This window comes from Streptomyces sp. NPDC089799, assembly GCF_040684755.1.
Taxonomy (GTDB): Bacteria; Actinomycetota; Actinomycetes; order Streptomycetales; family Streptomycetaceae; genus Streptomyces.
Window position 1 is genome coordinate 1 of the sequence record NZ_JBFBGR010000046.1, and the last position, 55,503, is coordinate 55,503.

General features: G+C 74.7%; 52 protein-coding genes and 1 tRNA gene (1 of these 53 only partly in view). 19 read left to right on the top strand and 34 right to left on the bottom strand.

Going from position 1 to position 55,503, the window contains the following annotated elements; genetic code table 11:
- Positions 1-103: 103 nt before the first annotated feature.
- Positions 104-1,177 (bottom strand): TolB-like translocation protein, encoded by a 1,074-nt coding sequence (locus tag AB0O36_RS33280; protein WP_365116804.1) that lies wholly within the window; start codon positions 1,175-1,177, stop codon positions 104-106.
- Positions 1,178-1,371: 194 nt separating this feature from the next.
- Between AB0O36_RS33280 and AB0O36_RS33285 the strand changes: the two genes are divergently transcribed.
- Entirely contained in the window at positions 1,372-2,463 is a 1,092-nt protein-coding gene (locus tag AB0O36_RS33285) for an alpha/beta hydrolase-fold protein (RefSeq protein WP_365116806.1), read from the top strand.
- Here AB0O36_RS33285 and AB0O36_RS33290 read toward each other — a convergent pair.
- Entirely contained in the window at positions 2,435-4,210 is a 1,776-nt protein-coding gene (locus AB0O36_RS33290) for a carboxylesterase family protein (RefSeq protein WP_365116809.1), read from the bottom strand. The genes AB0O36_RS33285 and AB0O36_RS33290 overlap by 29 nt on opposite strands.
- Before the next feature lie 170 nt (positions 4,211-4,380).
- Between AB0O36_RS33290 and AB0O36_RS33295 the strand changes: the two genes are divergently transcribed.
- Positions 4,381-4,656 (top strand): chaplin, encoded by a 276-nt coding sequence (locus AB0O36_RS33295; RefSeq protein WP_365116812.1) that lies wholly within the window; start codon positions 4,381-4,383, stop codon positions 4,654-4,656.
- Between the two features lie 100 nt (positions 4,657-4,756).
- Here AB0O36_RS33295 and AB0O36_RS33300 read toward each other — a convergent pair whose 3' ends face one another.
- From AB0O36_RS33300 to AB0O36_RS33310, 3 genes are read right to left on the bottom strand one after another with little or no spacing between them, the layout of a single operon-like run.
- Positions 4,757-5,623, bottom strand: coding sequence for a tyrosinase family protein (locus AB0O36_RS33300; protein WP_365116814.1), 867 nt, complete (start codon positions 5,621-5,623; stop codon positions 4,757-4,759).
- Between the two features lie 14 nt (positions 5,624-5,637).
- Positions 5,638-6,006, bottom strand: a complete 369-nt coding sequence (locus AB0O36_RS33305) for a tyrosinase family oxidase copper chaperone (RefSeq protein ID WP_365116817.1) — start codon at positions 6,004-6,006, stop codon at positions 5,638-5,640.
- 30 nt (positions 6,007-6,036) lie between these two features.
- Positions 6,037-6,591, bottom strand: coding sequence for a GNAT family N-acetyltransferase (locus AB0O36_RS33310; protein ID WP_365116819.1), 555 nt, complete (start codon positions 6,589-6,591; stop codon positions 6,037-6,039).
- 863 nt (positions 6,592-7,454) lie between these two features.
- On the opposite strand from AB0O36_RS33310, the gene AB0O36_RS33315 reads away from it, so the two are divergent.
- Positions 7,455-7,697 (top strand): hypothetical protein, encoded by a 243-nt coding sequence (locus AB0O36_RS33315; RefSeq protein ID WP_365116821.1) that lies wholly within the window; start codon positions 7,455-7,457, stop codon positions 7,695-7,697.
- Positions 7,698-7,719: 22 nt separating this feature from the next.
- On the opposite strand, the gene AB0O36_RS33320 is transcribed toward AB0O36_RS33315, so the two are convergent.
- From AB0O36_RS33320 to AB0O36_RS33330, 3 genes are read right to left on the bottom strand one after another with little or no spacing between them, the layout of a single operon-like run.
- Complete coding sequence (locus AB0O36_RS33320) at positions 7,720-8,808, bottom strand: acyl-CoA dehydrogenase family protein (protein ID WP_365116824.1); 1,089 nt, start codon at positions 8,806-8,808, stop codon at positions 7,720-7,722.
- On the bottom strand, positions 8,805-9,995 hold the full coding sequence (locus AB0O36_RS33325; RefSeq protein WP_365116826.1) for an acyl-CoA dehydrogenase family protein: 1,191 nt from the start codon (positions 9,993-9,995) through the stop codon (positions 8,805-8,807). The genes AB0O36_RS33320 and AB0O36_RS33325 overlap by 4 nt, the downstream gene beginning before the upstream one ends.
- On the bottom strand, positions 9,995-11,032 hold the full coding sequence (locus tag AB0O36_RS33330) for an NADPH:quinone oxidoreductase family protein (RefSeq protein WP_365116828.1): 1,038 nt from the start codon (positions 11,030-11,032) through the stop codon (positions 9,995-9,997). The genes AB0O36_RS33325 and AB0O36_RS33330 overlap by 1 nt, the downstream gene beginning before the upstream one ends.
- Before the next feature lie 304 nt (positions 11,033-11,336).
- Here AB0O36_RS33330 and AB0O36_RS33335 point away from each other — a divergent pair, with 304 nt between their 5' ends.
- Both AB0O36_RS33335 and AB0O36_RS33340 read left to right on the top strand, forming a co-directional pair.
- Entirely contained in the window at positions 11,337-13,040 is a 1,704-nt protein-coding gene (locus AB0O36_RS33335; protein WP_365116830.1) for a serine/threonine-protein kinase, read from the top strand.
- A gap of 91 nt (positions 13,041-13,131) precedes the next feature.
- On the top strand, positions 13,132-14,082 hold the full coding sequence (locus tag AB0O36_RS33340) for an SDR family oxidoreductase (RefSeq protein ID WP_365116832.1): 951 nt from the start codon (positions 13,132-13,134) through the stop codon (positions 14,080-14,082).
- Here AB0O36_RS33340 and AB0O36_RS33345 read toward each other — a convergent pair.
- The 3 genes from AB0O36_RS33345 to AB0O36_RS33355 all read right to left on the bottom strand — a co-directional run bounded on the left by AB0O36_RS33345 (position 14,072) and on the right by AB0O36_RS33355 (position 16,444).
- Entirely contained in the window at positions 14,072-14,677 is a 606-nt protein-coding gene (locus AB0O36_RS33345) for a putative glycolipid-binding domain-containing protein (RefSeq protein ID WP_365116834.1), read from the bottom strand. The two genes, AB0O36_RS33340 and AB0O36_RS33345, sit on opposite strands and share 11 nt — an antisense overlap.
- A gap of 117 nt (positions 14,678-14,794) precedes the next feature.
- Positions 14,795-15,628: an enoyl-CoA hydratase/isomerase family protein gene (locus tag AB0O36_RS33350; protein ID WP_365116836.1), complete on the bottom strand. Its 834-nt coding sequence runs from the start codon at positions 15,626-15,628 to the stop codon at positions 14,795-14,797.
- 93 nt (positions 15,629-15,721) lie between these two features.
- Positions 15,722-16,444, bottom strand: coding sequence for a PIG-L deacetylase family protein (locus tag AB0O36_RS33355; protein WP_365116904.1), 723 nt, complete (start codon positions 16,442-16,444; stop codon positions 15,722-15,724).
- 91 nt (positions 16,445-16,535) lie between these two features.
- On the opposite strand from AB0O36_RS33355, the gene AB0O36_RS33360 reads away from it, so the two are divergent.
- The gene (locus AB0O36_RS33360) at positions 16,536-17,396 is read left to right on the top strand and encodes an MBL fold metallo-hydrolase (protein WP_365116838.1); all 861 of its coding nucleotides are present in this window, start codon (positions 16,536-16,538) and stop codon (positions 17,394-17,396) included.
- 53 nt (positions 17,397-17,449) lie between these two features.
- Positions 17,450-18,739 carry a hypothetical protein gene (locus AB0O36_RS33365; protein WP_365116840.1) on the top strand — a complete coding sequence of 430 codons (1,290 nt, stop codon included), beginning with the start codon at positions 17,450-17,452 and terminating at the stop codon, positions 18,737-18,739.
- Between the two features lie 85 nt (positions 18,740-18,824).
- Here the strand turns inward: AB0O36_RS33365 and AB0O36_RS33370 are convergent, their stop codons facing one another.
- The 3 genes from AB0O36_RS33370 to AB0O36_RS33380 form a co-directional block, all read right to left on the bottom strand.
- Positions 18,825-20,129: an alpha/beta fold hydrolase gene (locus tag AB0O36_RS33370; RefSeq protein ID WP_365116841.1), complete on the bottom strand. Its 1,305-nt coding sequence runs from the start codon at positions 20,127-20,129 to the stop codon at positions 18,825-18,827.
- Positions 20,130-20,426: 297 nt separating this feature from the next.
- A complete protein-coding gene (locus AB0O36_RS33375; RefSeq protein ID WP_365116842.1) occupies positions 20,427-21,512 on the bottom strand; it encodes an S-(hydroxymethyl)mycothiol dehydrogenase in 1,086 nt (361 codons plus the stop codon).
- Between the two features lie 43 nt (positions 21,513-21,555).
- Positions 21,556-22,665: a LysR substrate-binding domain-containing protein gene (locus tag AB0O36_RS33380; protein ID WP_365116844.1), complete on the bottom strand. Its 1,110-nt coding sequence runs from the start codon at positions 22,663-22,665 to the stop codon at positions 21,556-21,558.
- A 70-nt stretch (positions 22,666-22,735) separates the two neighbouring features.
- Between AB0O36_RS33380 and AB0O36_RS33385 the strand changes: the two genes are divergently transcribed.
- The 5 genes from AB0O36_RS33385 to AB0O36_RS33405 all read left to right on the top strand — a co-directional run bounded on the left by AB0O36_RS33385 (position 22,736) and on the right by AB0O36_RS33405 (position 27,788).
- A complete protein-coding gene (locus AB0O36_RS33385; RefSeq protein WP_365116845.1) occupies positions 22,736-23,653 on the top strand; it encodes a dihydrodipicolinate synthase family protein in 918 nt (305 codons plus the stop codon).
- A 65-nt stretch (positions 23,654-23,718) separates the two neighbouring features.
- Positions 23,719-24,069, top strand: a complete 351-nt coding sequence (locus AB0O36_RS33390) for a VOC family protein (RefSeq protein WP_365116847.1) — start codon at positions 23,719-23,721, stop codon at positions 24,067-24,069.
- A gap of 97 nt (positions 24,070-24,166) precedes the next feature.
- Complete coding sequence (locus AB0O36_RS33395) at positions 24,167-25,465, top strand: NUDIX hydrolase (protein WP_365116848.1); 1,299 nt, start codon at positions 24,167-24,169, stop codon at positions 25,463-25,465.
- A 98-nt stretch (positions 25,466-25,563) separates the two neighbouring features.
- The gene (locus tag AB0O36_RS33400; protein WP_365116850.1) at positions 25,564-26,694 is read left to right on the top strand and encodes an aminoglycoside phosphotransferase; all 1,131 of its coding nucleotides are present in this window, start codon (positions 25,564-25,566) and stop codon (positions 26,692-26,694) included.
- A gap of 380 nt (positions 26,695-27,074) precedes the next feature.
- Positions 27,075-27,788 carry a LysM peptidoglycan-binding domain-containing protein gene (locus AB0O36_RS33405; protein WP_365116852.1) on the top strand — a complete coding sequence of 238 codons (714 nt, stop codon included), beginning with the start codon at positions 27,075-27,077 and terminating at the stop codon, positions 27,786-27,788.
- 117 nt (positions 27,789-27,905) lie between these two features.
- On the opposite strand, the gene AB0O36_RS33410 is transcribed toward AB0O36_RS33405, so the two are convergent.
- From AB0O36_RS33410 to AB0O36_RS33420, 3 genes are all read right to left on the bottom strand, one after another.
- The gene (locus tag AB0O36_RS33410; RefSeq protein WP_365116854.1) at positions 27,906-28,454 is read right to left on the bottom strand and encodes a TerD family protein; all 549 of its coding nucleotides are present in this window, start codon (positions 28,452-28,454) and stop codon (positions 27,906-27,908) included.
- 59 nt (positions 28,455-28,513) lie between these two features.
- Positions 28,514-28,999, bottom strand: a complete 486-nt coding sequence (rraA, locus tag AB0O36_RS33415) for a ribonuclease E activity regulator RraA (RefSeq protein ID WP_365116856.1) — start codon at positions 28,997-28,999, stop codon at positions 28,514-28,516.
- A 109-nt stretch (positions 29,000-29,108) separates the two neighbouring features.
- Positions 29,109-30,680, bottom strand: coding sequence for a peptide-N4-asparagine amidase (locus AB0O36_RS33420; RefSeq protein ID WP_365116906.1), 1,572 nt, complete (start codon positions 30,678-30,680; stop codon positions 29,109-29,111).
- A gap of 407 nt (positions 30,681-31,087) precedes the next feature.
- Here AB0O36_RS33420 and AB0O36_RS33425 point away from each other — a divergent pair, with 407 nt between their 5' ends.
- Complete coding sequence (locus AB0O36_RS33425; RefSeq protein ID WP_365116857.1) at positions 31,088-31,387, top strand: hypothetical protein; 300 nt, start codon at positions 31,088-31,090, stop codon at positions 31,385-31,387.
- A gap of 104 nt (positions 31,388-31,491) precedes the next feature.
- Here the strand turns inward: AB0O36_RS33425 and AB0O36_RS33430 are convergent, their stop codons facing one another.
- The 3 genes from AB0O36_RS33430 to AB0O36_RS33440 form a co-directional block, all read right to left on the bottom strand.
- Positions 31,492-33,228, bottom strand: coding sequence for an ankyrin repeat domain-containing protein (locus tag AB0O36_RS33430; protein WP_365116859.1), 1,737 nt, complete (start codon positions 33,226-33,228; stop codon positions 31,492-31,494).
- Between the two features lie 30 nt (positions 33,229-33,258).
- A tRNA-Arg gene (locus AB0O36_RS33435) sits at positions 33,259-33,331 on the bottom strand.
- Positions 33,332-33,432: 101 nt separating this feature from the next.
- Positions 33,433-34,593: a hypothetical protein gene (locus AB0O36_RS33440; protein WP_365116861.1), complete on the bottom strand. Its 1,161-nt coding sequence runs from the start codon at positions 34,591-34,593 to the stop codon at positions 33,433-33,435.
- 151 nt (positions 34,594-34,744) lie between these two features.
- Between AB0O36_RS33440 and AB0O36_RS33445 the strand changes: the two genes are divergently transcribed.
- Positions 34,745-35,566: a glutamate ABC transporter substrate-binding protein gene (locus tag AB0O36_RS33445; protein WP_365116908.1), complete on the top strand. Its 822-nt coding sequence runs from the start codon at positions 34,745-34,747 to the stop codon at positions 35,564-35,566.
- Positions 35,567-35,688: 122 nt separating this feature from the next.
- Here the strand turns inward: AB0O36_RS33445 and AB0O36_RS33450 are convergent, their stop codons facing one another.
- Positions 35,689-37,365 carry a glycoside hydrolase family 20 protein gene (locus AB0O36_RS33450; protein WP_365116864.1) on the bottom strand — a complete coding sequence of 559 codons (1,677 nt, stop codon included), beginning with the start codon at positions 37,363-37,365 and terminating at the stop codon, positions 35,689-35,691.
- A gap of 167 nt (positions 37,366-37,532) precedes the next feature.
- The gene (locus AB0O36_RS33455) at positions 37,533-38,822 is read right to left on the bottom strand and encodes an MFS transporter (RefSeq protein ID WP_365116866.1); all 1,290 of its coding nucleotides are present in this window, start codon (positions 38,820-38,822) and stop codon (positions 37,533-37,535) included.
- A gap of 141 nt (positions 38,823-38,963) precedes the next feature.
- On the opposite strand from AB0O36_RS33455, the gene AB0O36_RS33460 reads away from it, so the two are divergent.
- The gene (locus AB0O36_RS33460) at positions 38,964-39,452 is read left to right on the top strand and encodes a MarR family transcriptional regulator (RefSeq protein WP_365116869.1); all 489 of its coding nucleotides are present in this window, start codon (positions 38,964-38,966) and stop codon (positions 39,450-39,452) included.
- A gap of 195 nt (positions 39,453-39,647) precedes the next feature.
- A complete protein-coding gene (locus AB0O36_RS33465; protein WP_365116872.1) occupies positions 39,648-40,319 on the top strand; it encodes an MSMEG_1061 family FMN-dependent PPOX-type flavoprotein in 672 nt (223 codons plus the stop codon).
- A gap of 84 nt (positions 40,320-40,403) precedes the next feature.
- Here AB0O36_RS33465 and AB0O36_RS33470 read toward each other — a convergent pair whose 3' ends face one another.
- The 5 genes from AB0O36_RS33470 to AB0O36_RS33490 all read right to left on the bottom strand — a co-directional run bounded on the left by AB0O36_RS33470 (position 40,404) and on the right by AB0O36_RS33490 (position 43,488).
- Positions 40,404-40,970: a hypothetical protein gene (locus AB0O36_RS33470; RefSeq protein ID WP_365116875.1), complete on the bottom strand. Its 567-nt coding sequence runs from the start codon at positions 40,968-40,970 to the stop codon at positions 40,404-40,406.
- A complete protein-coding gene (locus AB0O36_RS33475; protein WP_365116878.1) occupies positions 40,967-41,704 on the bottom strand; it encodes a SigE family RNA polymerase sigma factor in 738 nt (245 codons plus the stop codon). Before AB0O36_RS33475 ends, AB0O36_RS33470 begins: the two co-directional genes overlap by 4 nt.
- 1 nt (position 41,705) lies before the next feature.
- Positions 41,706-42,164 (bottom strand): sortase-dependent protein, encoded by a 459-nt coding sequence (locus tag AB0O36_RS33480; RefSeq protein WP_365116881.1) that lies wholly within the window; start codon positions 42,162-42,164, stop codon positions 41,706-41,708.
- 343 nt (positions 42,165-42,507) lie between these two features.
- Positions 42,508-42,876 carry a YbjQ family protein gene (locus tag AB0O36_RS33485; RefSeq protein WP_365116883.1) on the bottom strand — a complete coding sequence of 123 codons (369 nt, stop codon included), beginning with the start codon at positions 42,874-42,876 and terminating at the stop codon, positions 42,508-42,510.
- Between the two features lie 54 nt (positions 42,877-42,930).
- On the bottom strand, positions 42,931-43,488 hold the full coding sequence (locus tag AB0O36_RS33490) for a YbaK/EbsC family protein (protein WP_365116885.1): 558 nt from the start codon (positions 43,486-43,488) through the stop codon (positions 42,931-42,933).
- 182 nt (positions 43,489-43,670) lie between these two features.
- Here AB0O36_RS33490 and AB0O36_RS33495 point away from each other — a divergent pair, with 182 nt between their 5' ends.
- A complete protein-coding gene (locus AB0O36_RS33495; protein WP_365116887.1) occupies positions 43,671-44,696 on the top strand; it encodes a PHP domain-containing protein in 1,026 nt (341 codons plus the stop codon).
- A 22-nt stretch (positions 44,697-44,718) separates the two neighbouring features.
- On the opposite strand, the gene AB0O36_RS33500 is transcribed toward AB0O36_RS33495, so the two are convergent.
- The 3 genes from AB0O36_RS33500 to AB0O36_RS33510 are packed head-to-tail and all read right to left on the bottom strand — an operon-like array spanning position 44,719 to position 50,618.
- Entirely contained in the window at positions 44,719-47,406 is a 2,688-nt protein-coding gene (locus AB0O36_RS33500; protein ID WP_365116889.1) for a bifunctional serine/threonine-protein kinase/ABC transporter substrate-binding protein, read from the bottom strand.
- Positions 47,407-47,412: 6 nt separating this feature from the next.
- Positions 47,413-49,698, bottom strand: coding sequence for a bifunctional serine/threonine-protein kinase/ABC transporter substrate-binding protein (locus tag AB0O36_RS33505; RefSeq protein WP_365116891.1), 2,286 nt, complete (start codon positions 49,696-49,698; stop codon positions 47,413-47,415).
- Positions 49,698-50,618, bottom strand: coding sequence for a hypothetical protein (locus AB0O36_RS33510; RefSeq protein ID WP_365116892.1), 921 nt, complete (start codon positions 50,616-50,618; stop codon positions 49,698-49,700). The genes AB0O36_RS33505 and AB0O36_RS33510 overlap by 1 nt, the downstream gene beginning before the upstream one ends.
- A gap of 717 nt (positions 50,619-51,335) precedes the next feature.
- Between AB0O36_RS33510 and AB0O36_RS33515 the strand changes: the two genes are divergently transcribed.
- Entirely contained in the window at positions 51,336-52,448 is a 1,113-nt protein-coding gene (locus AB0O36_RS33515) for a glutamate--cysteine ligase (RefSeq protein WP_365116894.1), read from the top strand.
- Between the two features lie 140 nt (positions 52,449-52,588).
- Entirely contained in the window at positions 52,589-53,578 is a 990-nt protein-coding gene (locus AB0O36_RS33520) for a TIGR03557 family F420-dependent LLM class oxidoreductase (RefSeq protein WP_365116895.1), read from the top strand.
- On the opposite strand, the gene AB0O36_RS33525 is transcribed toward AB0O36_RS33520, so the two are convergent.
- The 4 genes from AB0O36_RS33525 to AB0O36_RS33540 form a co-directional block, all read right to left on the bottom strand.
- The gene (locus AB0O36_RS33525) at positions 53,506-54,081 is read right to left on the bottom strand and encodes a DUF6328 family protein (RefSeq protein ID WP_365116897.1); all 576 of its coding nucleotides are present in this window, start codon (positions 54,079-54,081) and stop codon (positions 53,506-53,508) included. The two genes, AB0O36_RS33520 and AB0O36_RS33525, sit on opposite strands and share 73 nt — an antisense overlap.
- Positions 54,074-54,577, bottom strand: coding sequence for a hypothetical protein (locus AB0O36_RS33530; protein ID WP_365116898.1), 504 nt, complete (start codon positions 54,575-54,577; stop codon positions 54,074-54,076). Before AB0O36_RS33530 ends, AB0O36_RS33525 begins: the two co-directional genes overlap by 8 nt.
- Positions 54,578-54,852: 275 nt before the next feature.
- Entirely contained in the window at positions 54,853-55,335 is a 483-nt protein-coding gene (locus AB0O36_RS33535) for a hypothetical protein (protein ID WP_365116899.1), read from the bottom strand.
- Positions 55,336-55,404: 69 nt separating this feature from the next.
- Positions 55,405-55,503 carry part of the coding region annotated (locus AB0O36_RS33540; RefSeq protein WP_365116901.1) for an Hsp70 family protein on the bottom strand (this coding region is incomplete at its 5' end). 450 nt of the annotated region lie beyond the right edge of the window, so 99 of the 549 annotated nt are shown.

Here is a 55,503-nt window from a genome sequence, read left to right on the forward strand (position 1 = left end):
GCCCCCCCCCTGCGGGTGTGGCCGGGGACCCGGGTCGTCCGTCCGGGGGGGGGGGGCGGGGGGGGCCCCCCCGGCCCCCCCCCCGCCGCGGCTTTCCGCCGCCTCAGCCCGTTCCCATGAAGGCCGGGGCCAGGGCGGAGGACATCAGCCGGCGCGGGGCACCGCTGCCGTCGGCGGGCACGGTGTACAGGTCTGCGCCGAAGTCTCCGGGCAGGGCGTAGACGACGGCGGCCGCGCCCCCGCCCGTCCCCACACCCGGCCCCTTCCCCCCGCCCGTCCCCGCCACCGTCTTCGTCTCCGTCCACACCACCTGGTCGTCCACGCTCCGGGTCTCGGCCAGCGGGGTCTCCCGGCCGGAGGCCAGGTCCAGCGCGTACAGCCGCCAGGGCGCCTCCGCGGGCAGGCCGGGCACGCGCTTCTTGAAGACCAGGCGGGTGCCGTCGGGCGAGAGGGAGGGACACTCCACGTTCTCCCGGAGCATGCCGACCGTCCGGGACGCCAGGTCGCCGCGGACCAGATGGGTACGTCCGCCGGTGGCCAGGGTGGCGTAGAAGCCCCGCTCGTCGGGGGTGAAGGTGACCCCCCAGAAGTTCACGTCGGCGGCCCGGTACTCCCGGCCGTCCTCGGTGCGCACGGAGAACGCCTCCAGGGACTCCTCGAAGCGTCCGGTGCGCAGGTCCAGCAGCGAGGTGCGGGTGGAGAAGTCCGTGCCGGCGTACGAGTCCCCGCCGACGAAGACCGTCCACGCGGCCAGGTGACCGCCGGGCGACACCCTGGCCCGAGTGGGCACCCCGGCCAACCGGTGGGCGGAGAGCTCCTTGAGCGAGGTGTCGAGCACCACGGCCCGGCCGCCGGGCTGCAGGCACACCCCGGTGCCGCCGGCCGCGTGGAAGCGCAGGCAGGAGATCCCCGAGGCGGTGCGCGGGCCGTCCGGCCGGTCCGCGGGGACGGTGGTGAGCTCGTCCCGGTGCGGCCCCCAGGCCATGTTCCGGAAGGCGATCCGACGCTCACCGCCCGTGGCGAGCGACACCGCCCCCCTGGCGACGCCCGGGCCGCCCTCCTGGACCCGGTCCTTCTCGGCGGCCCGGTCGGCGGCGCGCAGCACCGCGGTCCCGGCCAGTACGGCGAGCAGCGAGACGGCGGCGAACAGGACGAGCAACCGGCGGCGAGTCGTCATGGCGGGCAAGGTAAGGCCTGCGGCGGATCAAGAGAAGGAAAAGTACGGAACCCGGGCGCCCTCGTCCGCATCCTCCCTCCCGAAGGGCACCACGGGCCCCACGGGCCACAGCGCAGTACCGGTTCCGGATCCGGACCGGAACCACGGACGCGCCGGCAGAGCCGCACAACAGGCAGCAGGAGAGAACACCGCACATGTCGTACCCGCCGTACCCGCCCGAGCAGCAGCAGGCGCCGCGCCGCAAGAACCGATTCCGCCGGTGGGTGATCGCGGGTGTGTCGGTCGCCGCGCTGGGCCTGGGTGCCGCCGCGGTGATGACCCACTACGAGATCCCGCCGTTCACCGACAAGGGAAAGGCGGTGTCCTTCGGCCAGGGCGCGGGCAGCGGGGGCAAGCAGCAGCCCGCGAGCTCGAAGGTGCTGATGCCGACGGGCCCGGCGGCCTCCTTCAAGAACACCATGACCCTCCCGGACGGCACGCACGTGGCCGTCACCGAGCTGGACGGCAAGAAGTCCGGCTTCAAGGGCAAGGTGTGGGTGTGGGCGCCCAAGGAGTACGGCGACCCGAAGTTCGCCGACAGCGGCTTCCCGGTGATGATCGCCCTGCCGGGTGGCGCCGGGTACCCGAAGAACTACTGGATGGGCACCGACCTGGGCCTGCAGAAGAGCATCAGCCAGTGGTACCAGGAGGGCAAGGGCAAACCGTTCCTGCTGGCCATGCCGGTGCTGAACCCGGGCCCGGACGACAAGGGCATCTACTGGGACGGCTCCGACATCCCCGGCCAGCCGAAGATGGGCACCTGGCTGACCGAGGACGTGCCCGACCTGATGCGGGCCAACTTCCGGACGATCAAGTCCCGTGACGGCTGGGCCTTCATGGGCTCGTCCACGGGCGGGTTCGCGGGCCTGAAGGCGGTGCTGCAGCACCCCGACAAGTTCAAGGCGGTCATCGCCTCCGGCCCGGACATCGTCCCCGATTCCCCGCTGTGGAAGGGCCACGAGAAGGAGAAGACGGAGAACAACCCGGAGGTGCTGGCGCAGCGGCTGATCCAGCACAAGGGCCCGGACGTCTACCTCGCCTTCCAGGTCGGCACCGACGAGAGCAACAAGAAGACCCTGCCGGACGTGAAGAAGTTCATCGCCACCTACGGCAAGGGACCCATCCACACCGACCTGAACATCATCCAGGGCGGCAAGCACAACGCGAAGACCTATGTCCCGGCCATGGGGCAGCAGGCGATCGGGTTCATCAGCCAGGTCATGGAAGGGCCGGTTCCGGCGTCGTAGCCCCGCCGTCGTCCTCGACGTCGCCCGCAGCCGTGCCCTCGGGCTTGTCGGACTCTTCGGGCTCCTCGGGCTCGCCGAAACGCTTCGGCGGGCCCGAGCCGTTCCAGGACGGCCAGCCGGGGCTGCCGGTGGCCGCGAAGGACACCCAGGCGGAGTGCATCTCGTCGGCGAGGGCCTGGGGGGTGTCCCGGCCCGCCAGCCAGGACGACTCCGGCACGCCCAGGGTGTCGAAGACGAAGCCGAGCTCCAGGGCGTGGCAGGCGCCCATGCCGGGCAGCCCCGAGGGCCAGGCGAACTCGTAGACGTGCGCCGGGGTGGTGGCCGGCCGGGTGTCGGCGAGCCTGCGCAGCGGGTCGCGCAGCAGCCGGTCGGTCAGCAGCTGGCCGAACACGTCCGCGGGGCCGGCGCCGGGGCGGGAGGTGCGCAGGGCCCGTACGGCGGTCCGGTCCTTCCCGGACATGGCCCGGCCGAGCACCACGGTGAGCGGACCGAGCCGGTCCAGCAGCCGCAGCGTCCCGGTCGGCGCCAGCCACAGCCGGTACTCGTCGGTGGTCCAGCCGAGCAGCAGCGGTACGCCGGCGGAGGCGCCGCCCCCGGCCAGTACGTCGAGCGGGTGCTCGGGAAGCGTGTCCGGGTCGGTGACCAGGCCGAAGGCGGGGCCGCCGAGCAGCGCGTTGGAACGCTTGAGTTCGGCGCCCTGCGCGGCCAGCAGCGCGGCCCGGTCCACGGTGGCGAACGCGGCGGCGGTGGCGGGCACCTTCAGCCGTGCGGCCATCCGGCGGACCATGGTCCGCACCCGGTCCCGGGGCAGCACCTCCGGGGCGCCGCTCTGCAGCACGGCCTGCGAGAACAGTCCGGCAGCGCGCGGCGCGGCCAGCAGCGAGCCGATGCTGATGGCGCCGGCCGATTCGCCGAAGACGGTGACCCGGCCGGGGTCGCCGCCGAAGGCGGTGATGTTGTCGCGGACCCATTCCAGGGCGGCGATCTGGTCCAGCAGTCCCCGGTTGGGCGGGGCGTCGGGGAACAGTCCGTAGCCGAGGACTCCCAGCCGGTAGTTGACCGAGACCAGGACCACGCCGTCGCGGGCGAAGGCCGCGCCGTCGTAGACGGGGCAGGCCGCCGAGCCGCGGGTGAGGGCCCCGCCGTGGATCCACACCATGACGGGCAGCCGGGCCGCGGGCGCCGGGTCGGGGGTCCACACGTTGAGGTTGAGGCAGTCGTCGCCGGGCACGTCCGGGTCGGGCAGCAGGCCGGCGAACGGCTCGGGGTAGGGCACCTTCGGCGCGGTCGGCCCGTAGGCGGTGGCCTCGCGTACGCCGTCCCAGGGCGCGGGGGGCACGGGGGCGGCGTAGGCGAGCGGGCCGACGGGCGGGGCGGCGTAGGGGATGCCGCGGAAGACGGCGACGGGGAGGCCGGACCGGGCCTCGGCCTCGATGTGGCCGGCGACGGTGCCGTGGCGGGTCTCCACGCGGACGGCCCGCCCGGGGCCGAAGGGGAGCAGGGCGCTGCGGTGGCCGTTCGGGTGAGCGTCGGGGCGACCGCTGCCGTTCGGGTGACGGTGGCCGTTGCCGCCGCCGTTCGGGTGACCGTGGCCGTTGCCGCCGCCGTTCGGGGGACCGGCGGGGTGGCCGCTGCCTTGGAGGTGACCGCTGCCGTGGCCGTCGGGGTGACCGCTGCCGTGGCCGTTCGGGTCGCCGGTTCCGTCGCCGCCCGGGCGGCCGCTGCCGTTCCCGTGTCCGAGTGCCATCGTGTCCTCCCGCCTGCCCCGCCGTCGATCACGGGGAAATACATCCTCCCTCACCGGAGGCCGCTCCACCGGGTGAGCGGACCGACCGTGACCACTTGGCGCCGCCCGCGTTGTACGCCATGTCCGATGCCGCAGTGCTGCGGCGCCCCACATGTGTCGAGGAGATTTTGATGTCGCGTATCGCGAAGGCAGCCGCTCTCACCGCTGTCACCGGCTCCGTGCTGGCCGCGGGTGCCGGTATGGCCGTCGCCGATGCCGGAGCGCACGGTGCTGCGGCCGAATCCCCCGGTGTCCTGTCGGGCAACCTGGCCCAGGTCCCGGTGCACGTGCCGGTCAACGTCTGCGGCAACAGCGTGAACGTGGTCGGGCTGCTGAACCCCGTGTTCGGCAACACCTGCGTGAACGCGTCGGGCGGCGACTCCCACACCGCCGGCTACGGCCACTGAGCACCGTCGGCTCCGGCCGCCGAGTGACGCTCTCCGGAAGGGCCCCCGCCGTCGGCGGGGGCCCTTCCCCCGTTCCCCTGCCGCCAGGGCCCGTCCGGCCCTAGAGCTCGTAGCGGTAGACGCCCTGGTGGCTGAGCATGTCGCGCGGGGGGACGTCCCACGGCGGCATGGGCTCGTCCAGGGAGAGCACCCTGCCGTGCTGGAGGTCGCCGAGCTGCAGCGGGCGGTCCGGCCGGTAGCCGGAGCGGGGGTGCCTGCGCTGCCAGCGGTCCCAGAGCAGGTCCACGAAGGAGTGGTGCAGCCAGAACACGGGGTCGTTGGGCGCGGCCCCGCCGGTCATGTGCCCGCCGATCCACTGGTGGACCTTGTTGTGGTTGCGCCACTTCTCGCTGCGGGGGGCCGCCCAGCCCTCCAGCTTGTTGCGGAAGCCGCCGTCTCGGGCGGTGGAGTTCCACGGGTCGGTGTCGTAGACCGGGTCGTCGAGCGCCCACTGGAGTTCCTCGGCGGTGGGCAGGGTGATCGGGTTGTTCGGCCGGCCGAGGTTGCGGGTGAGGAAACGGCCCTCGGTGACGCCCACGGTGATGTTCCAGTTGCCCCGCTCGTACGCGAAGGCGCCGGTCGTCACCTGCCGGTCGGACTCCCGTCCGGTGCCGCCCATGAAGTCCTCGGCCCACAGTCCCCCGACCGGGCTGCGGTCGGTGGTCCAGTCCCAGTAGGGGATGGCGATCGAGGGGTCGAGCTCGCGCAGCTTGCCCTCGAATTCGAGCAGGTACCGGCGGTGCCAGGGGAAGAACGACGGGGACATGTGGCCGACCCTGAGCTTGCTGCCCCGGTCCGGCACGAAGTAGCGGTCGTGGGTCCGGACGAACGCGTCGTACGTACCGTTGCGCTTGAGCTCCAGGAGTGCCGCCACGAACCGCTTCTTCTGCGCGGAGGTGAGGTTCTTCTGGTTCTGCCGGGTGTACAAGCGGGTTCCTCCCTTCAGGCGTGGTGCAGGGCGGGCACGGCGGCGAGGCGGCCGGTGCCGAGTTCGTCGACGGCGGCCCGGGCGAGCTCCAGCGGCGTCGCGAAGGACTCGAAGTGGTTGACCGCGCTGAGGTAGCTGCCGTCCGCGCGGCGCATCACGTGCAGGGTGCGGCCGTCGATCCGGACGCCGGCCCGGTCCACGGCGATGTGCCGGCCCCGGTACGTCTCCTCCAGGACCGGGACGACGCCCTCGGCCGGGGCGGTGACGGGGCGCGGCCGGCGGGCCCGGACCAGCGGGGAGAGTGCGGCGCCCGTACCGGCGAGGACGGTCGCGGTGAACGCGGTGCGCAGGAATGCGCGGCGGGTGAACAGGCTGGCTCTCATACCGGACTTAACGCGGTCCGGCGGGCTAGGTCACCCGGTCTGCGGTGACCTCGGGTGCTTGTGGAAGAAGGTGGTGGGGCGGAGGTTCCCGGCCGGGTCGGTGGCGTAGTCGGGGATGGTGCCCGCCTCGGTCCAGCCGGCGCTGCGGTAGACGTGCTCGGCGCCGCTGCCGGTCTCGGTGTCGAGGAAGAGCAGGATGACGCCGGCGCGGGCGGCGGCCGCCTCGGCCTCGGCGAGCAGGGCCCGGGCCGTGCCGCGGCCGCGCGCGTCCGGGTGGACCATCAGTTTGCGCAGTTCGGCGCGGTGCCGGCCGTTGGGCTTGGACTCGCGGTGCCAGCTGACGGTGCCGTCGACGGGGCCGGGTCCGTCGGGGCCTTCGGTACGGGACACCCAGAGCGCGAGCGCTCCGTCCGCGACCTCGGGCTCCAGCGAATCCCACCAGGCGGCGGCGCCCGCGTGGTCCAGCCCGGCGAGGAAGCCGAGGGAGGACCCGCCGCCGACCACGGCCAGCAGGAGGGAGGCGAGTTCGTCCCGGTGGGCACGCAGTCCGGCCGCGTCCAGCGGGGTGATCGTGACCGTCGTCATCCGGCCAGGGTAGGGACCGCGCGGGGCACCGGGGCGGGCGGGGTCCGGAAGGCCGCCATCCGGCGGCCTTCCCGCCACGGGCCGACCCGGCGGCCACCGGTCGGCCCCGGGCTGCCACCGCCCTGCCCGGCAAACCCGGCCGCCCCGCGCAGTCCCCGCACGCCGAGGCAGACGCGGCCGGAAGGCCGGCCTCCGGCCCGGCCCGGCGGCCGCCGGGCGGCCCTGGCCTCCGGTTACCCGGCGGCCACCTGCCGGGTCGGCGTCCGATCGTCCGGCGACCACGGGCAGCCCGCCCCGGGCCTCCCCGGCACACCCGGCCGCCCCGCGCAGTCCCCACACGCCGAGGCGGACGCGGACCGGAAGGCCATCACACGGCCGCCCGGCGGCCACAGGCGGGCTCCGGGCCGCCACCCGGCAAACCCGGCCGCCCCGGGCGGTCCCCGCACGCCGGGGCGGACGCGGACCGGAAGGCCGGCATCCGGCCCGGCCCGGCGGCCGCCGGGGGCCCTGGCGTGCGGCTGCCCCTGCCCGGCACACCTGACTGCCCCACGCAGTCCCCGCACGCCGAGGCGGACGCGGACCGGAAGGCGATCACACGGCCGCCCGGCGGCCACAGGCCGGCTCCGGGCCGCCACCCGGCCCTCCCCGGCAAACCCGGCCGCCCCGCGCAGTCCCCGCACGCCGAGGCGGACGCGGGCCGGAAGGCCGGCCTCCGGCCCGGCCCCGCGGCCGCCGGGGGCCCTGGCGTGCGGCTGCCCGGCGGCCACGGTCGACCCGGGGCCCGCCCCTGGAACCGTCCCCGGGCGCGCAGCCGCCATCGGTTCCGATTGCGGGGACCGCCGTGGCGTGGAACCGTTCCGAGCATGACCGAAGGCACGACGCCGTACATCCCCTTCGCGCGGGTCACCGTGCTGGGAGTGCAGGACGGCGACCCGCCCTTCCGCATCGTCGAGGTCGACGGTGAGGTCGTCGGGTTCGCGAAGTCCATGACGGACGTGATCTTCATCGCCGCGGATGCGGGCGTGACGATCCACGACCTGGACGACCCGGAAGCCGTCCGCTGGGTGGGCGGCAACAAGTTCCACTGGCACGCGCGCGGCCTCTAGAGCGTCCCGGCGGCGCCGCGGGTCACGGCGGCGGGAGTCGGGTGAGGCCGGCGAGGCGGGCGCGGTGGTGGGCGGCCGAGCCGAACGCCGACGCGTTCGCCTTGGCGCGCTTGAGGTACACGTGGGCCGGGTGCTCCCAGGTCATGCCGATGCCGCCGTGCAGCTGGACGCACTCCTCGGCCGCGCGTACGGCGACGGCCGAGCAGTACGCCTGGGCCACCGAGACGAGCAGTGGCGCGTCCGGCGCGTCCGAGTCGAGGGCGTCCGCCGCGGCGCGGGCCGCCGCGCGGGCCGAGGCAGTTTCCAGCCACAGCGCGGCCAGCCGGTGCTTGAGCGCCTGGAAGGAGCCGAGCGGTCGGTTGAACTGGTGCCGGGTGCGCAGGTACGCCACGGTCTCCGTCAGGCACCATTCGGCCAGCCCGAGCTGCTCGGAGGCCAGCAGGCCCGCTCCGGCGAGCAGTCCGCGCTCCACCGCGGCGCGGGCGGTGTCCGGGTCCGCGATCCGGATGCCCGCGCCTTCCCGCGGGGTGACCTCGGCCAGCGGGCGGGTCGGGTCGAGCGGTACCCGCGGGGAGAGGGTGACGTCCTCGGCGGGCATGGCGTGGAGGCCGGTCACGGAGTGGACCAGGAAGGTGTCGGCGGCCACCGCGTCGGCGACGGCCCTGACGGTGCCCGTGGTGGGCGGGGTCCCGCCCGGGCCGAGGGTGAGCGGCAGCGCCGCCACACAGACCTCGCGGCCCGTGGCCAGCCGGGCGACCAGGTCGAGGGCCCGCAGCGATCCCGGCGCGCACGCCAGCAGCATCTCGGTGGCCACGACCGCGCTGGTCAGATAGGGGGAGGGTGTCACGGCCCGGCCGAGTTCCTCCAGTACGACGGCCGCCTCGCGGTGGCCGGCGCCCTGTCCGCCGAACTTCTCGGGGACGAGCAGTCCGGTGGCGCCGATCCCGGCGGCCAGGGTCTGCCAGAGCCCGTCGTCGTACGGGCGCGGGGCCTCCAGCCGGGCGATGACGGCAGCGGGCCCCCCGCGGTCGGCGAGCAGCGACCGCACCGCCGAGCGGAGTTCTTCCTCGGTGTCCGTGTAGAGCAGGTCGGGAGCTCCGGTGTCGGTCATCGGGCCAGGTCCTTCCAGGGGAGGTCCTTGTCGTCGCGCGGTTCGGCGGGCAGGCCGAGGACGCGTTCGGCGACGATGTTGAGGAGGACCTCGCTGGTGCCCCCTTCGATGGAGTTGCCCTTGGCCCGCAGGTAGCGGTAGCCGGCGTCCCGGCCGGTGAAGTCGACCAGTTCGGGCCGCCGCATGGTCCAGTCCTCGTACAGCAGCCCGTCCTCGGCGAGGAGTTCGACCTCCAGGCCGCTGATCTCCTGGTTGAGCCGGGCGAAGGAGAGCTTCATGCCGGAGCCCTCGGGGCCGGGTGCTCCGGCGGCGAGCTGCTGCCGGAGGCGTTCGGCGGTGAGCCGGGCCACTTCTGCCTCCACCCACAGGGTGAGCAGCCGGTCGTGGAGGGCGTGGGTGCGCAGCTCCGGGCGGTCCCGCCAGACGGCGGCGGCCCGGCCGATCATGCCGCCCTCGCGGGGCAGCCGCATGCCGCCGATGGAGACGCGTTCGTTCATCAGGGTGGTGCGGGCGACCTCCCAGCCCTGGCCCACGGCGCCGAGCCGGTGGGCGTCGGGGATGCGGACGCCGGTGAGGAACACCTCGTTGAACTCGGCCTCGCCGGTGAGCTGGCGGAGCGGCCGGACCTCGACCCCGGGGTCGGTCATGTCGCAGAGGAAGTAGGTGAGGCCCCGGTGCTTGGGCAGGCCGGGGTCGGTGCGGGCGACCAGGATGGCCCAGCGGGCGGTGTGGGCGCTGGAGGTCCACACCTTTTGGCCGTCCACCACCCAGCCGTCGCCGTCCGCGACCGCACGGGTGGCGAGGGCGGCGAGGTCCGATCCGGCGCCGGGTTCGCTGAACAGCTGGCACCAGACCTCCTCGCCCAGCCACAGCGGGCGCAGGAAGCGGCGCTTCTGCTCCTCCGTCCCGTAGGCGAGGATGGTCGGCGCGGCCATGCCGAGGCCGATGCCGATGCGGCGCGGGTCGTTGTCGGGGGCTCCGGCGGCTTCGAGTTCGGCGTCGACGACGGCCTGCAGGGCGCGCGGGGCGGCCAGTCCGCCGAGGCCCTCCGGGTAGTGGACCCAGGCCAGTCCGGCGTCGAAGCGGGCCCGGAGGAACTCCTGCCGGCCGGTCCCGGCGGGCGGGTGGGCGGCGAGGAACTCGCGGGTGCGGGCGGCCAGTCCGGCTTCGGTGAGGGGCGGGGCCATCAGGCGTCTCCTCCGTTCCGGGCGGGGGCTTCGGGTACGACGGCGCCGCCGGCTGCGACGGCCCCGTCCGCTGCGACGGCCTCGCCCGGTACGACGACCAGCCGGCCGGTGCTGGTGCCGTCCGCGACCCGCTGCACGGCGTCGGCGGCGCCGGTGAGCGGGACCCGTGCGCCGATCAGGGGTTTGACGGCGCCTTCGGCGGCGAGCCGGGTGAGTTCGGCGTGGCAGGCGAGGACGGCGGCCGGGTCCTTGGCGGCGTACAGGCCCCAGTGCAGGCCGACGACCGAGTAGTTCTTGATCAGGGCGTGGTTGAGGGCGGGGGCGGGGACCCGGCCGCTCGCGAAGCCGACGACCAGGATCCGGCCCTCGAAGGCCACGCACTTGGCGGAGGCGGCGTACGCGTCCCCGCCGACCGGGTCGTAGACGACGTCGGCGCCGCGGCCCCCGGTGAACTCCTTGACCCGGGCGGCCACGTCCTCGGACGTGCGGTCGATCACCAGGTCACAGCCGAGCGCCTCCGCCGCGGCGGCCTTGTCCTTGCCTCCGGCCACGCCGATGACCGTGGCCCCGGCGGCCTTGCCGAGCTGGACGGCGGCACTGCCGACCCCGCCGGCGGATGCGTGCACGAGCAGGGTCTCGCCCGGCTGGAGGCGGGCCCGCCGGTGCAGGCCGAACCAGCCGGTCTGGTAGCCGATGTGGAGGGCGGCGGCCTCGGCGTCGTCGAGCGCGTCGGGGGCGGGGAGCAGCGCGGCCTCGGGCGCGGTGACGTACTCCGCGAAACCGCCGTGCGGCAGGGAGGGGTTGGCGATGACCCGGCGGCCGTCCTCGGTCTCGCCGCAGACCTCCACGCCCGGGGTGAAGGGCAGCGGGGGTCGGATCTGGTACTGGCCGCGGCAGAGCAGGGCGTCGGGGAAGTTGACGCCGGCCGCCCGGACCCGGAGTCTCACCTCGCCTTCGCGGGGTTCCGGCTCCGGGACCTCGTCGAGCCGCATGACCTCGCGGGGCTCGCCGTGGGTGTGTACTCGCCATGCCTGCATCCGGGGCCTCCAGCCACCGTCGAGGGGTCCGTGCTCGGCGGCATACTAAGCGGTCGCTTGCATCCCTGTGAACCATCCGGACGCCCGGGGGGCGGTTCCGCGGCCGTCTCCGACGGTCCGTGCGCTTCCGCGCCCGCCGCGCCACAAGGCCCTTTCTGGGGACGGGGGTTGACGGGCCGGGTGGTCGGACGGCGGTCCGGACCCGGGCTTCCGCCCGGCCCGGGCCGGGCGGCCGGGCTGGCGGCCGGGCGGTGGGCTGGATAGTCTCCCGGCCCGATGGGTCGGGTCGTACGGGGGATGGGGAATGACGATGGGCGCTGCCCTGGAGGCAGGGGATCCGCGACAGGTGGGGCGGTACCGGATCGTCTCCCGGCTCGGTTCGGGCGGCATGGGCCGGGTGTACCTCGGGCGGTCCCCGGGCGGGCGGGCCCTGGCCGTGAAGGTCGTACGGTCGGATCTGGCGGGTGAGGACGGCTTCCGGCGCCGGTTCGCACGGGAGGTGGCCGCCGCCCGAAGGGTGAACGGCGTCTTCACCGCCGCCGTGGTGGACGCCGATCCGGACGGGGACCCGCCCTGGCTGGCCACCGCGTACGTCCCCGGCATGTCCCTGGACGCTGCCGTGGCCGCCCACGGGCCCTGGGCGGCGGACTCGGTGCTCGCACTGGGGGCGGGGCTGGCCGAGGCACTGGAGGCGATCCACCGGGCCGGCGTGGTGCACCGGGACCTGAAGCCGGCGAACGTGATGCTGTCGGCGGACGGGCCGCGCGTGATCGACTTCGGGATCTCGGTGGCCACCGCCACCGACGTCGCCGCAACCGACGCCGACGCCGGCAAGCTGACCACGACGGGGGCCATCATCGGGACCCTGGGGTTCATGGCTCCCGAGCAGGCGACCGGAGGCCCGGTCGGGCCGGCCGCGGACGTCTTCTCGCTGGGCGTGATCCTGACCTGGGCGGCGACCGGCGAAGGCCCCTTCGGGTCGGGCCCGGCCTTCGCGGTGGCCTACCGTGCGGTGCACGACGAACCCGACCTCGCACGCCTGCCCGCCGGGCTGCACGAGGTGGTGCGGCGCTGCCTGGCGAAGGAGCCGGAAGGGCGGCCCGGCGTGACGGAACTGCTGGAGCTGCTGACCGCGGCGCGCGGCGACCGCTCCGCCCGGCTCTCGGTCCCCGAAGAGTGGCTGCCGGCTCCGGTCGCCCGCGCCGTACGGGACACGACCGCGCCGGCGGGACCGGAGCCCACGTTCGTGGACCCGTCTCGGGCTCCCGGGCCGGCTCCGGAACCGGCGGACGGGCCGCACGGCCGTCCGGAAGCCGGTGGCGGTGCTGGTGCGGGTACGGGAGGTGGTGCGGGTGTCCGTACGGGAGGCGTCGCGGACGACCGTGCCGTGGCCGGCCGGGACTCCCGGGACGGAACCCTCCGGGACCACCGTACGGACGGCCGGGTGACGGCCGGTGCCGCCTCCTCGGGGTCGCCCTGGCCGCGCCGGGCCGCGATCGCGGTCAGCGCCGTGCTGTCCACCGTCGCCCTCACCGTCTCGGCCGTCCTCTACGTCGACTCCCGGAAGGAGGACCGGGACACCGGGTCCACGGCGGGCGGGGGGACGATCCAGCCGTCCGCGACCGGAACGCCCGGCACGACACCCACGTCTCCCGGCAGTCCGCAAACGACGCCGCCGCCGTCAGCCGGGGGCGACCTGTCCAAGGTGCCGGTGACGTTCATCCTGGCGGGCAAGGTCCGCAACGATCCGTCCAAGGCACACGATGAGATCGGCACCTTCGATGCCGGCCCTCGCCATGCCTACTGCCGCGTCCGGGGCGAAAGCATCAACGGCCTGGGCAGCATCTGGAACTCCTGGTGGCTGCTGACGGACATGGGCCCGAACGGCAGCCGGGCCTGGGTGTCCGCCTACTACCTCAACGGCGACGAGGACGCCAAGGCAGCGGACGGCTCCGACATCCCCAACTGCCCTGCCAAGGTGGTGAAGGGCACCACATCGAGCCGCTGATCACCCCTGTACGCGTGGGGCGCACAGCCGACGGCAACGGCCACGCCCACGCCCATGGCCATCTGCACCCGTGCACGCTATCGATGCCGGCATGACAGACACGGCACATCCGAACAGCGGAAGCAACGGAAGCAACGGCAGGGGCGACGGGCTGCCGGGACTGCCCGCCCCGCCCCCACCGGGGACCGCCGCCCTCCCGGCCGGCACCTACGCCGGGCAGCTGGTGCTGGTGACCGGCGGCGGCACCGGGCTGGGCCGGGCCGTGGCCGCCGAGTTCGCCCGGCTGGGCGCGGACCTGCTGATCGCCAGCCGCAACGAGGAGCACCTCCGCGCCGCCCGGGAGGAGCTGGCGGCCGTGCCGGGCGCGGGCCGGGTGGCGGTCGCGGTGTGCGACATCCGCGACCACGGGCGGGTGGCCGGGGTCTTCGACGAGGCCGAGGCGGCGGCCGGGCGTACGCCCGACGTGCTGGTGAACAACGCGGCGGCCAATTTCCCCTGCCCGGCCGAGGACCTCTCCCCCAACGGCTGGCGCGCGGTCGTCGACATCACGCTCACCGGCACCTGGTTCATGACCCGGGAGTTCGGCCGGCGCCATCTGGCCGCGGGCACGCCCGGCTCGGTGGTCAGCGTCGGCGCCTCGTACGCGTGGACCGGCGGTCCCGGCTTCGCCGCGTCGGCGGCCGCCAAGGCCGGGGTGAAGAGCCTGGTGGAGACCCTCGCCGTGGAGTGGGGCCCGTACGGCATCCGGGTCAACGGGCTGGTGCCGGGCCTGTTTCCGCACGAGGACATGACGGGGGCGATCCGGGACGGGATGGAGCGGGCCGGGCAGGGGACGGCCGCCGACCGGCGGCAGCCCGCGCTGCGGACCGGGCTGCCACGCGAACTCGGCTGGGCCGCCACCTTCCTGGCCTCGCCCTACGCCCGTTTCATCACCGGTCACACCCTGGTGGTGGACGGCGCGAACTGGCAGCGCCGGGCCGTGGTGAACCCGGAGGCGGTGCCGGTCCGCACCCAGCTGGGACGTGAGCCGTTCAGGCGGTGACCCGCCGGCGGGCCAGCTGCGGGTAGTCGACGACCAGGCCGTCCGCGTCGAACTCGACGTCGGCGGCGAAGTCCCCGGAGGCGTAGCGGACGAGGGCCCCGCCGCCGGCGGTGGTGCGGAGGTGGGTGTACGTCTGCCGGGAGGGCCGGACGGCCAGGTCGGGCACGGACACCCAGGCCATCAGGAACGCGTGCTCGCCGGGCCCCCGGTGCAGTCCGTGCCGGAGCACGGGCATGGTGTTGGTGAGCGGGCACAGGCCGAGGTCGCAGTCGAGGGCGCCCTCCAGGTCGGGGCGCGGCCGGCCGTCGACGGTCCAGTGCCCGGCGGTCGACCGGCGCAGGTCGAGCTCGCGGACCCGGTGGGCGTCCTCGATGCGCACGGTGAGGTGCCGGGTGAGGAGCTGCTCGTCGGTCTCCAGCGCGTACGACAGCCAGTACGGCCCGGGATCGGTGCCCACGGCCCGCCCGCGGGCCCTCAGGCCGGAGGGCGCGGGCGGCGCCCCGCCTAGCTCCACCCAGGCGGTCTCCAGTCCCCCGCTCGCCGTCACGTCCCAGGTCGGGACGTGGTGTTCGGTCACACCGTGCTGTTCGCTCACCGTCCCACGCTACCCGCCCTACGGGCCGTCTCCCCGGAGGCGGCCCGCACGCAGGTTCCCGCCATGGCGTACGGCGGGCTGCTGACCGAGCTGCGAGAGCGGATCGTTCCGCTGCACCTAGCGGCCCTCGAAGCGGGGTGGGCGGCGGGCGGCTTTTGCCGTGTAGCCCTCGTGGCAGTCCTGCGAGGTGAGGGTGAGGGCCGCGGTCATCGCCACCCGGTCCATGGCGGCGGGCAGGGCGGCGTCCGCGAAGGCGTCCACCGAGCGTTTGATGCCCTGGACGGCGAGCGGGGCGTTGGCGGCGATCCCGGCCGCGAGGTCGCGGGCGGCGGCGTCCAGGCCGTCCCGGTCCACCACCTGCTGGACGAGGTTCAGCCGCTCCGCCGTCCGGGCGTCGATGCGGCGGCCGGTCAGGGCGAGGTATTTGGCCCAGCCGGCTCCGGCGTCGCGGGCGATGCGCAGGTCGCCTCCGGCGTCGACGGCCACGCCGAGCTGTGCCTCCGGCAGGGCGAACACGGCGTCCTCGGCGGCCACCCGGATGTCGGCCATCAGTGCGAGTTCGAAGCCGAAGCCCAGGCAGTAGCCCTGGACGGCGGCGATGACGGGCTGTGGGAGCCGGCCGAGGACGGTGAAGCGTTCGTGGACCCAGCGGATGCCCTCGTAGTAGGCGCGGGTGCGGGCGGCGGGCGAGTCCCCGGTGATGGCCCCGCCGGGGGCGGTGACGTCGATGCCCGCGCAGAAGGCCCGGCCCTCGGCACGGAGCAGGACGGCCCGGACGGTGTCGTCGAAGCGGATCCGGTCGGCCAGCAGGCCCAGTTGCCGGGTGGATTCCCAGCTCCAGCCGTTGAGCCTGTCCGGGCGGCAGAGGGTGAGGACGGCGAGGCCGTCCTCGACGTCGAGGCGGATCCGCTCCTCACCCTCGGCGATCTCCGTGGACAGGGTGTCGATCACCGGCTCGTCCCTCCCCGTGTCAGCCTGACCCGCACATTCCTTGTCTGACCGTCCGTCAGAATGGGTTTCAGCGGTCAGGTTACGGGGCCGGGGTCAGCGCGGGAAGACCTCGAACGCCACCGCCGGGCGCCCGCCGAACCGGGCCGCCGCCTGCTGCGCGTTGCCCGTGAGGAAGGTCCGGCAGTACTCCTCCGGGTCCTGGTCGGTCAGCACCTCGATGTACGCCTTGTGCTCCATCAGGGACTTGACCGACCGCTCCAGCCCGGGGCCGGCGTCCGCGGCGTGCGTGGGGGTGCTGGAACCGGCGACCGCCACCCAGCGCACCCCGTTCCAGGGCTCCAGGCCCTGCTCGGAGATGAGCTCGGGGAAGATCCAGCGGTTGCCGGCGTCGCCGGCCGCGTCCAGGGTGGCCCGGCCGACGGCCTTGTGGTCGGGGGTGTTCCAGAAGCCGCCCGGCCCCTGGCCCCAGATGTCCCGGTGGTTGAGGGTGATCACCAGCTCGGGGCGGTGCCGGCGGATCGCCGCCGCGATGTCCCGGCGCAGGCCGAGGCCGTATTCGAGGACGCCGTCCCGGTGGTCCAGGAACTCCACCTCGGACACCCCGACCACGGCCGCGCTCGCCCGCTGCTCGGCCTCGCGCAGCGGCCCGCACTGCTCGGGGGCGATGGTGTCGATGCCGGCCTCGCCGCGGGTGGCGAGGAGGTAGACCACCTCGCGGCCGCCGTCGGTCCAGTCGGCGATCGCCGCGGCACAGCCGTATTCGAGGTCGTCGGGGTGGGCGACCACGGCCAGCGCGCGCTGCCAGTCGGTGGGCATCGGCTCCAACTGCCCGGCCTGCGACGCCTGATCGACCTGCGCCGCCTGCTCCGCCTGCCCGGCCTGTCCGTTCTGATCAGTTTGCTCGTTCATGATCCGCACAATAGGCGACCTGTGCGAGGGTGGGGCGGTGGAGAGACACGGGTATGTCACGGCACTGCTGGACGCGACCGGATTCTTCTTCAAGCGCCCCCGCGACACCTTCCCCGACGCGCAGGAGGCGGACTGGGCGGCGGCCGAGGCCGTGGATCCCGGGGTGACCGGCCCGGACGGCAGCTGGCGGCTGGACTTCCGGTGCTTCGCGGTGGCCCGGCCCGGCGGACGCTGGGTCCTGGTGGACACGGGGGTGGGACCGGCGGAGGGGCCGGGGGCCGACTGGTGCCCGGTGCCGGGACGGTTGCCGGCGGCGCTGGCGGAGGCCGGGATCGAGCCGGCGGACGTGGAGGCGGTCGTGCTCACCCACCTGCACGACGACCACGTCGGCTGGTCCCTGCGGGCGAAGGGCGAGCCGATGTTCCCCGGCGCCCGGTACGTCGTACAGCGCGCGGAGACCGAGGCGCTGGACCGGCAGGACCCGGTGTGGGACTGGGTGGTGGAACCGCTGCGCGCGTCCGGGCAGTTGCAGGAGGCCGACGGCCGGGTGCGGCTCGGGGAGGGACTGACCCTGCTGCCCACTCCCGGGCACACCCCCGGCCACCAGTCGGTGCTGGTGACCGGGCCCGGCCGGGCGGACCGGCCCGTGCTGATCACCGGTGACGCGCTGGTGCACCCGGTCCAGCTGGTGGCTCCGGCCGTGGCCTACCGGTACGAGCGGGACCCGGTCGCGGCCCGCCTGTCCCGCGAGGCGCTGCTGGCCATGGCCGTCGAACGCGGGGCGGTGCTGGCGACGGCCCACCTGACCCGGGCCTTCCTCGATCCGGCGGACCCGCCGGCCGCGGTGCCGCCCGCCTGACCACATCGCGGCGGCGGGCAACCGCCGGAGCGTTCACCCCCTAGCCTTGCGCCATGCTTGCCACGCTGATCGCCCTGGTCGCCCTGATAGCCCTCGTCGTCATCATCACCGCATGGGTGCTCGGGCGGTCCCGTCGCCGCTCCCGTGGCCCGGGAGCGGAAGCGGGGACCGGCACCCCCGTGGTGGCGGAACTCCGGCCGGCGTTCCCCCCGGCGGGGCTGCTGGTGCCCGAGGAGGTCCTGCGGTCCGCCGGATCGACGGCGGCCTCGGTCCGGGAAGCGCTCGAAGCCGCTGCCACGCCGATCGCCGTCGAGTACCGCCCGGTGAGCGCGTCCGAGATCGCGAAGTTCCATACGGTGCCGGTGAACGCGGCCGCTCAGCAGGCGCTGGCCGGGATGGTGAAGGCCCTCGACCCCAGCGGTCCGACGCTGTTCCACGCGGTGCTGCCCAAGGGGGCGGAACTCGTCAGGGCCGTCGGGACCTCGGGGTTCAGGGGGTTCGCCCGCGACGGGAGCGGCATCACGGCGCAGGCCGTGCTGAAGCCCGTCGCCGCGGGCGGGGCGATCGCCGCCGGCTGGCCCGTGCTGGCCGTCGCCGGAGCGGTCATGGCGGTGGACGTGCTGGCCCAGCGTGAGCAACGGGCGCACCAACGCCGGGTCGAGGCCATGCTGGACCGGCAGGAGGAGCGGCACTACGTCGAACGGATCAAGGACCAGCGGACCGCGGACGACCAGTTGTCCCGGGCGATCAGCCTGATGCTGGACGGCCGGCATCCGAATCTCGACCTCGCGCTGAAGAGCGCGTACGACGAGTTCAACCGCTCCCGGCAGTTCCTGGAGAAGTTCCGGGGGGTCATCGACGAACTGGCGGACGACGACGGCAAGGTGGACTACCGCCGGCTGGAGGAGGCGCTCGGCGGCAAGTCGAACGAGACGGACCACTTCGTCCGCGAGCTCCACCTGGCGCGAGCGGCGTTGGCGATCCGGCGCAAGGCCCTGATGGCCGACGCCGCGTCGGTCGCCCTCGCCGACCCGGGCAACCCCTACACCGCGCTGCGGAAGTACCTGGAGTCGCAGGCGCACCTGCTGGAGGAAGCCGAGGCGATCTCGGCCGAACTGACCGAGCGCCTCGGCCGGGTCGAGCTCAAGGGCCGCTGGTACGACACCGACAAGTCGGTGGCGGCGCGGCAGGAGCAGCTCCGCGCCCAGGTCTGCCCGCCACCGGTCGACGGGGAGACCGAGATCCGCTATCTGCTGTCGGCTTCGGGCGAGCTCCTCCAGGTGCTCCCCTCCCAGGAGGAGGCCGACCCCGCGCCGGACGCGCCCACCACCGAGGACGAGTAGGGCTCCGGGCCCCGGGCCCCGGGCTCCGCACCCGGGACCCAGGGCTTCAGGGCTTCAGGGCTCGGGGGCTCCGAGCCCCCGGACCTCATGCCTCGTCGTGGACGAGGGCGAGGAGGCGGTCCAGGACGCGGGGGCCGCCGGCGCGGACGCCGTCGTGCTCGAACTCGTCGGTGACCCAGGTGCGCAGACCGCGGACGGCTCGGGCGGTCTCCAGCGAGTGGGCCGTGTCGACGTACAGGTCGTCGTGGTAGACGGCCGCGGCGACCGGGACCTCGTTGGCGGCCAGCCGGGCCGGGTCGTAGAGCGGGGTCCAGCCGGTGCGGGCGGCGAGCAGCTCGGCGGTCTCGCGGAGCGGTTCGAGCGCCGGGTCGGTGGTGAAGTGCCAGGGGTGGATGGTCTCGCCGGTGAAGAGGACCGGGTCGTCCCCGGCGAGCGCCTTGGCGGCGTCGAAGCGGGGGTGCGCGGCGCGCACGCGTTCGGCGGCCCAGCCGGTCGGGGCGGCCGGGTCCTGGGCGTAGATGGCTTCGTGGAGGAGGGCGTAGAGGGGGTGCCCGGCGAAGGAGAGCCGCTCGCGCACGGCCTCCAGGAAGGCGTCGGAGAGGGCGGGGCCGGCGGGGGTGCGGACGAAGGCGTTCTCCAGCAGGTAGTGCAGCTGGTGGCTGCCGTCGCCGCCCCCGAGCAGGATGCCGAGGGACTGGAACGCCTCGACGGTCAGCCGGTGCCCGCCGGGCAGGGTGACGGGGTGCTCGAGGAGGTGGCCGGCGATCCTGCGGACGCGCTCGACGTCCATCGGGTAGCGGTCGTAGTGGGTGAGGTTCTTGCGCTCCATGCGCGGGTAGGCGGCCGCGTACACCTCGTCGGCGGTGGCGGTGAGGGAGGGCAGGCCGCCGGTGATCAGGGCCGTGGTGAGGCCCCCCGGGGCGGTGGCGAGGTAGTGGGTGGTGCAGAAGCCGCCGAAGCTCTGGCCGAGGACGGTCCAGGGGGCGCCGCCGGTGAGGGCGGGGCGGATGGTCTCGCAGTCGCGGACGATGGAGTCGGCACGGAAGTGGGCGAGGTACGCGGCCTGCCGGTCGGGGGTGCCGCGGAGCGGCAGGGTCTGCCGGTTGGCGGGGGTGGAACGGCCGGTGCCGCGCTGGTCCAGCAGCAGCACGCGGTAGTCGCGCAGGGCGCGCTCCAGCCAGGCCTGACGACCGGTGAACCGGCGGGCGCCGAAGCCGGGGCCGCCTTCGAGGTAGACCATCCAGGGGAGGTCCCGCGGGTCCTTGCCGGTGGCGACGACCTCGCGGGCGTAGAGCTCGATCGTTTCGCCGGCCGGGGCGGCGTGGTCGAGGGGCACCGTGAAGTGGTGGTCGGTGAGGACGACGCCTGGCTGGCGGTAGCTGGTGGTCACGCGGTTCCCTGAGATCGGTCCGGCACTGTCTGCCTGCCGGGGTGCGGTCCGGCCGGGGCGTTGCGGCGCCCCGTGGCCCGGCCGAGTCTAACGACGGCGTGGCGGCGGGCGGCGACCCTGGGCGGGGCGGGCGCGGGGCGCCGGCTCCGGGGGCGGCACCCCTGGCAGGGGCGCGCCCCGCGAAGCCGGCGGCACCCCCGACAGGGGCGCGCCCCGCGAAGCCGGCGGCTCCGCCGGGCAGCGTCGCCCGGCGGAACCGGCCGGGCCGTGCCGTGCCGTGCCGTGCCGTGCCGTGGGTCAGAACGTGACGACCGAGCGGAGGACCTCGCCGCGCTCCATGCGGGCGAACGCCGCCTCGACGCCGTCGAGGGGGATGGTCTCCGAGACGAACGCGTCCAGGTCCAGGCGCCCCTGCAGGTACAGGTCGATCAGCAGCGGGAAGTCCCGCTCCGGGAGGCAGTCGCCGTACCAGGAGGACTTCAGCGCGCCGCCGCGCCCGAAGACGTCCAGGAGCGGGAGGTCCAGACGCATGTCCGGGGTCGGGACGCCGACCAGGACGACCGTGCCGGCCAGGTCGCGCGCGTAGAAGGCCTGTTCGTAGGTCTCCGGGCGGCCGACCGCCTCGATCACCACGTCGGCCCCGTGGCCGCCCGTCAGGGACTGGATCGCCTTGACCACGTCCTCCTTCGCGCCGTTGACCGTGTGGGTGGCGCCCAGCCCCTTCGCCCACTCCAGCTTGCGGTCGTCGACGTCGACCGCGATGATCCGCGCCGCCCCGGCGAGCCGCGCGCCGGCCACCGCCGCGTTGCCCACTCCGCCGCAGCCGATCACCGCCACCGAGTCGCCCCGGCCCACGTTCCCGGTGTTGATGGCCGCGCCGAGGCCGGCCATCACCCCGCAGCCCAGCAGGCCCGCCGCGGCCGGCGAGGCGGCCGGGTCGACCTTGGTGCACTGACCCGCCGCGACGAGGGTCTTCTCGGCGAACGCGCCGATGCCCAGCGCCGGCGAGAGCCGCGTCCCGTCCTCCAGCGTCATCGGCTGCGAGGCGTTGTGCGTGGCGAAGCAGTACCACGGCCGGCCACGCCGACACGCCCGGCAAGTGCCGCATACGGCACGCCAGTTGAGGACCACGAAGTCACCGGGCGCGACCGAGGTGACGTCGGGCCCGACCGCCTCGACCACCCCGGCGGCCTCGTGGCCGAGCAGGAACGGGAATTCGTCGTTGATCCCGCCCTCCCGGTAGTGGAGGTCCGTGTGGCAGACGCCGCACGCCTGGACCTTCACGAGTGCCTCGCCCGGCCCCGGGTCGGGCACCAGGACCGTGGCGATCTCCACCGGTGCGCCCTTGCCCCGCGCGATGACTCCTCGTACCTGCTGCGTCACGTCGTACCCCATCCTTGGTGGACCTTGCCCAGACCTACGCACGTTACTCCGGCCGGAGTTCCGGCGGTACGGCATCGCGCAGCGCGGCGGCGAACGCGGCCACGGCGGGGTGCGCGCCGGCGCCCCGGCGGAAGGCGATGCGGGTGCAGCGCTGCATGTGCAGCCGGGTGAGGCGGACGGCGGGGCCGGCGTCCTGCGGGACGCCGAGCTGGGAGACGCCGAGCTGGGGGACGACCGACACGCCCTGGCCGGCGGCCACCAGTGCGAGAGCGGTGGCGAAGTCGTCCACCTGGTGGCGGATGCGCGGGGTGAACGCGGCCGCCTGGCAGGCCCGCACGGTCATGGCGTGGCACATGGTGCCGGTGGTGGCGGTGATCCAGGGCCGGTGCCGTACGGCGCGCAGGACCGCCGACTGGGTGGCCGTGGGCGTGGCCGGTGCGGGCTGCTGCGGGCGGGACGCCGGCCCGGCGTCCCCCCTGGCGCCCCCGCCCCCGCCATCGCCGTCGCCATCGCCGTCGCCATCGCCGTCGCCGTCGCCGTCGCCGTCGCCTTCATCGTCGGCGCCCTCGCCGCCGCCGTCACCAGCGCCGTGGCCGTCGTCATGGCCGTCGCCGGCCCCGTCGGCCGGTGTCGCCAGGTACATCGCCTCGGCGTACAGCGGTTCGGTGGCCAGGCCCGGTTCCTCGGGCGCCGGGACGAAGTCGTACACGTGGACCAGGGCCAGGTCCAGGTCGCCGGCCCGCAGGGCGTGGCCGACCGCGGCCGGGTCGGTCTCGGAGACCATCGGTTCCAGCCGCGGGTGCCGGCGGGCCAGCGCGACCAGCGCGGCGGGGACGATGGCCCGGGTCGCGGTGGCGAAGGCGCCGACCCGGAGCACTCCGGCCAGTCCGCTACGGGCCCCGGCCAGCTCCGCGTCGGCCTGTTCGAGCCGTTCCAGGACCGCTTCGGCGTGCCGGACCAGGTTCTCGCCCACGGGGGTGAGCCGGACCCGGCGGCCGGTGCGCTCCAGCAGCGGCAGGCCCGCCTCCCGTTCGAGGACGGAGAGTTGCTGGGACACCGCCGAAGGGCTGAAGGAGAGGGCTTCGGCGACGGCCGCGATGGTGCCGCGGCGGGCGAGTTCACGGAGCAGGCGCAGGCGTCGTACATCGAGCATCGGCTCAGCTTACGCATGGGGTAAGGAACGTGAACTGGATTTGATGGTCGGATGCGTCCAGGCTCGGGGCATGGCACAGGACATCAATCGTTTCGCGGGCGTTCACGTCCCGCTCGTGACGCCCTTCGACGCGCGCGGCGCGGTCTCCGCGGACGCGCTGGAACGCCTCGCGCACGAGGTGCTCGACGCCGGCGCGGCCGGGATCGTCGCACTGGGCACCACCGCGGAGGCGGCCGCGCTGGACGCGGCGGAGCAGGAACTCGTCACCGGGGTGTGCGCCCGGGTCTGCGGGGAGCGCGGCGCGCCCCTGACGGTCGGGGCAGGGGGCGGCGACACCCGGGCGGCCGCGCGGGCCCTGGACCGGCTGGGCCGGTGGGCGGAGGTGACGGCGGCGCTGGTGACCGTGCCGTCCTTCGTGCGGCCCTCGCCGGCCGGGGTGCTGGCGCACTTCGAGCGGCTTGCGGCGACCACGCCGGTGCCCCTGATCGTCTATCACATCCCGTACCGGACGGCGCAGCCGCTGGACGCGCCGACCCTGCGGGCCCTGGGCGCACTGCCGGGGGTCGCCGGGGTGAAGTACGCGGCCGGCGGGATCGGGGAGGAGGCGGTCGCGCTGCTCGGGGACCTGCCCGGGGACTTCGCCGTGCTCGCCGGCGACGACGCGTACGCCTCGCCGATGCTGGCGATGGGCGCGCCGGGCGCGATCCTCGCTTCGGCGCACCTGGCGACGGAGCGGTTCGTGGAGCTCGAAGCCGCCTGGCGGGCGGGCGACGTGGTACGGGCCAGGCAGCTGGGGCATGCACTCGCCCGGCTGTCGGCGGCTGCGTTCGCCGAGCCCAATCCGACGGTGGTCAAGGGCGTGCTGCACGCGCAGGGCCGGATCCCGACGCCGGATGTACGGCTTCCGCTGCTGCCCGCGGGCGCCGGGGCGGTCGCGGCTGCGCTGCGCCGTTCCGAGGAACTGGCGGCGGTGGTCGGCACGGCCTGAACCCGGTGATCAGTACGGTGGGGGCGGGGGCCGACCCACCGACACCCGAGTGAGGACACACGCGCATGATCAACGGGGCACACGTCGTCATCCACAGCCGTGACGCGGCTGCCGACCGGGCGTTCTTCCGGGACGTCCTGGGATGTGCCCATGTCGACGCGGGCGGCGGGTGGCTGATCTTCAAGCTGCCGCCGGCGGAGGTGGCGGTGCATCCGGGTGAGGGTGCGGGAGCGCACGAGCTCTTCCTGATGTGCGACGACGTGGCCGAAACGGTGAGGGAACTGACGGCGCGCGGAGTGGAGTTCGTCGAACCGGTCACCGAGCTGAGCTGGGGGCTGCTGACCACGCTGCGACTGCCGGGCGGGAGCCTGCTGCGGTTGTACGAGCCCCGGCACGAGCGCGCCCACGCACTCTGAGCCGGTGCCCGGCGGTCGAACGGCGGCCGCGAGACCGTGTCAGGACGGGTGGCTCGGGCGTTGGACCTGCGTCACCGCGCATTCCGGAGGAACCACCGTGCCCGTTCCCGTGCCCCCGCCGCCCGCTCCCCGGCCGACGCCCGAGGAGGTCCGGGCGTACTACGCGGCACGGCCGGCCCCGCTGGTCGTCGCGACGGGAGTCGTCCTGGACGGCTCGGGCCGGGTGCTGATGCTGACCCCGGCACACGGGGAGGGGCTGGACCTGCCGGGCGGCACGGTGGCGGACACGGAGATGCCCGAGGAGGGGCTGGCGCGGGAGCTGAAGGAGGAGCTGGGACTGGACGTGCCGGTGGGCCGGCTGCTCGCCGTGGACGCGCGGTCCCCCGGGGAGCCGGGGCGCTCGCTGGTGGCGCACGTCCACCTGGTCGGGCCGCTGGACGACGAGCAGGCCACCGGGCTGTCCTTCGCCGGCGGAGAGGCGGCGGAAGCGCACTGGCACACGCCGGAGGAGGCGGTACGACTGCTGCCCGAGCGGGTCGCCCCGCGGTTGCGGGCCGCGCTGGCCGCGCTGTACGCGGGGTCGATCGCGCACCTGGTCAACGGGGTGCCGCAGCCCGGTTCCCCGGCCGCGCTGGATCCGGCGCGGCGGGCGGAACTGGAGCACGCGCACGCGCTGGACGCGGCCAGCCACCGGGCCAGCCGGCCCAAGGCGTTCACCGCGGCGCACATGCTGTTCACCGACGGCGAGGGCCGGGTGCTGCTGGTCCAGCCGGCGTACCGGCAGGACGGGCGGTGGAACCTGCCGGGCGGCGGGGTGGACAGCGACCTCGGCGAGAGCCCGCGGGACGGCGCCCGGCGGGAGGTGCTGGAGGAGCTCGGCCTGGAGGTGGCACCGGGCCGGCTGCTGGCGGTGAACTGGACGAGCCACGCCCCCTACCCGGCCCGGGTGTCGTTCACCTTCGACGGCGGGCTGCTGACCGGAACCGACCTGGGCCGCATCCGGCTGCCTCCGGCCGAGCTGCGGGAATGGCGGCTGGCGGGGCAGGAGGAGCTGGCGGGCCTGGTGAAGCCGAAGCTGCGGCGGCGCATCGAGGCGTGCCTGGGCGCGCTGCGCGAGGGGACGGGCCCCCTGGAGCTGCACGCCGGCCGGCCGTGGGCCGGGCCGGGGGGCACCACCCGTTCCGGGGGCAGGCCCGGCGGGAAGGCCCGTGGTGGGGACGGAGGGGGGGCCGCACCCGCGCCACTCCCCGGGTCGCCTGCCGACCCCGTCCCCGGGGCGGGCGGCGGGCCGGGTGCCGGGCCGGGCGCCCGGCCGGTCCCCGGGCCGGATGCCGGGCCGGTCCCCGGGGCTGGTGCCGGTGGCGAGGCCCATCCGGGGGAGGCGTGGTCCTCGTGAGTGCGGACGCGACTCGCGCGCACGGGCCCCACGGCCCGCTGCCCCGGCCCGTGCCCCTGGCGCCGCCTCCGGCGCTGCCGGTGCCGGTACCGCCGCCGGTGCCTCCGACAGCGCCGCTGCTGCTGCCGCTGCTCAGGGAGGCGTACGGGCTGGTGCCGCGCGCGGTGGAGCCCGGTCCCGCGGGCACCGCCACCTCCGACCACATCGCCACCGATCGGGACGGGCGGCGCTGGTTCGTGAAGTGCTACGCGCCCGGCACGGATCTGGATGCCGAGCAACGGGCCCTGGAACTGGGCCGGCTCGCACGGCGGGCGGGCGTGCCGGTGCCCGAGGTACGGCCGGCGGCCGACGGGCGCCTGATCGCCACCGCCCCCGGCGGCGGCCTCCCCTCCCCCACGCCCGTCCCCGCCCCCTCCCCCGCCGCCGCCCCCTCCCCCTCCCCCGCCGCCGCCCCCGCGCCGGCCGCCGTCGCCGTCTCCGTCTCCCCCTACGTCGAGAACGCCGAGACCGCGGCCGGCCGGCTCCACGGCGGACGCTGGGAGGCGGTCGGCAGGACCCTCGCCCGGCTGCACACCGCGCTCGCCGGCCATCCGGGCGGCGCGCCGCACACGGCACCGACCTCCGTCCTCTTCGACCCGGAGCAACGGTGGAACCGCCTGCGCCGGCTGGTCGCCGCCTACGAGGAACGGCCGCGCGAGGGCTTCGAGGCATGGGCCCTGGCGGTGGCCCGGGAACGCCTCGCGCAGCTGCCCCGCATCGGGGAACTGGCCGCCGGACTACCGGACCGGGTCACCGTCCAGACGGTGCACGGCGACCTCGCCTCGCCCAATCTGCTCATGCGCGCCGACCGGGTCGCCGCCGTCCTCGACTTCCGCCCTCCGGCACCCCGCGCCGTGCTCTGGGAGATCGCCCGCATCGGCTGCGACCCGCGCACCGTGGTGCTGCGGGAGGACTGGCCGACCGGGCTGGCCCGGCTGCTCGCCGCCTACCGGGCGGCCCGGCCGTGGTTCCCGCCGGCCGAGCTGGCCGCCGTACCGCGCGCGGCCCTGTGCGTACTGGCCGGGGCGGTGCATCCGCTGACGGAGCCGCTGGAGCGGCCGGAGTCGGTGGACCGCTCCGTGCGCGCCTACGCGCTGGACCGGGACCGGGCGGCCGCGATCCTGCTGGAGCGACTGCCGGAGGCGGAACGGGCCGTCCGGGAAGCGCTGTTCTCCCGTCGGTCCGGCTGAACTCGCCTTGTCGTACGTGCCGGCCCGGGGCCAACGTCCCTTCGACGCCCACGACAAGACGAGTTCGATCCGAGCAGTCCGGTCAATTGCGGGCCGGCGTATGGGAATTACCGAACAGCGCATTTGCCGCCGAATACCACCCCGGGCGCGACTGCGGTGATCCCCCGCAGATTTGGACGATCAATTCGGTGCGGCCGTACGCGATCAATTGGGATGAATTCACATGTCCGTTTTGCCCTCTGCGGGCCATTAATAACGTATGGGAATTGATCAGTGAGACCGGTCATATCGGGGAATTGAAACCTTGTTCCGGCAGGTCAGACTCGTTTAGATTTTCCGCAATCCCGATGGGTTCCCCCAAATGCCAGAGGAATTGCGCCATGCCCGGAAAAGGTAAGCACCGCCGCCCCAAGAACAACCGGCTCACCCGCGGATTCGCCTTCGCCGGAACCGGTGGCGCCGCCCTGGCACTGCCACTGATCGGCGCGACCGGCGCCCAGGCCGCCCCCGCCACGGCCGCGACGGCAGCCACGGCCACGGCGAAGGCGGCAGCCGCCTCCGTGCATTCGGTGGCACCCGGAGAGACCCTGTCGAAGATCGCCGAGAAGTACTCCCTCAAGGGCGGCTGGAAGAAGCTGTACGAGGACAACAAGGCGGCGATCGGCGCCAACCCGTCACTGATCCGCCCGGGCACCAAGCTGACGCTGAACGGCGACGGCCGGGCCGCGGCCCCGGCCGCCCGCGCCGACCGCTCGACGCGCACCACGCTCTACACGAACAACCTCGACGGCTGGATCAAGCAGTCCCTGGCCATCATGAAGGAAAAGGGCATTCCGGGCACTTATCAGGGGCTGCACAAGAACATCATGCGGGAGTCCAGCGGCAACCCGCTGGCGATCAACAACTGGGACATCAACGCCCAGAACGGCATCCCCAGCAAGGGTCTGCTCCAGGTGATCGACCCGACGTTCCGCGCCTACCACGTCGCGGGCACGGCCCTGGACCCGTACGACCCGGTCGCGAACATCACGGCCGCCGCCAACTACGCTGCCGCCCGCTACGGCTCGATCGACAACGTCAACGGCCCGTACTGAGCCGAAGAGCCGAACGGTCGAAGGGCCGAACGGTCGAAGGGCCGATGCCCGGCACGACCCCGGCCCGGCCCGGCCCCGGCCCGGCCCCGACGGGAGCCGGGGACGGGGCCGCGGTCGTCAGACCGCGCCCAGGAGCCGGGCGAACTCCTCCGGGCCGGCCGTGAACCCGTGGACGGCCGGCCGGAGCGACCAGCCCCCGCCGGTCCCGCGCACGAACTCGGCGACGGTCGCCGCCGAGGCCCCCGCGACGGCCGAGAAGTCGTCCTCGACCAGGTCGGTCCAGCCCTCCCGGATCCGCACCACGGTGCCCGGGACGTCGCCGAAGGTGCGGGCCGCTCCCGTGTCCTGGAGGACCACACCGACCACGACCCGGCGCAGCCGCTCCGACATCCGGTCCAGTTCGAGGGTCATCACCTCGTCGAAGCCGAAGCCCTGGCCGGTACGGCTGTCCCGGTTCAGGGTGATGGTGCCGTCGGGGGAACGCTTGCCGAAGTGCACCAGGTAGGCGGGGGCGGAGCCCACGGCTCCCGCGGTGGCGCCCGGCCGGTCGTCGGCCTCGTACACCGCCGCGACAATGTCGAGGTCGTGCGGCGGGGCTCCGGCGGGACTCGGGTCCCACTTCAGCGCCACCTCGACCTTGGCCAGTCCCTTGCGCAGTGCGCTCATCGAACTTCCCCTCCTAGACCGGGCGTTCCACCCTACCCCCGGGGCCCGGGCCGCCTCCGCTACCCCTTGGCCGGAAGTACCACCACGCCGTCGTCGTCGGCGTAGACGGTGTCCCCCGGGTGGATGGTGATCCCGCCGAAGGACACCGGCCCGTCCACCGTGCCGGCCCCGGTCTTGCCGCTCTTGCGCGGCACCGTGCCCAGCGCCTTGACGCCCAGGTCCAGCCCGCCGAGCGCCACGCTGTCGCGGACCGCGCCGTGGATGATCAGACCGGCCCAGCCGTTGGCCTCGGCCGCGCCCGCGATGAGGTCCCCGACGAGCGCCGTGCGCAGTGATCCGCCGCCGTCCACCACCAGGACGGCGCCCTCGCCGGGCGTGTGCAGCAGCTCGCGCAGCAGCGCGTTGTCCTCGTGGCAGGTGACCGTCCGGGCCGGCCCGGCGAACACGCGGCGGCCGCCGATCTGCCGGAACTGCAGCTCGCAGACCGCCAGCCGCTCGCCGTACTCGTCGTAGGCGTCGGCAGTCGGGACGGGGGTGATGGACATGCGGCGGATCTCCGTTCATCGGGTCCTGAAGGGCTGTGGGGACCGGGCGGCGACGGCGGCGCCCGGACCGGTCACAGCCGGTCGGCCCCATGGTTCCACGGTGGCCCCTTCAGCAGCGCAGCCGGTCCTCGGTGACGGTGCCCTGTGCCGTGGACACCGTCCGGTCGTGACAGCCGCCGGTCCCGTACAGCCGGTACCGCTCGGTGGTGGTGCCGACCGCGTGCCGCTGGTCGCGCGGTACGCCGGTGGTGTACGTGGCGTCACCCGAGTAGCGGTGGTCGAGCCGGGTCCGGGAGGTCTCGCGGCCTCCGTCGAGGGCGCGGACGTCCGCCCGGTCCCCGAGGGTCAGCACCGTGCGCAGCCGGGCGTCGGCGCCCACGGTGGTCTCGCCGTCCATGGTGTAGGTGCGCAGGGTGCGGGTGGTGTTCCGGCCGGCGGTGACGGTCTCGTGGTCGGTCCAGGCCGCCTCCAGCGCGTCCCGTGCCTCGCCGTCCGTCCAGCGGTGGACGGAGCGGTGGGAGAGGGTCCGGGTGACCGTGGTGGTGATCCGGCCGTGGGAGGTGTCCAGGTATCCGGCGACGGTCAGGGAGTGGCCGGCCGTGGTGTCGAGCCGGTGCTCCGGAGCGGGGCCCGTACCCGGGGTGTGCACGGAGGAGTTGGCCGGATCCGTCGCCCCGTACCGGGTCAGCGCCCCGGGTACGACGGTCCGCGCCTCGTCCTGCCAGAGCAGGATGTTGACGGGGGTGCTCCAGCCGGCCTGCCCCGCGGGTACGCCGGCCACGGAGACCTCGACGCGATGCGGCCGGCCGTCGTTGAGGAGACCGGCGAACGGGGTCAGGTCGTAGGTGACGGGCTGTACGTCCAGGGCGCGGGGGCCGGGGGTGACGTACCAGAGGAAGGGGTTCGACCAGCCGCCGGTCCAGACGGTGGGGAAGGGGGCCGCGATGCCGGCGAGGCGGCCGTCCACGGCGATGCGGACCTCGCGGTTCGGGCCGTCGGCCGCCTTGCAGGAGTACGGGGCGGGGTCCGGCACGGTCATGTACCAGTACTCCTCGCAGCCGCCGCCGGAGCCGGTGGCGTACACCTCCGCGAGGAGGCGTTCGGTGTTGCGCGGGGTGGTGAGGGTGGTGCCGGTGAGCGGGAGCACCCGGTCGGGAGTGCCGGCGGGGGCGGCCGGCGGGGTGCGGCCGTCGGCGGCGTAGAAGGTCAGGGTGACCTTGACGTCGATGATCCCGGTGTAGGTGGCGTCGACGACGTTCCCGATGAGCATCTCCACCGGCTGCGGGCGGGCGAGGGTGTCGCGGTAGCGGGTGACGTCCTTCTCGACGGACCAGGTGATGCCGTCGGGCGAGGGCTGGGGGGTGGAGGTGCGGAGGATCTCGACCCCGCCGAGGGTGAGGTTGCCCAGCCGGTCGTACTGGCGGCCCTTCACCTTGCCGTCGAGGCGCAGCACCACCGCGGCCCAGTCGCCGGGGCGGCCGCACCCGGCGGGCGGGGCGTAGCCGCCGCGGTACGGGGTGAAGTCGCGGAACTGCGCCTCGGCCAGGGTGAGCGTGCAGGACCGGGTCGCCGGGCGGTGCACCGGCGGGGCTGCGGTGAGCGGGTCGTGCCAGTCGCTGCCGAACTCGGGCGGCGGGGCCGGGCTGTCCACACGCGGGCTGTCCACCCGCAGGTGGTCCACACGCGGGCTGTCGGCCCGTGAGCGGCGGGCCTCCGGGGCCCGGGTGGGGTACGCCGGTGCGACGGCCTGCGGCTCCGGCGCGGCGGGGGCCGCAGCGGAGGCCGCGGGAGCCCCCGCGAGTGCGCCTGCGGCGAGGAGGAGCCCGCCGAGCGCACCCCTGATCTTCTCTCGTGTCATGGGCATGCAGTGAAGCGCGGGCGCGCCCGGACCGGCCAGTGGCGTGCGGCCGTCGTGGCCGGATCCCGATGTCCGGACACCGGGGCGGGCCACCGGCACCCCGCGGTCTCCCCCGTGTCAAGCCACGACGTCCCGGGGCATGACGTACGGCCCGCCCGCCGGTTCTCCTGGACACCCGGTCGAAGCGGTGGCGCCGGAACGGCGTACCCCTGGCAGGACAGGAGATCCCCATGCAGGCCATCGGCATCGTCCTGGCGATCCTCATCGCCGCGCTCACCAGCATCGTGGTCATGCGGCACGTCATGGCCGCGAACCCGACACAACGCATACCCCTGGTCCTCTTCAGACCCTCGAACGTTCCGCTCCGGGTGGAGGTGCTCTCCTATCCGGCCTGGGGCCTGAGCGGAGCGCTGCTCGGCTCCCTCCTGCCGCTGTGGACGGCCATGGCCGTCGGCTGCACGGCGGCGTGGATTCCCTGGGACGTGCTGCGGCGGCGCCACAACCGGCGGGTGGCGAACGCACTCCCCTGATCGCTTGGGAAGGGAGAGGGACGAAGGGAGAGGGCGGAACAGAGCACGAGGCGTGCACCGGCGTGGACGCCCGGCCGGGAGGCCGGACCCGGTCCGGCCTCCCGCTACCCCTCCCGGGTGGGGTGGGTGACCAGGCGCTCGTTGGCCCAGTCCCAGGCGCGGGAGCCGATGCCCGGGCACTCGGCCGCGAGGCGGGCGGCGAGGAAGTCCAGGTCGGTGCGCCGGTAACGGGTGATCATCTGGGCCAGGGACATCCCGCTGTCGTCGACCACGTCGATCCGGCAGCCGGCCGCCAGCAGAGCGCGGACCAGGTCCGCCGAACCCCCTCCGTGCACCGCGGCGAGCAGCGGGGTGCGGCCGAGCTTGTCGCGGGCCTCCGGGTCCAGTCCGGCCGCCAGCAGGCGGGGCAGCAGCGGCTCGTGGTCCAGCAGGTGCAGGACGTGGAGGAGGCTGCGGCCGCCGGCGCCGTGGGCCCGCGGGTCGAACCCGGCGTCGAGCAGGGCGAGTACACCGTGCGTGTCGCCGTGTCCGGCCCGGAGGAACAGGTCCTGGCGCTGGGCCTGCAGGGCCCGCGGCAGCCGTCCCCGGTCCGTGGTCCAGGTGCGGCGTACGGCATGGCAGCCGGTCCCGTCCCCGGTCGGCGGCTCGTCCTCGTGCGGGAGGTGCAGCGCACCGTCCCGGTGGCCGATCTCGTGCCACTCCCGGCCGCAGCGGACCCGTACGGGGGCCGGCGGGGGCGGACCGGGCGGGCCTGACGCCGGGCCGGCCGCGGGGAACAGCGCCGCCGCGACCAGCGGATGGAGTTCCCGGGGCGGGACCAGGCCGGCCCGGACCAGCGCGGGGTCGGGCAGGCGGCTCCAGGCGTACCCGGGCAGCATGACCACGCCGTCGGGGAGTCCGTCCGGCGATCCGGTCAGGGTGGTCATCCGCACCTTGTCACCGACGGGTTCCAGCACGGCGTACCGGCCGGTCCACGGGTGGAGGGCGAAACGGTCGGCGACACCGGCCGCGGCCAGCCGGATGACCTCCGGCACCAGCCGGGTCACGTCCGCGGGCAGCCAGGAGAGGAGCCACCCCGGGGTGCAGGCAGGCCCGATGCCGTTCCCGTGGTCGCCGTGGTCGTCGACGCCCGCCGCCGCCCACGCCTCGTCCCGGGCGCCGCCGGACAGCAGGACCGCGCTCCATTCGGCGCGCGCCACCGGGTCGGCGGGGCCGGGGTCCTGTGCGGGCAGCTCCTCCGTGCGCAGCGGCCGCCCGTCCGGTGCGAAGAACGGCAGCCGGTCCCCCGGCCCGCCGGCCGCGGCCGAGGCCCGGAGGCCGGCGGAATGCCGGGCGTCCCACAGGAACCGGGCGGCCGTCCAGTGCTCGGCGGGGACTTCCGCACGCGCGTGTCGCCAGGCGTCCGTGTCCACGGTGCCGAAGCACAGCCGGATCCGCTGGGGTCCCTGCGCCGTGTTCGGGGTCCGCGCGTACAGGTAGGGGCCCGCGGGCGCCGGGCCCGGGCCGCGCGGACCGTACCGGGCCAGGAGCACCACCCGGCCGGGCTCCAGGGTGGAGTGTCCGCGCAGGCGCGGTGCGTGCCAGCGCAGCAGGTCCGGGGCGAGGTGGCGGAGGTCGTCCGCCAGCAGGGCCGCGGTGCCGGTGCCGTGCCGGTGCGCCACGTCCTCCGGGTCGAACAGGACGTCCACGGCGGCGGAGTCGCAGGCGCCGCGCCAGTCGCCGGCCAGCCGGCGGGCGGTGGCCTCCTCGATCATCCGGCGCGGGACGGCGTACCGGCGGACGGTCTGCAGGGCGACGGCGTCCTGGCGGGACGGGCCGCCGACCGGGACTCGTTCGCTCATCGGGCCGCTCCTGGCGCTGCGGGTCGGGTGCAGGGCCGACCGGATTCGAACCGGCGTCCTCCAGCTCGCAGCGTTGGCGCGACGACCTCTGCGCTACGACCCTGCGGGCGTGATCCTAACGAGCACGCCCGCAGGGCCGTACGGCGGCCCGGTGCCGGCCCCGGCACCACCACTGCCGAGGCCGGTGCCGGCCGCCCGGTCACCTCACCAGTTGCCGTCGGCCACCGGCTTGCCCGGGGCGTCGCCCAGCGGGTGGACCTGGCCGGGGACCGGGGGCACCCACGGGGTGTGGTCGTCGCCGAGCCAGTTGCCCACCGGCTTGACGCCGCCGAGGGTGTCGGTCGGGGCGAGGTCCGTGGCGTCCTCGTCGTAGTAGTCGAACCAGGGCAGTCCCGCCTTGGTGTACGCGGCCCGGTCGACCGGCGACGGCGGGGCGGGCTCGCCGGTGATCCGCTCCCACTCGGGCGGGGTCACCAGGTGGACGAACACCCGGCCCGCCGGGTCCTTCGACCAGTCCTTCAGCGGCCGTTCGTCCTGGTAGACCTCCTGCTGCATGGAACCGCCGACGCCCAGTCCCATCGCGGCGGGCGCCGGTGCGGCCGCCGCCCGGGGGGCCGGGGCGCAGCCGGGCGCAGCCATGGCGGCGGGCGCGGGCGGCGCCGCCATCGGCATGGGGGCGCCGTAGCCCCCGGGGGCACCGGGCGGGAGGGGGCCGCCGGGGGCACCCGCCGCGCCGGGCGGGTTGGGCCCGAAGGGCGGGACCGGCGGGGGGAAGGGCGGGGGGAACGGCGGGCCGCCGGCCGTCCGCGCGTCCGCCGCCGCGCGGCGCTGGTCCGCGCGCCACTCCGCGAGCCGGGCGTCGTTCAGCGGGAAGGCCTGGAGCTGTACGCCGCCGGTGGTCTCCTCGCCGGTCACCTGGCCCTCCACCGTCGCGCCCATCCCGAGCGGTACGGCGACGAACTGGCGGACGGTGCCCTTCCCCGAGTTGATGCCGTCGAGCCAGGGCTGCCGGGGCAGCACCACGTAGTTCTGCGGGCGGCGGGCCAGACGGCCGGTCCACCGCTCCCCCGACACCGCGCACACCTTGCCCACGCCGATCTGCAGCGCGGTGGGCTCCCGGCTGCCGCCGAAGGCCATCCACATCGCCTCGCGCAGGTACACGGGCAGGATCACGCCACCGCGCGCCCGCCATTCCTCGGGGACCGGGCCCGGGCAGTCCTCGATCCGGCGCAGCGGAAATTCCCCCAATCCGGGCGGAAGGGGATGTGTTCCCGTCTCGGGGAGCCGCAATGTCCTGATGAATCGGACTTGCGCCCCGTCTCCCAGCAGCAGCGCGTTGCCTTCGATCCGTACGGATCCCGCCATCGTGTCCCCTCCGTTCACGACCCGCCGCGGCCGTAGATCTTTCGGCCACACCGGATCGTTATCCTCAAGTTTTCCTCAGAACTAGTGACGCTGTCTTCATGGCCTTTCTAGCTTCCTCAGAAGCCACGTTCCGTAAGACAGAGAGTCCATGATGAAGGTTCCCAAGGTTGGTGCGGTCGCTGCCGTGACCGCCCTCGTTCTGAGCGCCGCCGGATGCGGCCTGCTGCCGGGCGACGAAGACAAGCCGATGATCCAGATCGGCATCAAGTTCGACCAGCCGGGACTCGGCCTGCGGGAGCCCGGCGACAAGTTCTCCGGATTCGACGTGGACGTGGCCCGGTACGTCGCCAAGGAGCTCGGCTACGCGCCGGACCACATCGAGTTCAAGCAGGTCTACAGCTCCGACCGGGAGCTCATGATCGAGCAGAACGAGGTCGACTTCATCGTCGCCAGTTATTCGATCAACGAGAAGCGCAAGGCCAAGGTGGACTTCGCCGGTCCGTACTTCGTGGCCCACCAGGACCTGCTGGTCCGTTCCACGGAGTCCGGCATCAACAAGGCCGAGGACCTCAACAACAAGAACCTCTGCTCCGTCACGGGCTCCACCTCCGCGGAGAACGTCCGGACCAAGCTGGCCCCGAAGGCGGGCATCACCGAGGTCGGCGGCTACTCGGAGTGCGTGGTCGCGCTCAAGGAGTCCGTCCTGGACGCGATGACCACGGACAACGCGATCCTCGCCGGCTATGCGGCGCAGGACATCAACCAGGGCAAGTTCAAGCTCACCGGGCTGAAGCTGAGCAACGAGCACTACGGCATCGGTCTGAAGAAGGGCAACACCGACCTTCAGACGAAGATCAACGCGGCGCTCCGCAAGATGGTCCAGGACGGGTCCTGGGAGAAGGCCGTCGCGGCCAACTTCGGCTCGGTGAACTTCAAGAACGAGCCGGCCCCGCAGATCACCGAGGGCCGCTGACCCTCCCCCGGATCAGCTCCCCCGGGTCGGCTCCCCCGGGTCGGCTCCCTCGGGTCACCGGGGTCCACCGACCCGCCCGGGCCCCGGTCCGGCGCGGCGCGTCCCGTCAGGCCCTCCCCCTGTCAGGACGCGCCGCCGAGGACCCGGCCGACCCGGGCGGTGAACTCGTTCCAGGTCGGCCGGGGCGTCCGCTCGTCCCACACCTTCTGGGCCAGGGCGGCCAGTGGCATCCGGATGCCCGCGGCCACCTGGGCCTGGGTCTGTGCCGTGGAGCGGTCGGCCCAGACCGCGAGCCGGGCACCGAGTATCTGCGGCTGGTAGCGGGCGGGCACCGGGCTGGTGCCGCGCAGCACCAGCGGGGTCCACTGTTCGTAGATCCTGCGGCCGGTGGGGTAGGTGAACTGGTTCGGTTCCCCGAGCACGTAGTAGAGGTACTCGTCGTTGAGGTTGACCACCTTGCGGCCCTCGGCCAGATAGGCCGTGGGCGGGCGGGCGCCGATCTCCTTGCCGGTCCAGTACTCGGCCTGGATGTCGCGGGCGGGGGCGGTGACCCCGCCGGGGAAGAACCCGTCGTTCCACGCCTTGAGCTGTTTGCCGGACGGGCGGACCACGTCGGCCCGGTCGTTCAGCCAGCCCGTGGCCAGGTCCTGCACCTTCGCGCCGGCGCCGTACCGCTGCCGGGCGGCCGCCGCGAGCTGCGGGAAGGACGCCTCGGGGTTGCGGACGACCAGCGCCTGGTACTCGTCGGCGCCCAGGTGCCAGGCCCCGCCGGGGAACAGCGGGAGGTATTCGCGCAGCAGCTCGTCCACGAGCCGGGCCGACGCCGGGTTCGATATGTCCACGGCGCCCTGGACGGCCTTCCCGTTCACGTTCCGCAGCTGGAGCTGCGGGTGGGCGCGGAGCACGGCTCCGAGGTGCCCGGGCGAGTCGATCTCGGGGACCACGTCGATGTGCAGGCTGCGGGCGAGGGCGACGATCCGCCGCACCTCGGCCTTGGTCAGGTGCGGGGTGGAGACGATCTCGGGATGGCTGGTGGACTCGATCCGGAAGGCCTGGTCGTCGGAGAAGTGCAGGCCGAGCTGGTTGAGCTTGAGGTCGGCCATGGTGCGCAGCCGGTCCTCGATCCACCCGGCGGTGAAGTGCTTGCGGGCGATGTCCAGGTTGAGGCCGCGCTGAGGTTTGGCGGGCCGGTCGCGGACGGTGCCCTCGCCGATCGATCCTGCGGCTTTGACGGCCTGTTTGAGGGTGCGGGTGCCGTAGAAGACCCCTGCCTCGTCGGGGCCGGTGATCTTCACCTGTCCGTCGTGGACGGTGAGGGCGTACGACTCGGGGGTCGTGGCGCCCGGCACCGCGGCGTCGAGGTCGAGGGTCACGTCCCCGCGCCTGGGCGGGGCGGTGCCGCCGAAGGCCAGCCCGAGCTCCGTCGCCGTCAGCTTCGCCTCGTCGGTGAGGCCGGGGCTGTCGGCGGCGACGAGCACCCTGGCTCCGCCGGCGGGCCGCCAGCCGGGGCCGCGGGCCGGCGTGTGTTCCCGTACGGCGGGGACGGTCTGCGGGGCGGTCGACAGCGGGTACGTCGGGGTCGGTGACGGTGGGGGCGCCGTCGCGGTGGGGGCGGCCAGGGTTTCCGGTGCGGTCTGCGAGGCCGGAGGGGCGGTGGCGCGGCCCGGCGCGGCCGGGGATCCGCCGCTGCTGTCGGAGCCGGCGGCCGTACAGCCGGGGAGGGCGAGGAGGAGCACCGCGGCGGCGGTGGCCGTCGCGGTCGGATGGCCCTTGCGGTGCCGTTTCCCGAATTGCCGCATGCTTCGACCGAGCACCCCTCGACGAGCCCTGCACTGGTCCTCGACGAGCCCCGTCACGTTCCGGACGGGCTCCCGGACAGGTGCCCGGGCGGCCGGAGGGCCGCGTCGTCCCCCGTACGTACCAACCTCGCACGGGGGGCGGGACGGCGCGACTCCGGGCGGGCCCGTCAGGCGGTCCCGCGGGGCGCGCCGGCGGACGCGGGGACGGGGCCGGGGGCGACGGCCGGGCCGGTCGTGGCGGCGGCCTGGCCGGCCGTGGCGGCGGACGCCCGGGCCGGGGTTCCGCCGGCGACGATCCTGCCGGGGCGGCCGGCCGTACGGCGCTCCAGGGCGCCGGACAGCACGGCCAGGGCGAGCGCGGCGGCGGCGAGGGCGGCGCCGACCCAGTTCGGGGCCGTCCAGCCCAGCCCGGCGGCGATCACCAGGCCGCCGAGCCAGGCGGCGAGGGCATTGCCCACGTTGAAGGCGGCGATGTTCATCGCGGAGGCCAGGGTGGGCGCCGCGGCGGCCTGGTCGAGCACTCGCTTCTGCAGCGGCGGGACGGTGGCGAAGCCGAGGGCGCCGATCAGGAACAGGGTCAGGGCGGCGGTGAGCCGGCCGTGGGCCGTGAGCGTGAACAGGGAGAGCACCAGGGCGAGCGCGCCGAGGGACCCGTACAGCAGGGGCATCAGGGCGCGGTCGGCGAACCGGCCGCCGATCAGGTTGCCGGCCACCATGCCGAGGCCGAGGAGGACGAGCAGCCAGGTCACGGAGGTGTCGGCGAAGCCGGCCGTCTCGGTCATCATCGGGGCGAGGTAGGTGATGGCGGCGAAGACCCCGCCGAAGCCGAGGACGGTCATCGCCATGGCGAGCAGCACCTGCACGTTGCGGAACGCGGCCAGCTCGTGCCGGACCCGGACGCCCTCGGGCCGGGGCAGGTCGGGGACCAGGCGGGCGATGCCGAGCAGGCCGAGGACGCCGAGCGCGGAGACGGCCAGGAAGGTGATCCGCCAGCCGAGGGTCTGGCCGACGAGGGTGCCCAGGGGGACGCCGACCACGTTGGCGACGGTCAGGCCGGTGAACATGGCGGCGATGGCGCCGGCCTTCTTCTGCGGTGCCACGAGTCCGGCGGCGACCACGGAGCCGATGCCGAAGAAGGCGCCGTGTGCGAGGGAGGCGACCACGCGGCCGGCCAGCATCGCGCCGAGGGTGGGTGCGAGGGCGGAGAGCAGGTTGCCGGCGATGAAGAGGCCCATCAGCAGCATCAGCATGCGTTTGCGGGGGACGCGGGTGCCGAGGACGGTCATCAGCGGGGCACCCAGGACCACGCCGAGGGCGTAGCCGGTGACCAGGAGGCCGGCGGCGGGGATGGAGACCCCGTAGTCGGCGGCGACCTCGGGGAGCAGGCCCATGATGACGAATTCGGTGGTGCCGATGCCGAAGGCGCCGATGGCGAGTGCGAGGAGTGCGAGGGGCATGGAGGGGTCCTTGGCGGGGTGGCGAGGAGCAGGGGGCGCGCACGGATTGCATGCGTTCGCCGTTTGCATGCGTCCACATTAATTGCACACGCGGGATATTTGCAAGCGCGGGCTATTGCGTTGGTGGCCTATTCTGGAGCCATGACCGCAACCGACAGCGCACTGACCGGGCTCTCCCAGGGCTGGTGCGCCCTCTCCCTGCTGCACGGGCGGATCGAGTCGCACATCGAGCGGGCCCTGCAGACCGCTCACGGACTGAGCGTGCGGGAGTACTCCCTGCTGGACGTGCTCAGCCGGCAGCACGACGGACCGGGCGGCCACCTGCAGATGAAGCAGGTCGCCGACGCCGTGGTGCTGAGCCAGAGCGCGACCACCCGGCTGGTGACCCGGCTGGAGGAGCGCGGCCTGCTCGCCCGCTACCTCTGCCCCACCGACCGCCGCGGCATCTACACGAACGTGAGCGGGGCCGGGCTGGACCTCCTGCGGGCCGCCCGCCCGACGAACGCCGCCGCGCTCCGCGAGGCGCTCGACGCGGCCGCGCGGACGCCGGAACTGGCCCCGCTGGTCACCGCCGTCGAACAGTTGGGGGCGGAGGCGGTGGCCCGCCAGGGGATGTCCGGCGACCGCTGAGCACCGGCCGGGCGCCCGGACCGGCGGGCGTCCGGACGCCCGCCGGATGTCCACGGTCACCCGCCGGACGCCCGCCTGATGTCCACCGGTCACCGGCCGGGCGTCTACCGAACGCCCGACAGGCGTCCACCGAACATCCGTCGGGCGTCCGCTGAGCGTTCCCTCAAGATCGGCAATCGGATAGGTTGCCGGTACGTGACCACCAAGCCGCGGCCGGCCGGCCGCACATTCGAGGCCATCGCCGCCGACGCCCTGCGCGACACGGCACAGCTCCGGGAGATCTACGCCCCGCCCGGCGAGGCGGCGCAGCACAAGGCCGTGGACCGGATCCACGACGCCGCCCGCGCCTTCATCGCCCGCTCGTCCCTGGTGTTCATAGCCAGCGCCGGCGCCGACGGGAGCTGCGACGTGACCCCGCGGGGCGGGCCGGCCGGATTCGTCTCCGTACTGGACGAGTGCACGCTCGCCGTCCCCGACGCCACCGGCAACCGACGGCTGGACAGCATGCACAACATCGTGGAGACCGGCCGGGCCGGCCTGATCTTCCTGGTCCCCGGGCGGCCGTCCACGCTGCGGGTGAACGGCCGGGCCTGCGTCACCACCGACCCGCGCCTGCTGGAGCAGCTGACCGCCGTCGGCAAGCCGCCGCGCAGCGCGATCGTGATCGACGCGGAGGACGTCTACCAGCACTGCCCCAAGGCGCTCCTGCGCAGCGACGCCTGGCAGCCCGGGAACTGGCTCCCCGAGGACGCCGTGCCGAGCTCCGCCGAGATCACCCTCTCGCACCTCAACCCGCGCCTGCCCGGTCTGACGCTGGAGCAGGTCCGGCAGGACGAACGGGAATCACTGCTGCACCGCTACGAGTGACACGATCCGGCCCGGCCGGGCCACCGGGCCGCGTGTTCCCGGGCCGGGGCTCCGGCCCGGGAACCCGCGCCGGCCCTGATCGCGTCAGCCGGACGGCACGCTGCTGGGGGTCGCGCTGGGGCCCGTCCCGGGCACGGCACTGGTGGCGCCGCCCGGGCCCCCCGGAGTCGGCGTGACCCGCGTCCCCCGGCCGGGGCTCGGACTGCCGCCCCGGTAGCCGCTCGGGCTCGCACCCGGCGTCGCGGTCGGGGACGTGCTCGGGGGCGGCGCGCTCGGCGGGTCCGAGCGCAGCGGAGTCGGCGTACGCGAAGGGGGCGTGAGCGAGGACGGTGCGGAGGGCTCCGGGACGGGGCTCGACGCGCCCGGCTCCGGGCCGGTCGGCGCGAGGCTGGGCGGGGCGGCCGGCGGGACGGGACGCGGCGCGGGCGGGTCCGGGGCGAAGCCCAGGTAAGCCGCTCCGGCCACGGCGGCGGCGGCGAGTCCGGCCAGCCCGGCTCGGAGCAGCGGGGTCCGGCGCCACCACAGGCTCTGCCGGGCCGTCATCCGCGGGGGCAGCGCCGGACGCAGGTCCCGTACGGTCACCGAATCCGCGCGGGCCTCCAGCGCCTGCCGGAGCCGGCGCTCCACGGGGCGTTCGCCGTCGGCCGTCATATCCGTCCCTCCAGGATCCGTTCCAGCGCGTCCAGGGCGCGGCTGGCGTTCGACTTGACCGCGCCCCGGCTGATGCCCAGGGTCTCGGCGATCTCCGCCTCGCTCAGATCGGCCCAGTAGCGCAGGACCAGCACCTGGCGGCGGCGCGGGGTGAGCTCGCCCAGCGCGGCGAGCACCTCGCGGTGCGCCTCGTCGATGACCACGTGGTCCTCGGCCGAGGGGACGTCGGACGGCGGGGGCGGTGTCCAGGCCCGGACGGTCCGGCGGCGCCTGAGCACCGAACGGGAGGTGTTGACCACCGCCGTCCGCAGGTAGCCGAGCGCGTTGTCGACTTCGGCGATGTGCTCGCCGTGGCGCCGGTAGAGGGCGGTGAAGGCGTCCTGGACGACGTCCTCGGCGGTGGCGAGGTCATCGACCAGGAGCACCGCGAGACGGACCATGGAGAGCCGGTGCGCGTGGTAGAGCCCGGTCACGGTGGGCGGCCGCGGGTCGTCGTACCCGTGCACGTGGCCGTGGCCGTGGGGGTGGACGGGCGCGTACGGGGGTGCACAGGGGTCCGCGTACGGGGGTGCGGGCGGGGCGGCGGGCTCGCGGCCGCCCAGCATCAGCAGCAGCGCTCCGCGCAGGACGGCGCGCACGCCCCGCCGCCCGCCGGGCCGCGCCCGGAGGAATCCGGGCGCGGCGGGGCGGAACGGCAGGGCGTGGTGCAGCACGGGGTTCCTCGGGTCGAGCACGTCAGCGCAGGGAACGCCGCCGGACGAGGAACAGGGTCCCGGCCCCGGCCCCGAGCAGGCCGACGGCACCGGCGCCTATGGCGGCGTTGGTGGCGCCGGATCCCCCAGTATGCGCGAGCTCGGGGTTGCCGGAGGGAGCGGCGGACGGGACCGCGGTGGGGGCCTGGGACGGGACGGCGGACGGATCGGTGCCCGGCGGCATGCTCGGGACCGGAGTCGGCTTGGCGCTGCCCGCGCCGCCGGGGCTGCTCGGGCTCGGGGTGGGCTTGCGGCTCGGCGGCACGCTGGGCACCGCCGACGGCGCGGCGGACGGGGTCGCGCTGGGCGGGGTGCTCGGCACCGCCGTCGGGGCGGGCGAGGGGGTGGCGCTCGGCCCGGAGGCCGCGGACGCCGGCACGGCCACGGCGGCCAGTGCGGTGGCGACGGCGGCGGTGAGGACTGCGCGCTTGAGGTTGTGCACGGTGTTGCTCCCGGGTCGGGGTACAAGGACGCCGGATCGCGCCCTTCACCCCCCACGACGTGCGACCCCCCGGGAGGTTGCCGCCGTTGCCGAAGTTTTTTCACCGGGTTTCCGCCGCGCACCCGGACGTCGGGGACGGGCCCGTCCGGGCAGGTCCCGTACGGTCAGCTCGCGTCGGGGCGGGTCGCGTACGGCCGGCTCCCGTCGGGGCAGGTCCCGTCGGGGCAGCGCTCGTCCGCACAGGGCTCATCCAGGCGGGGCTCATCCGGGCAGGGCTCATCCGGGCAGGCACGCTCCGGCGACCCGGCCTCCCGGATCCGGACCCGTGCGGTGAGTGCCCCGCTCAGGGGTCGGCGACGAGGACCACGGCCGTGCCGTAGGCACAGACCTCGGTGCCCACGTCGGCCGCGTCGGTCACATCGAACCTCATCATCAGCACGGCGTTCGCACCCCTGGCCCGCGCCTGCGCGATGAGCCGCTCCATGGCCTGGTTGCGGGTCTCGACCAGGGTCTTGGTCAGCCCCTTGAGCTCGCCGCCGATCATGGACTTCAGGCCCGCCCCGATCTGGCTGCCGATGTGCCGGGACCGGACGGTGAGCCCGAAGACCTCGCCGATGACCTGCTGGACGCGGTATCCGGGCGCGTCGTTCGTCGTCACGACCAGGACCCCGGACTGCGTCGAGGTCCCGCCGCCGTACTCCTCGATACCCATGGCACCACCTTCCTGCGGCCGCCCGGACCCCGCATCCCGGACGGCGGCGGGCGGTCACCCCAGGGAGAGCCCGGCGACGATCTCGGCACCCGGGAGCTCGGCGAACAGCTTGCCGGGGGCGATCAGCTTGCCGCGCCGGCGGCCGCTGCCCACCAGGACGTACTCCATGTCGGCCACGGCCGGGTCGACCAGCAGCGGCCAGTCGGCCGGCAGCCCGATCGGGGTGATGCCGCCGTACTCCATCCCCGTCCCCTCCACCGCGGTGTCCATCGGCGCGAAGGACACCTTGCGCGCGCCCAGCCGGCGGCGCACCGCGCCGTTGACGTCCGCGCGGGCGCCCGACGGGACCAGGCAGGCGGCCAGGGAGGTCTCGCCGCCGCGCCGGGCGGCGACGATCACGCAGTTCGCCGACGCTTCCAGCAGCTCCTCGCCGTAGTGCGCGACGAAGGCGGCGGTGTCGGCGATGGCGGGGTCGGTGTCGACGTAGACGATCTGCCCGGCGGGAACGGTGCCGTTCCAGGAGCGGACCGCGTCCGCCACCGGAGGGGTCAGCTCGTCCAGGCACTCGGGGGCGGGGCGGGCGTTCTCGAAGGGGCCGATGGGTGCGCGCATGATCGCCATCATGCACCAGTGGTCCACCGGTGGGACCCTGGACTGCGAAAACGCACGCGGGACTGCGAAGACGTACGCAGGACTGCGAAGACGCTCGCGGGACCACGAGAACGCATCCGGGACTGCGAGAACGCACGTGCCCGCCGCCGGCGTACGCGCCGGGCGGGAGGCAGGAGGCGCCGATGGATCCGGTGGCCGCGCTCCGGCGCATCGCCTTCCTGCTGGAACGCGCCCAGGCTCCGGCCTACCGCGCGCAGGCCTTCCGTACGGCCGCCGCCCGGGTGGCCGGGATGCCGGAGGGGGAGGCCGCCGCACGGGCCGCCGCCGGCACCCTGGAGGCCGTCAAGGGGATCGGGCCGAAGACCGCCGGGGTGATCGCGGAGGCGGTCGCCGGGCGGATCCCGGAGTACCTCCAGCACCTGGAGGACGAGCTGGAGGCGGAGACGGACACACCGCTCGCCACCGGCGGACGGGGAGGGGAACTGCGGGCCGCGCTGCGCGGCGACTGCCACCTGCACTCGGACTGGTCGGACGGCGGCAGCACCATCGAGGACATGGCACGGGCCGCGATCGGACTCGGCCACGAGTACGCGGTCCTCACCGACCACTCGCCACGGCTGACGGTGGCGCGCGGACTCTCCCCGGAGCGGCTGCGCGAACAGCTGGACGCGGTGGCGGAACTGAACGCGTCCTGGGCACCGTTCCGGCTGCTCACGGGGATCGAGTGCGACATCCTCGACGACGGCGCGCTGGACCAGGAACCCGAACTGCTGGACCGGCTGGACCTGGTGGTGGTGTCGGTCCACTCCAAGCTGCGGATGGACAAGCGGGCGATGACCCGCCGGATGGTGGCGGCGGTACGGAACCCGCACGCGGACGTGCTGGGGCACTGCACGGGCCGGCTGGTCACCGGGCGCGGGCGGCCGGAGTCCGAGTTCGACGCGGAGGCGGTGTTCGCGGCGTGCGCGGAGGCGGACACCGCCGTGGAGGTCAACAGCCGCCCGGAGCGGCTGGATCCGCCGCGCCGGCTGCTCCGGCAGGCGGTCGAAGCGGGCGTGCTGTTCTCCGTCGACACCGACGCGCACGCGCCGGGGCAGCTGAGCTGGCAGGTCCTCGGCTGCGCCCGGGCCGAGGAGTGCGGGGTGCCGGCGGAGCGGGTGGTCAACACCTGGCCGGTGGAACGGCTCCTGGCCTGGACGAACGGGTGAGCAGCGCTCGGGTGAGCAGCGCTCAGGAGTCGGTGCGGACGTCGGCGTAGATCCCCAGGTAGCGGTACGCGCCCGAGGTGACCTTGTAGAGGTGGCCCAGCCGGCCGTCGATCAGCGAACGGCTCGTGGGGTCGTGCTCAAGGGTCTTGGCCAGGCCCCGGTAGGGGGTGCGGAAGATCCGCCGGGACAGGCCCGACCGGTCCCGTCCTCCCTCCGTCAGCGCCGCGAGGGCGGTGGCGACCAGGCCCACCGCGTCGTACGCCTCGGTGGCCCAGCGGGCGGGCGGTGCCCCGTACGCCTTCCGGTGCGCGGCGGTGAACCGGGCGGCGGCGGGCACGGCGAGCGGGTCGGTGAACAGCGCGCCGAACACCCAGCCTTCGGCCGCCCGGCCGGCGTCGGCGAGGAAGCCCGGCTCCATGACCTGCTGGATGCCGACGCGTGGCCCGCGGAACCCCGCGTCGGCGAGGGCCCGGGCGAACCGGACGGCGCGCTCGGGTGAGTTCGAGGTCAGGACGGCGGCATCGGCCCCTGCCGCGGTCAGGGCCGCCGCGGCCGCGCCGATGTCGGAGCCGCTGCCGGCCGCCGGTACCCGGTGCACCGTCACGGTGCCCCGGGCAGGCGGGGCCTGCTGCATGAACTGGCTGATCCGCCAGGCGGTCCGCCCGCCGGCCTCGTCCTCGACCACGGCCGTCCGGGGCGAGGGCCGGACCTGTGAGAGGTAGTGGATGATCGGGAAGCTGATCTGGACGTCGGCGGGGCGGGTCAGGCACAGCGTCTGCCACGTGGACGCGGCGTTCTCGGGGCTGTCGACCGACACCGGCAGCAGGGCGAGGTCGGCAGCGGCGCACACGCCCGCGACGGTGCCCAGGGCGGCGTCCCAGGTCGGGCCGAGCACTGCGGTGACGGCCGGATCGGCGGCCAGCTCCCGTGCCACCCGCTCGGCGCGGGCGGCGTCCCCCGCATCGTCGGCGACCTTCAGCACGAACCGGAACAGGGCGTCGGGCCGGGCGTTGTGGTCCTCCACGGCCAGCCGCGCACCACGCTCGTGTGCCTGGCCGGTGGCCTTGCCGGGCCCGGTCAGATCGGCCTGCAGCCCGAGCGCGAAGACGGGCAGGTCCCGCGTTCCCGTGCTGCCCTGGCCGGCACCGGCCTCGCCGCCTGCGCCACCTCCGCCGCGAAGGAGTACGGCCGGTACGGCGGCCACCGCCAGCGCGGCCCCGCCGAACGCGAACAACCGCCTCCGGCTCAGCGCCGTACGCGGGGCCTCCCCGCCCGGTACGCCCTCCACGCCCTCCACGGCCGCGCCGGGAATGCCGTCCGCCCGGGTGACCTCAGGCGCGGGCAGGTCGAGCGCACGCGTGGACCGCTCGGTGATCAGCCGCCGGAGCCCGGGCGGCAGCCAGTCCCCCGCCGTTCCGTACGCGGGACCGGCGGCATCGGCGGCGTCCTCGACGGTGTCCGGGACGGCGCGTGGCGGGGCGGCGGAGGGCCCCGGGGCGTTCGGCGCGGTCGGGGTGTGGGCGGCCGCCGGCGGCGGGGCCTGCCCGGCGCCCGGGTCGGGCGCCACGGGCACCGGTGGGGCCGGCCGCCCGGCCGTGGGCGCGTCCGCCGCCGGCGGCGCGGGCCGCACCGGAGCCGGCCGGGGACCGGCGACGGGCCCCGGCCCGGGCCCCACCGTCGGCGCGGCGGTCGGCCCGACCGTGGGCGCGGCGGGGCCTCCGAGGGCCGCAGAACCACGTTCCGGCTCCGGCTCCGGGACGGCGTCGGCCGCTCCGGTGGTGTCCTCACTGTCCGCCACGCTCCCCGCAGTGCCCGGCGCACCGGGGAGGGCGTGCAGTTCGCCCGAAACGGGCTGGACACGGTCGGCCACGTCCGGGGCGGCGTCGGCCGGCTCGACGGCCTCGCCGCTCCCCCCGAGCAGGACGCGCAGTTCGGCCGGGGTGGGGCGGGATGCCGGGTCCTTGGCCGTGCAGGAGGCGATCGCGGGGCGCAACTCCTCGGGAACCTCGTCCAGTTCGGGTTCCTCGTGGATGGTCCGGAAGACCACCGCCGCGGGATGCCCGCCGCCGAACGGCCCGCGGCCCGTCGCCGCGTAGGCCAGGACGCAGCCCAGCGAGAAGAGGTCACTCGCGGGTTCCGGCGCCGGGGCACCCGCCCTGGCCAGCTCGGGCGCCAGGTAGCCCGGCGTGCCCACCACGGCGTCCGCGGACGTCAGAGCGGTCGACCCCGTCTCCCGGGCGATGCCGAAGTCGATCAGGCGCGGGCCGTCCAGGGCGAGCAGGATGTTGCCCGGCTTGACGTCCCGGTGGACCAGCCCGGCCGAGTGCACCTGCTCCAGCGCCTCGGCGAGCCGCACGCCCAGCGTCCGTACGGTCCCGGCCGGCAGCGGACCGTACGCGGCGACCGCCTCCGCGAGCGAGGGGCCCGGGACGAACGGGGTGGCCAGCCACGGTTCGCGGGCCTCCGGGTCGGCGGCGACCACCGGCACGACCCACCGTCCGGTCAGCCGCCCGGCGGCGGTCGCCTCGCGGCGGAACCGGGCGCGGAAGGCCGGGTCCGCCGCGTGGTCGGCGCGGATGACCTTCACGGCGACCAGGTTGCCCGCCGGGGACCGGCCCAGGTACACCGTCCCCATACCGCCCGAGCCGAGGCGGCCGAGCAGCCGGTGCCCACCGATCGCGGCGGGATCGGCGGCGGTGAGCGCACGCACCGGGCGCTATCCCGCCGTTGCCTGCGTGGCCGGGCCCACGTAGCGGAAGCGCCCGCCCTCCACCCGGTACTCGAAGAACAGGTTCCCGTCGAACCCGCGGTGGAAGGGCGGAGGCTGCTCCACGAAGGCGAAGTCCTTGGTGATGCCCTTGAAGGTGCCCCGGCCCAGCGCCGCCAGCAGTTCCGTACGGGTCGGACGCCTGCCACCCGGCGCGGCGCTCTTCCCGGGCGCGGCGCTCCCGTCCGGCGTGGCGCTCGTCGGGGCCGAGGCCCCGGCAGCCGTCACCAGCCGGTCGATGACCATCCGGGCCGCGTCGTACGCCTCCGCCGTCCAGATCCCGGGCGCCGAGCCGTACGCGGCCCGGTGCGCCCGCGCCAGCTCGGCGACGGCGGGCGCCTCCGGCGCGACGTACGGGGCGAAGGCCTGCCAGCCCTCGGCCGCCGCCCCCGCCGCCACGAGGAACTCGGGGCCCGCGATGGTGTAGTCGACCGCCCGGGGGCCCTTGTAACCACCGGCCGCCAACAGCGCGGCGGCCTTCGCGGCCTTCGCCGGGACCCCCGCGTAGAAGAACCCGTCGATCTTCTGGTCGAGCATGTCCTTGACCACCGGTGCCAGATCTCCCGTACCGCGCGGGACGACCCGGCCGTAGCACGTGGCCTCCGGCGTGAAGGCCCCGAGCGTACGGGTGATCAGCTGCACGGTCTGCCAGCCGTCGATGTCGCCGTCGCGGTCGCACAGCAGCCCCAGCTTGCGCACCTTCCGGCTCACGGCCAGGTTCATGTCGACGCCCAGGGCCTGGGCCGAGGTGAGGGGGCCGAGCTGGAAGAAGCTGCGGCGGTCGGCGATGCCGTAGTTCGTCGCCAGCGAGGACACGCTGAGCAGCGGCAGGGCGGCCTCGCCGTACAGCTCCAGGCAGGGACCCACCGATGCGTTGACGGTCGGGCCGATCACCGCGAACACGTCCTCGTTGCGGATGAGTTCGTTCGCGGCCGCCGGCGCGCGGTCGGCGCGCCCGGCGTCGTCGACGGTGACCACCGACAGCGTGAAGGGCTTGTCCTTGCGGGAGTTGAAGGCATCGACGGCCAGCCGCACCCCGCGTTCCTGGGCCTGCCCGGCGGCCTTCCCCTGGCCGGACAGATCCGCGTGCACCCCGATCGCCCACGCACGGCCGCCGGTCGCGTCCCCCGACCCCCCGCCATTCCCCTTGCCCTTCCCCTTCCCCTCATCGCGCAGCGCCAGCCACCCGGCCACCCCACCGCCCGCCGCGAGCACCGCGGCCCCGGAAGCCAGGGCCAGGAACCGGCGGCGGGAGGGCCGGCCGGCGCCGGCTTCGGCCTCCGACACGGATGCCGGCACGGGTGCCGCTTCCGGATCGGCGACGGTCTCGTCGATGCCCGGGAGAGCGAGCAGCTCGGCGGCCCGGTCACCGATGGTGGCGACGACCGCGTCGGGCAGCCAGTCGGTGCCCCCGTCCGGCGCGTCCCCGCCGAGGGCTCCGCCGGCCTCGGCCGCAGTGGGGCGGATGTCGGGGTGTTTCGCGAGGCAGGTGCGCAGCAGCGCGGTCAGCGTGGGGTCGGCCAGCACCTCCGGGCCGAACTCCGGCTCGTCGTGCACCGTGCGGTAGAGGACGGCGTCCACGGCGCCGCCCCCGAAGGGCAGCACGCCGGTGGCGGCGTAGGCGAGCAGGCAGCCGAGCGAGAAGACGTCTCCGGCCGGCTCCGCGGGGCTGCCGCCGGCCTGCTCGGGAGGGAGGAATCCCGGCGTTCCGATGACCACATCGGTGGAGGTCAGGACGGTGTGGTCGCCACCGCGCGCGATCCCGAAGTCGATCAGACGGGGCCCGTCCATGCCCATGAGCACATTGCCCGGTTTGACGTCCCGGTGGACGAGGCCCTGCCCGTGCATCACCTCCAGCGCCGAGGACAGCGCCCGGCCCAGGATCCGTACGGCGGGCAGCGGCAGCGGGCCGTGGGCGGCGACGGCCTCGGCGAGCGAGGGGCCGGGGACGAAGGCGGTGGCCAGCCAGGGTTCGGCGGCGTCGGGGTCGGCGCCCAGGACGCGGACCGCCCAGGGGCTGTCGACGCGGCCGGCGATGTCCGCCTCGCGGCGGAAACGGGCGCGGAAGTCGGCCTCGTCTGCGTATTCGGCGCGGATCACCTTGACCGCGGCGAGCGCGCCGTCGTCCGTACGGCCGAGGTAGACCACGCCCATTCCGCCGGCACCGAGCCGCGCGAGCAGCCGGTACCCGGCGATCCGGGAGGGGTCCGAGGGGAGCAGCCGGTCCAGGGACATCAGCCCGCCGCCTTTCCGAGCGCCTGCCTGGCCAGCATCGACATGTGACTGGTCCCCTGGACCACGAAGGCCTGGAGTTCCGGCTTGGTGTAGCCCTCGCTCCCCTTCACGGCGACGGCCAGGGTGACCGGCCCGTACTGGGCCTGGGACCAGGTGTAGGGATACGCCTTCCCGCCGTCGGCGGTGTTGACGTACTCGCCCAGTTCGGCGAAGGCGTCCTCGGTCCAGCCGTTCAACTCGTCTCCGTAGTAGAGGGCGTTGCCGATGAGCTTCTGGAGCCCCTCTCCTTCCCTCAGCTTCTGGTCGGGGCAGCGCAGCACTTCCTCCATGGCCCGGGCGGTCTCCCAGCCGGACTCCTCGCGGGTCCGGTGAACGGTGACCGTGGCATTGATCCGCACCGTGCCTCGGCCGTCCCGGGCGGGGATGTGGAAGTAGCGGGTCCGGCTGGCGAGGACGTCCGCGGGCAGACCCCCGGTCTGCCATACGCATTCCTGGTCGAGCACGGCCCAGTGGGCGGGATCGCTCTCGAAGGGCGTACTGCGGGTGACTTGCTGCCCCAGGTCGGTCTGATCGAGAAGGATCCTGCCGACCAGGGCCCGGGCCTCGGCGGCGGTCCTGGGCTGCTTGGCCTCGTCGACGGGCGGGATGAGGGCACTGGTGGGCTTACCGGCCGCGCTGGGCGTGCCGACGGTACTGGGCGCGCCTGGCTTACCTTGCGCGCCTTGCGTGCCTTGTGTGCCAGACGGGTCTGGCGCGGGCGTGCCCGGCGCGGCGTTGTTCGGGCTCGGGCCGCTGCCCTTGGCCGACTTGTCGGCCGAGCAGCCGGCGAGTGCGAGCGCGAGCAGCGCGGCAACGGCGCAGCCGCGAGTGCGCAGCGCGCGGCGCCGTGTGTGCGTTCCGTGTCCTTCGTGTCCCCCCACGGGGAGATCGTACGGTCAACACCGGCGCCCCGTACGCCGGTTGCGGAGACGGCGCTCCTGCTTGCGGGGGGGTGGGGGGCGGCGCTTGCGTTTGGCGTGCTTCGCGGGGGGGGGTGTCCCACCCGCTCCACCCGTACAAGGCATCAGGATGCTGAGCCACCTGTGGGTGGCCGGGCGCCGTTGGCGGCCGGCGGGTGGGTGTGGGGGTGTGCCGGTGCTTCGCCTGGACGGCACCAGGGAGGTGCCCGGGGGCCCAGCGAAGCACCGGCACACCCACAACCCCACCCGCCGACCGGTCCCCCTCCGGACAGACTCTGGTTGGTGCCCCTGCCCCCGCCCGACCACCTCGTCCGGTCCGGGACACGGTGCCAGGGGGGCGGGTGGGTGACCCCGCCCCGGCCCGATGGGGCTCGGGGGGTGGAGCGGGCCCCAGGTGCCACCTGTGACACCGACAGCCGGCACGAAAAAACATCACTGCCCGACCCCGCCCTCACCCCTTCTCACCCCGCCTCCCGCCCTGCCCCCACCCGCCCCCACACCCGGCGACGTGCGGGGTGGGCGTGTTGGGTGTTTTCTGGGGTATTGGCATGGGGCACCGCGAGGCGTCGCCACGAGTGCTGCCAGTCACCACGAGTGCCGCCAGTCACCACGAGTGCCGCCGGTCACCACGAGTGCCGCCGGTCGCAAGGAGTGCTGCCAGTCGCGAGGAGTACTGCCATGAGTCTGCTCACGATGGGGGTCGAAGAGGAGTTCCTGCTGGTCGACCGGGCCAGTGGGGCACCGGCCGACCGCGGGTCGGTCGTGGTCTCTTCCGCCGGCGAGGTGCTCGGCGATCAGGTCCACTCCGAGTTCTTCAACGCCCAGATCGAGGTCAACAGCCAGCCCACCGCCGACTGCGGCGCGCTGCGCGCCGAGCTCGCCCGGCTGCGGCGGACCGTCGCCGAGGCCGCGGCCGACGCCGACTGCCGGATCATCGCCTCCGGCACACCCGTACGCCCCCCGGACGAGCCACTGGCCGTGAGCGGGTACGACGAGCGCTACGCGCGCATGGCACGGCGCTACCCCACCCTGGTGGACGCCCAGGACGGGCTCGCCTGCGGCTGCCACGTGCACATCGGCACCCTCGACCGGGCCCAGGCCGTGGGGCTGACCGGCCACATACGTCCCTGGCTGCCCGCCCTCCAGGCGCTCTCCGGTAACTCTCCGTTCTCCTCGGGTCACGACACCGGCCTGGCCAGCTGGCGGTCGGTACGGTTCGGCCGCTGGCCCACGGCCGGCCCCGCGCCGCTGCTCGCGCTGGAAGCCGAGTACGAGGCGTACGCGCAGGCCCTGGTCGACCGGGAGGTGTTGCTGGACCGCAAGATGATCTACTGGTACGCCCGCCCGTCCGAGCACGTGCCGACCCTGGAGGTGCGGGTCGCGGACGTCAACGCGGACCTGGACACGGTGGTACTGCTGGCAGCCCTGGTCCGCGGGCTCGCGGCAGCCCTGCTGCCCTCCGTGGCCGAGGGGGCGCCTCCGCCCCCGGTGCCGCACCGGCAGCTGGTCGACGCGCACGCCCTCGCCGCGGCGAACGGGCTGCGCGGGACGGGGCTCCATCCGGCGACCGGCGAGGAGATCAGCACCGAGCGGCTGGTCATGCTGCTGCTCGCCCAGGCCGCGCCGGGCCTGGAGGCCACCGGTGACCTCCCGCTCGCGGAACAGCAGCTGCGGCGGCTGTGCGCCGAGGGCGACGGGGCGTCCCGCCAGCGGGCGGTGCACGAACGCCACGGGCGGCTGCGCGGTGTGGTGGACGCCCTGGCCTCCGCCACCTGCGGCGACGACGGCTGAACCCGATCACGGCAGGGGCCGACTGGTTCACCTCCATAACCGTCAGCATCAGACGGTCCCACCGGCCCCGCTGGCCCCACCGGCACCGACACCACCATCCGGCCCCACCCCCGCCCCCCACCCCTGGCGGTGATGACCCGATGACCGAGTTCGGGTACTTCCTCTCCTGCGAGGACTTCCGTCCCGCACAGCTGCTGCGCCAGGCCGAGCAGGCCGAGCAGGCGGGCTTCCGGTCCCTGTGGATCTCCGACCACTTCCACCCCTGGATCGGCCGGCAGGGCAACAGCCCCTTCGTCTGGGGGGTGATCGGGGCCCTGTCCCGGACCAGCCGCCTGCCCGTCGAGACCGCCGTGACCTGCCCCACCGTGCGCGTGCACCCGGCGGTCATCGCGCAGGCCGCGGCCACCTCCGCGGTGCTGCTGGAGGGCCGGTTCCGGCTCGGCCTGGGCAGCGGCGAGGCCCTCAACGAGCACATCCTCGGCGGGTCCTGGCCGGCCGCCGACGTACGCCTGGAAATGCTGGAGGAGGCGGTCGCGGTCATCCGCCTGCTGCTGACCGGCGAGGAGGTCTCGCACCGCGGGCGGCACTACACGGTGGAGAACGCCCGCCTCTACACCCTGCCGGAGATCCCCCCGCCGATCGACATCTCGGCGTTCGGGCCGGAAGCCACGGCCCTGGCCGCCCGGATCGGCGACGGACTGATCACCATGGCACCGGACGCCGGCGCCGTACGGCGCTTCCGCGGCACCGACGGGAGCCGGCCCGCCTACGGGGGCCTCAAGGTGTGCTGGGGCCGGGACCGGGCCGAGGCCGTGCGCACGGCGCACCGGCTGTGGCCCAGCATGCGGCTGCCCGGCGAGCTCCAGCAGGTACTGCCCACGCCCACCCACTTCGAACAGGCGGCCGAGTTGGTCACCGAGGACATGGTGGCCGGGGCGGTGCCCTGCGGCCCCGACCCGGAGGAACACGCACGGCACCTCCAGGCGTACGTGGACGCCGGTTTCGACCGGGTCCACGTCTCCCAGATCGGCTCCGAGCAGCAGGGCTTCTTCGACTTCTACCGTGACTCGGTGTTGCCCTTGGTCACCCGGGACTCCCGCGACGTCCCGGACGCCCGGGTGACCCGCTGACGCGCCCACAGCGGTACGGCGAACCACCAGAGCGCGAACCAGAGCGCCATCACCACCATCAGCACCAGCGCGAGCGTGTCGGGCAGGACCACGCGCAGGATCAGCAGGCAGGCCGAGGCCATGGTCAGGTAGAGCAGGACGATTCCGACGATGGTCATGCGGGAGGCCCAGGCAACGGTCTCCGGCTTCCGCCGCCGCCCGGCCACCAGCCGGTGGAAGGAGACCGGGCCGACCAGGGCGCCCACCGTGGCCGCACCGAGCAGCACGGTGATCACGTAGATGGCGCGGTCCACGTCCCCGAGCATGGCGAACCGGGGCTGGAAGACCACTGCCAGCAGGAAGCCGAACAGGATCTGCACCCCGGTCTGGGCCACGCGCAGCTCCTGGAGGAGCTCGGTCCACCGCCGGTCGGCCTGCTCCAGCGCGTTTTCTCCCCGTTCCTCGTCCCCGTCACCACTGTCACCGTCCCGCCCCTGCCGCTGCTCCTGGCCACGCTCAGGCATTGGGCTTCTCCAGGGGTCGCTCCAGCGATTCGTGCTCGTGGTGGGGGTGCTCCTCGTACGGGTGCTCCTGGGGCGAGTGGTGCCGGCGGTGCAGGATCCGGGGCTGGTGGACGATCCGGAAGCGGTGGATCTCCTGGGACAGCTCGCGGCCGTCGCCGTCCTCGAAGGTGCCGGTGACCTCGTACGTACCGCATTCCGAGCGGCCGACCGGCAGCCGCTCGGCCGGAAGGAGGATCTCGTACGGGCCGCCCGGCCGGAAGCTGCCGAGTGCGGTCCGCGTCCGGGCGACGACGCGGCCCTCCCGGCGCCTGGTGTCGACGAAGACCAGCCCGTCGACCGGCTCCCGGAGGTGGAAGGTCAGCGCCACGCTGACCACGGCTCCCTCCGGCAGTTCGAAGGGGCCCGGGGTGGGCGCGGACAGCGGGACGGTCAGCCGTCCCAGCTCCTCCGACTGCAGGGCCACGTCCACCAGCTCGAAGGTGGTGTCGGTCACCATGGCCGGCTCACCTCCGCACCGCGCGCGGCTGCCGGCCTTCGTCGAGCACGGCCTGCCAGGGGGCGTGCCGGCCCGACCTGCTCGACGCCCTCCGGCGCCCTCAGAAAAGCCACCCTCATCGCGTTCACGTCCTCATCTGCGGGTCTCCCCCCGGACGGGTTGTGCCGCGCGCCTGGCGGTTCGTGCCGCGCGGCGGATCGGACGTCCGGGCGCGGGCGGCAGTCATCGCCGGGATGGCGATGTTCCGCCCCCGCGCCTTCCCCGAGGAGCCGAGGTCAAACCGGGGGTGCCCGGCGGCCTCCGCCGGCACCGTCTCCCCCGTCGCCTCCGTCGCCCCCGTTGCCCTCGCCGCCGCCGTCCGTGTCCTCTCCGGCCCGCGGTCGCGCTCCCGCCGGCCCGCCCTCCAGGGAGGCCGTCATCCGGCGGCACCAGCGGAGCACCCCGCTGATCCCGCACGCCAGGGTGCCCGTCCAGGCAAGGGCGAACGCCCAGGCGAGCGCGGGTGAGGCGGAGGACGCCGCGGCCAGGAAGAGGCCCAGCGACACGACCGCCATGAATCCCCCGGCCAGGGCCATCCGGTGCGCGCGCAGGGAGTGCCGCAGCCGCCTGGCGTGCCGGGTCCGCCCCCAGGGCCGTACGCCGCGCCGCATGGTGCGCAGCCGTCGGTCGAGGACGGCGTCACCGCGCAGGTCCTGCTCGATCCCGGTCAGGATCGACCGTTCCCGTGCGGAAAGGCCGTCACCGCCGTCACCTGTCATGGCTGGCTCCTCGTCCTCGGTGCCGCGCCCTTGCTCTTGCCTGCTCTTGCCTGCTCTTGCCCCGTGCGCTTACCCGCCCGTCGGCCGAGTAGTGTCGTCCCGGGCATCGTCGTCGACGATCTCGGCGTCGACGACCTCCTCTGCCCCGTCGTCGGAGGCCGGTCCGCC

Bases quoted from the DNA above. Each gene is read 5' to 3' on its own strand.
- AB0O36_RS33520 (WP_365116895.1), top strand. From the start codon at position 52,589: ATGACCGAGTTCGGGTACTTCCTCTCCTGCGAGGACTTCCGTCCCGCA.
- AB0O36_RS33340 (WP_365116832.1), top strand. From the start codon at position 13,132: ATGACAGACACGGCACATCCGAACAGCGGAAGCAACGGAAGCAACGGC.
- AB0O36_RS33485 (WP_365116883.1), bottom strand. From the start codon at position 42,876: ATGGGTATCGAGGAGTACGGCGGCGGGACCTCGACGCAGTCCGGGGTC.
- AB0O36_RS33405 (WP_365116852.1), top strand. From the start codon at position 27,075: ATGCCCGGAAAAGGTAAGCACCGCCGCCCCAAGAACAACCGGCTCACC.
- AB0O36_RS33505 (WP_365116891.1), bottom strand. From the start codon at position 49,698: ATGTCCCTGGACCGGCTGCTCCCCTCGGACCCCTCCCGGATCGCCGGG.
- AB0O36_RS33310 (WP_365116819.1), bottom strand. From the start codon at position 6,591: ATGACGACGGTCACGATCACCCCGCTGGACGCGGCCGGACTGCGTGCC.
- AB0O36_RS33535 (WP_365116899.1), bottom strand. From the start codon at position 55,335: ATGACAGGTGACGGCGGTGACGGCCTTTCCGCACGGGAACGGTCGATC.
- AB0O36_RS33440 (WP_365116861.1), bottom strand. From the start codon at position 34,593: ATGGCGGGATCCGTACGGATCGAAGGCAACGCGCTGCTGCTGGGAGAC.
- AB0O36_RS33455 (WP_365116866.1), bottom strand. From the start codon at position 38,822: ATGCCCCTCGCACTCCTCGCACTCGCCATCGGCGCCTTCGGCATCGGC.
- AB0O36_RS33325 (WP_365116826.1), bottom strand. From the start codon at position 9,995: ATGGCCCCGCCCCTCACCGAAGCCGGACTGGCCGCCCGCACCCGCGAG.
- AB0O36_RS33425 (WP_365116857.1), top strand. From the start codon at position 31,088: ATGCAGGCCATCGGCATCGTCCTGGCGATCCTCATCGCCGCGCTCACC.
- AB0O36_RS33330 (WP_365116828.1), bottom strand. From the start codon at position 11,032: ATGCAGGCATGGCGAGTACACACCCACGGCGAGCCCCGCGAGGTCATG.
- AB0O36_RS33495 (WP_365116887.1), top strand. From the start codon at position 43,671: ATGGATCCGGTGGCCGCGCTCCGGCGCATCGCCTTCCTGCTGGAACGC.
- AB0O36_RS33390 (WP_365116847.1), top strand. From the start codon at position 23,719: ATGATCAACGGGGCACACGTCGTCATCCACAGCCGTGACGCGGCTGCC.
- AB0O36_RS33430 (WP_365116859.1), bottom strand. From the start codon at position 33,228: ATGAGCGAACGAGTCCCGGTCGGCGGCCCGTCCCGCCAGGACGCCGTC.
- AB0O36_RS33335 (WP_365116830.1), top strand. From the start codon at position 11,337: ATGACGATGGGCGCTGCCCTGGAGGCAGGGGATCCGCGACAGGTGGGG.
- AB0O36_RS33470 (WP_365116875.1), bottom strand. From the start codon at position 40,970: ATGACGGCCGACGGCGAACGCCCCGTGGAGCGCCGGCTCCGGCAGGCG.
- AB0O36_RS33315 (WP_365116821.1), top strand. From the start codon at position 7,455: ATGACCGAAGGCACGACGCCGTACATCCCCTTCGCGCGGGTCACCGTG.
- AB0O36_RS33355 (WP_365116904.1), bottom strand. From the start codon at position 16,444: ATGCCCACCGACTGGCAGCGCGCGCTGGCCGTGGTCGCCCACCCCGAC.
- rraA (WP_365116856.1), bottom strand. From the start codon at position 28,999: ATGTCCATCACCCCCGTCCCGACTGCCGACGCCTACGACGAGTACGGC.
- AB0O36_RS33385 (WP_365116845.1), top strand. From the start codon at position 22,736: ATGGCACAGGACATCAATCGTTTCGCGGGCGTTCACGTCCCGCTCGTG.
- AB0O36_RS33290 (WP_365116809.1), bottom strand. From the start codon at position 4,210: ATGGCACTCGGACACGGGAACGGCAGCGGCCGCCCGGGCGGCGACGGA.
- AB0O36_RS33515 (WP_365116894.1), top strand. From the start codon at position 51,336: ATGAGTCTGCTCACGATGGGGGTCGAAGAGGAGTTCCTGCTGGTCGAC.
- AB0O36_RS33445 (WP_365116908.1), top strand. From the start codon at position 34,745: ATGAAGGTTCCCAAGGTTGGTGCGGTCGCTGCCGTGACCGCCCTCGTT.
- AB0O36_RS33460 (WP_365116869.1), top strand. From the start codon at position 38,964: ATGACCGCAACCGACAGCGCACTGACCGGGCTCTCCCAGGGCTGGTGC.
- AB0O36_RS33490 (WP_365116885.1), bottom strand. From the start codon at position 43,488: ATGCGCGCACCCATCGGCCCCTTCGAGAACGCCCGCCCCGCCCCCGAG.
- AB0O36_RS33305 (WP_365116817.1), bottom strand. From the start codon at position 6,006: ATGAGAGCCAGCCTGTTCACCCGCCGCGCATTCCTGCGCACCGCGTTC.
- AB0O36_RS33295 (WP_365116812.1), top strand. From the start codon at position 4,381: ATGTCGCGTATCGCGAAGGCAGCCGCTCTCACCGCTGTCACCGGCTCC.
- AB0O36_RS33380 (WP_365116844.1), bottom strand. From the start codon at position 22,665: ATGCTCGATGTACGACGCCTGCGCCTGCTCCGTGAACTCGCCCGCCGC.
- AB0O36_RS33280 (WP_365116804.1), bottom strand. From the start codon at position 1,177: ATGACGACTCGCCGCCGGTTGCTCGTCCTGTTCGCCGCCGTCTCGCTG.
- AB0O36_RS33525 (WP_365116897.1), bottom strand. From the start codon at position 54,081: ATGCCTGAGCGTGGCCAGGAGCAGCGGCAGGGGCGGGACGGTGACAGT.
- AB0O36_RS33365 (WP_365116840.1), top strand. From the start codon at position 17,450: ATGCTTGCCACGCTGATCGCCCTGGTCGCCCTGATAGCCCTCGTCGTC.
- AB0O36_RS33360 (WP_365116838.1), top strand. From the start codon at position 16,536: ATGATCCGCACAATAGGCGACCTGTGCGAGGGTGGGGCGGTGGAGAGA.
- AB0O36_RS33410 (WP_365116854.1), bottom strand. From the start codon at position 28,454: ATGAGCGCACTGCGCAAGGGACTGGCCAAGGTCGAGGTGGCGCTGAAG.
- AB0O36_RS33320 (WP_365116824.1), bottom strand. From the start codon at position 8,808: ATGACCGACACCGGAGCTCCCGACCTGCTCTACACGGACACCGAGGAA.
- AB0O36_RS33530 (WP_365116898.1), bottom strand. From the start codon at position 54,577: ATGGTGACCGACACCACCTTCGAGCTGGTGGACGTGGCCCTGCAGTCG.
- AB0O36_RS33450 (WP_365116864.1), bottom strand. From the start codon at position 37,365: ATGCGGCAATTCGGGAAACGGCACCGCAAGGGCCATCCGACCGCGACG.
- AB0O36_RS33285 (WP_365116806.1), top strand. From the start codon at position 1,372: ATGTCGTACCCGCCGTACCCGCCCGAGCAGCAGCAGGCGCCGCGCCGC.